Consider the following 57,671-nt stretch of genomic DNA (forward strand, 5'->3'; position numbering starts at 1 on the left):
GCGGCATTTCCTCCGGCACGAGCTTCTACGACCGGCAGTCCACGATCTATTATCCCTATGACCTCGACGGTGCGAAGGCGTTGCTCGAGAAGGTCGGCCTCAAGGACACCGACGGCAACGGCTTTGTCAACTTCCCGTCCGACAAGCTCGGTGGGCGCGATGTCGAGATCGTGCTGCTCGTGGGCTCGGACACAGGCACAGACAGGAATCTGGCCGAGGGCATCATCGGGCAGATGGAGAAGCTTGGCTTGCGCGTCGTGCTCAATGCGATGGACGGCAAGCAGCGCGACGCGGCCAACTATTCCGGTCGCTTCGACTGGATGGTGCACCGCAATCAGGCGGAGTTTGCCTCCGTCGTTCAAAACACCCCGCAACTCGCGGCAACCGGCCCGCGAACGAGCTGGCACCATCGCGCTCCGGAAGGCGGTGTTCCTGACCTGATGCCGTTCGAGAAGGAGCTTGTCGACATCGTCAACAAGTTCATCGCGACCAACGACAACGCCGAGCGCGCGGAATTGATGAAGCAGTATCAGAAGGTCGCAACGACCAATGTCGATACCGTTGGTCTGACCGAATATCCCGGCGCGCTGATCATCAACAAGCGCTTCTCGAACATTCCGACAGGCGCGCCCATTTTGATGTTCAACTGGGCTGAAGACACAATCATCCGCGAGCGGGTCTTCGTGGCGGCCGACAAGCAGGCCGACTTCGAACTCTTCGCCGAGCAGCTTCCGGGCAAGCCTGGTGAGAGCGGGCCGAGCAACTAACGAGACCTCGCCTCCTCCGGCCCGATCTCGGGCCGGAGGAGGCACCCGCATTCACCCGGTGCGCCGTCTCTAGCCGGCGCACTGCAAGTCCATCCGACAGAAGGAAACGGCATGTTCAGATTTCTGCTTGTCCGCATCGCCTCTGCCATTCCGGTCCTGCTGGTCCTAAGCGTAGCGACCTTCGCCATCATCCAGGCGCCGCCGGGAGACTATAGCGACTACATCCGCTCGCAGCTCATCAACCAGGGCGGGGCGTCTTTCGAGGAGGCCGATGCGCAGGCCCAGGCCTATCGCAAGGAGCATGGTCTCGATAAGCCGATGGCGGTCCAATACGTCACCTGGATGACAGGCATTCTGACGCGCGGCGATTTCGGCCACAGCCTCTACTACAACAAGCCCGTCGCCGATGTCGTCAGCGAGCGCTTGCCGCGCACGCTCGTGCTTGCTCTCGTCTGCCATATCCTTGCGTCGGTTATCGGCATTTCCTTCGGCATCATTGCGGCGACCCGGCAATATTCCTGGATCGACAGCCTACTTTCGACCGTCTCCTTCCTCGGCATGACGGTGCCGCGCTTCCTGATGGCGCTGATCATCGTCTATGTCCTCGTCTTCCACTTTAATGTCAGCGAAATCAACAGCTTCCACTCCGCCCGCTATGGCGGCGCGCCCTGGTCCTGGGGCAAGTTCGTCGATCTCATCAAACATGTTTGGCCGGTCGTGGCGATCGCAACCTTCGGCGGCCTCGCCTACAATATGCGCGTGATGCGCGGCAATCTGCTCGACACGCTAAATGCGCAATATGTCGAGACCGCCCGGGCCAAGGGTTTGAGCGAAGGGGCCGTGGTCATGCGCCATGCCGTGCCCAACGCCCTGCATCCGCTGATCATGTATCAGGGCGTCGTCCTGCCTTACATGTTGACCGGCGAAATCGAGACCGCAATCATCTTCGCGCTGCCGACAGTCGGTCCCGCCATCGTTGGCTCCATGTGGGTGGGAGACGTCTATGTCACCGCAACCTTCATGCTGGTGCTCTCGGCGACTTTGATCCTCGGCAACATCATCGCAGACCTCTTGCTCGCCGCTCTCGACCCGCGCGTGCGCATGGGGGGAGGAGCCCACGCATGACCATCGAGATGCATAGCGCCATTCCCCTTGCCGTCGACCCCAAGGACGAACAGCACAACGAAAGCTATTCGGCGCTCGTCTGGCGTCGGCTCAAACGCTCCTGGACCGGGATGCTCGGACTGATCCTTGTCGGTCTGCTGCTCGTCATGGCGATTTTCGCCGATTTCCTGTCACCGGTTGATCCGAAGGCGACCGGTGTCGGCTTCGCACCGCCGCAGGCAATCAGCTTCAGCGATCAGAACGGCGATTTCGCCTTCCCGCCGCGCAGCTATCCGCTGCGCGAGACCGAAGAGCTCGATCCCATCACCTTCCAGCCGAAGATCGGCCCGGACTATGCCAATCCGCAGGTCCTCGGTTTCTTCGTCAAGGGATCGCCTTATCGGCTCTTCGGCCTGATCCCGGCCGAGCGGCATCTTTTCGGCGCGATCGACGGTTCACCGGTCCACCTGCTCGGAACCGACAAGTTCGGCCGCGACGTGCTCTCGCGCATTCTCCATGGATCGCGTATTTCGCTGATGATCGCCTTGGTCGTCGTCTCGATCGTCACTGTCGTCGGCACCACCGTCGGCATGGCTTCGGGCTATTTCGGCGGGCGCTTCGATGCCTGGACACAGCGTTTCGTCGAGCTGGTGTTGGCCTTTCCGCAATTGCCGCTCTATCTGGCACTGACGTCGCTGATCCCGGTAACGGCGCCAACGAATGTGTTCCTCGCCTTCGTCATCATCGTCATGTCGGCGCTCGGCTGGGCGCAGATGTCGCGCGAGGTTCGCGGCAAGACGTTGGCGCTCGCCCGTATCGACTATGTGCGGGCGGCCATCGCCGTCGGCGCCAGCGATCGGCGCATCATCTTCCAGCACATTTTCCCGAACGTGATGAGCCATGTGATCGTCGCCGTCACCCTGTCGATCCCCCAGGTGGTCCTGCTGGAATCGTTCCTGGGCTTCCTCGGTTTTGCGGTCAAGCCACCGCTGATTTCATGGGGACTGATGCTGCAGGACACCGCCACCTATTCGGTCATCGGGTCCTATCCCTGGATTCTATCGCCCGTTGCCTTCGTGCTTGTCACAGTCTTCGCCTTTAATGCGCTGGGCGACGGCCTGCGCGATGCAATCGACCCCTATTGAGGAGGAGCGTCTCATGGCAGAAACGATCGACTTCATGGCCGCTGCTCCCGTCGAAAGGAAGGACCTTTCGAGCCGAGACGGCAAGCCGGTCATCGACGCGCGCAACGTCGCGGTCAACTTCAAGGTCGAACACGGCACGGTAGAGGCGGTGAAGGACGTGTCCTTCCAGCTCTATCGCGGCGAGACCATCGCCATCGTTGGCGAATCCGGTTCGGGCAAATCGGTGACGGCGCGCACCATTATGGGGCTTCTGTCGAAACGCGCGACGATCGCCTCGCTGTCCCGCATCGAATATGACGGCAAGGACGTGCTCAAGTTTTCCGCGCGTGAGCGCCGGGGCCTGCGCGGCAATCGCCTGGCGATGATTTTCCAGGAGCCGATGAGCTCGCTCAATCCCGTCTACACGGTCGGCGCGCAGATCGTCGAGGCGATCCGGGCGCATCGCAAGCTCAGCCGGCGCGCGGCCACCGAGCGCGCCATCGAATTGCTGCGCCATGTGAGGATCCCGGATCCCGAGCTCAGGCTCAATCAGTATCCGCACCAGCTTTCCGGCGGTCAGCGCCAACGGGTGATGATCGCCATGGCACTTGCCAACGAGCCTGACGTGCTGATCGCCGACGAGCCGACGACGGCGCTCGACGTCACCGTTCAGGCGCAGATCCTCAACCTGATCCGCGACTTGCAGCGCGAGCTCGGCATGGCGGTGATCCTGATCACCCATGACCTGACCGTGGTGCGCCAGTTTTCCGACTACGTCTATGTCATGCAGCATGGCGAAGTGAAGGAACACAACACCACCGCCGCCCTGTTCGGCGATCCCCAACATCCCTACACGAAGCGGCTTTTGTCGTCGGAACCATCGGGGGCGGCCAATCCGCTGCCGGACGATGTGCCGATCATACTCGATGGACGAAACGTCCGCGTATCCTTCATGCTGAAGAAGGGCGGCTTGTTCCGACCCCAGCTTTCCGAGCTCGTTGCCGTCGACAGTCTCAGCCTTAATCTGCGCAAACATGAGACGCTCGGAGTGGTCGGCGAATCCGGATCGGGCAAGACAACCTTCGGACAGGCTCTGATCCGCCTGATCAACACCGATGGCGGCGAAATCTTCTTCGACGGCGTCCCGATCCACGACAAGGACCGCACCGCAATGAGGCCGTTGCGCTCGCGCATGCAGATCGTCTTCCAGGATCCCTTTGCCTCGCTCAACCCGCGCATGTCGGTGGGCCAGATCATCGAGGAGGGGCTCGTCGTCAACGGGATAGGGCAGAACCGCAAGGAACGGCTCGACCGGGTCGTGGATGCGCTGGTCGCGGCGGGCATGCCGGGCAATATCCTGTCGCGCTTCCCGCATGAATTCTCCGGCGGTCAGCGCCAGCGCATCGCCATCGCCCGCGCCGTCGCGCTCGAGCCGGAATTCATCCTGCTCGACGAGCCGACCTCGGCGCTCGACCTTTCCGTTCAGGCGCAGATCATCGATCTCTTGCGCCGACTGCAGGATGAGCGGGGCCTGAGCTACCTCTTCATCTCCCATGACCTCAAGGTCGTGCGCGCACTCTGCCACCGCGTCGTGGTCATGCAGCACGGCAAGATCGTCGAGGAAGGGCCGGTGAACGACATTCTTACCAATCCCAAGACCGCCTACACGGAGCGGCTCGTTCGAGCCGCCTTCGATGTGGCAGCATGATCGTCAGAAAGCAGAGGCAATCCATGACCAGACAACCCAAGATCACTTTCATCGGCGCCGGCTCGACCGTGTTCATGAAGAACATCATCGGCGACGTTCTGCAGCGTCCGGCCCTGTCGGATGCAAAGATCGCGCTGATGGACATCAATCCGCAACGGCTCGAGGAAAGCGAAGTCGTCGTACGAAAACTGATCTCAACGCTCGGCGCCAAAGCGACCATCGAGTTGCACGCCAACCAGCGCAAGGCGCTCGATGGTGCCGACTTCGTCGTCGTCGCATTCCAGATCGGCGGCTATGAGCCCTGCACGGTCACGGATTTCGAAGTGCCGAAGAAGTATGGCCTGCGTCAGACGATCGCAGACACACTTGGCGTCGGCGGCATTATGCGCGGGCTGCGCACCGTGCCGCATCTGTGGAAGATCTGCGCCGACATGACCGAGGTCTGCCCAGAGGCAATCCTCTTGCAATACGTCAACCCGATGGCGATCAACACCTGGGCGATCGCCGAGAAATATCCCCGGATCAAGCAGGTCGGCCTTTGCCACTCCGTGCAGGGCACGGCGCTGGAACTCGCCGAGGATCTGAACATTCCTTACGAGGAGATCCGCTACCGCTCGGCCGGCATCAACCATATGGCGTTCTTCCTCAAATTCGAGCACCGCCAGCCGGACGGATCCTATCGCAACCTTTATCCAGATCTCCTGCGCGGTTATCGCGAAGGCCGCTTCCCGAAGCCCAGCCATTGGAATCCGCGTTGCCCGAACAAGGTGCGTTACGAGATGCTGACGCGGCTCGGCTATTTCGTCACCGAAAGCTCGGAGCACTTCGCCGAATACACGCCCTATTTCATCAAGGAAGGCCGCGACGATCTGATCGAAAAATTCGGCATCCCGCTCGACGAATATCCCAAGCGCTGCATCGAGCAGATCGAGCGTTGGAAAGGGCAGGCGGCGGCCTATCGCTCCGCCGACAAGATCGAGGTCAAGCCGTCGAAGGAGTATGCCTCCTCGATCATGAACTCCGTCTGGACCGGCGAGCCCTCGGTCATTTACGGCAACCTGCGCAACAATGGCTGCATCACCTCGTTGCCCGACAATTGCGCAGCGGAAGTGCCATGCCTGGTGGATGAAAACGGCATACAGCCGACCTTTATCGGCGATCTACCGCCGCAGTTGACCGCACTGATCCGCACCAACATCAACGTGCAGGAACTGACGGTCGCCGCGATGTTGACGGAGAACCGCGAGCATCTCTATCATGCGGCCATGATGGATCCGCACACGGCCGCCGAGCTCGATCTCGATCAGATCTGGTCGCTCACCGACGACCTGCTTGCCGCTCACGGAAACTGGATCCCGGAATGGGCAAGAAGCGAAAGAAAGGTTCACGCCGCGTAGCTTTTTCTCCCGGTCGCGCGGCGAGGAAGCCCCGGAACCTCCCAGTTCCGGGGCTTTCCTTCGGTCGCCAGCCGGACGGGTCAGTTGCAATCAACATGCTATGCCGGTGCGGGTGATAAACCCTTTGCTACAAACCCCTACTGCAGTTGATTGGTGCCTGAGATTGACTCAATTATCGCGATCGGGTAGTTACTGGGTAACCGTTAACCCAGGGCCTGCCCGTGACGACCTCATTGAGCGATATTGCTGAACGCGCTGGCGTTTCCATCAAGACCGTTTCGGGCGCGTTGCATGGCGGCTCGGCGCGGATGTCCGAACAAACGCGACTGCGCATCAAGGAAATCGCCGAAGAGTTGGGTTACGTCACTAACCTGGCCGCTCGTGGCATGCGACAGGGTTGGATGCCACTGATCGGTGTCGTTGCCGATGACTTGATCACCTCGCCCTTCGCCACCGAGATCATCCGCGGACTGGATGGTGCCGCCCGCGCGGCGGACATGGCGGTCTTTGCAATGACGCTCGGCGGAGGTCGCGACGTGGCCTCCGTGCTTGAAGAGGTGCGCCGCTTCCGCCCACGCGCGATTGCCTACGCCGCGATGTATCACAAGATGGTATCGCTGCCGGCGGAGTTCGCAGATACGGTCGGCGTCATGATCAATTGCCGTGAGGCCAATGGCAAAGTGACGTCCTTGGTGCCGGACGAGATCGCTGCCGCTCACGAGATCACGACCTATCTGATCGAGGCTGGCCGCCGGAACATTGCCTTTATCAACCTGCCGGGGCTTCTGGCAGGAGAGCTGCGCGAAGCCGGTTTCCGGCGTGCCCTTGACGAAGCCGGGCTTGATGCAGGTGGTGCCTGCGTCCTGCCGGCGGTCCGCCGGGCGATCTATAGCGACCGGGCGCACAGCCTCGTGCTTGCACACGTAACCGCGCTGATGGACGGACCGGAGCGCCCGGATGCGATCCTTTGCGGCAACGATCGCGTTGCCATGGAAGTCTACGCCGCATTGCGCCGGGTGGGTGCACAAATTCCAGATGACGTCGCAGTCGCAAGCTTCGACAACCAGGTGGACATTGCCACCAGGCTCGATCCCCCTTTGACGACCATGGCATTGCCGCACCGTGCCATGGGCCGCCTGGCAGCAGACATTCTGCTTGCCGAAAATAGCGCCCCCGGCGAGGTGCGCAAACTCGCGTTCCAGTTGGTGGAGCGCTCATCCGTCTGATCAAACTGAAAGACCAAACCCTGTTGAGGAGGAGTTGCAGCGATGGGTAAACGTTTACTTTCAATGTTAATGGGGTCGGTTGCCCTTATGGCCACCGCCGTGGGTGCAGAGGCGCAGACAGTCTTGCATGTCATGCACCAAGGCGACCCAGGTTGGGTTTCGACCTATGGCGAAGTCGCCAAACGCTTCGAAGCCGCCAATCCGGATGTGGATGTCGAGCTGATCTACGCACCGCACGATGCCTACAATGAAAAGTTCAGCGCAGCGGTCATGTCCAAACAACTGCCTGATGTCATGGAGCTCGATGCCCCCTTCCTCGCCAACTATGTCTGGTCCGGCTATTTGCAGCCGATCAAGCCTCTGATCGATCAGGATGTGCTCGATGACATGACCCCGTCGAACATCGCCCAGGGCACCTATCCGATCGACAAGGATCTCTATGCAATCGGCCTGACCGACTCCTCCGTCGTGCTCTACGGCAACAGGAAGTATCTGGAAGCGATCGGCGCCCGCATTCCGAAGTCCGTGGACGATGCCTGGACCCAGGAAGAGTTCGAAGGCTACCTCGAAAAACTGGCAAAGGTCGATGGCGTCAAGTGGCCGATCGACACGTTTCGCGGTTACGGCATCAAAACCGAATGGATCACCTACGCCTACGGCCCGATCCTGCAGTCGGCGGGCTGCGACCTGATCAATCGCACGACCTGGAAATCGACGGGCACCCTTGATAGCGATGCGTGCGTCAAGGCACTGACTATGATGCAGACATGGGTGAAGAACGGCTGGGTCGTGCCGCAATCGTCCGGCACCAACCAGTTCTTCGCCGAAGGCCATCCTGCAGCGCTCGCACTCGGGGGCCACTGGTTCTACGCCGAAGCTGCCGCGTCGATGAAGGACGACATCGTCGTCATGCCGTTGCCGAAGTTCGGGCCGAAGGGTGCTAGCCCCAACGGCACCTGGATCTGGGGCATCACGACCGCCTCCGAGCATCCGGACATCGCCGGCAAGTTTGTCAGCTTCATGCTGAAGGACAAGCTCTACCGGGATTATGCAATCGCCGATTCCGGCTATCCCGGTTTGAAAAGCTTCGCGGCAGCATCGCCCTTGTACAACACCGGTGGTCCGCTCGCCGTCGCATTCGAACAGGCGTCCAAGACCGCGGTCGCGCGTCCTCCGCATCCGGCCTATCCAGTCATCACATCGACCTTCATGCAGGCCGTCGACGAGATCTTCAACGGGGGCGATGCCAAGACGGCATTGTCGGCGGCCGCGGCCAAGATCGACGAAGACATCGAGGAGAACGACGGGTACCCGCCATTCGACGAGCAGCAATAGGCAACCAAAGACGGGACCACGATGGTGCGGCCGCAGCCGGTCTGACGCCATCGTACCCGTCGCCGGCCTGCGCATCGATCCGAGGAGGAGGAGGAGAATATGACATTGCAACAATCAGCCGAGCCGGCGATTGCAGCGCGTCCCGCCTGGCGCCGGGACAAGAGCCGGCTGCTTCAGGAGATGGGCATGCTTGCGCCGGCAGTGGTGCTGCTGACGATATTCCTTATCGTTCCGTTCCTGTTGTCGTTCTGGACGGCGATGACCAATCAACCGCTGGTCCCGCGGCCAACGCCGGTCCGTTTTGTTGGCTTCGGCAACTTCCTGCGCATCTTTAGGGACGATCTCTTCTGGACATCGCTCTGGAACGTCTCGCGCTTCACTTTCTGGATCCTGCCGGTGCAATGCGGCCTGGCATTTGCCACCGCACTGCTGTTGCACCAGAAGATGCCGTTTCGAAATCTTTTTCGCGGACTGTTCTTCCTGCCAGCGATCACGTCGATGGTCGTCGTCTGCGTCATCTGGGGAACGCTCTTTCAGTACCCGACCGGACCATTCAACCAGGTGATCGGTTTCCTGTCGGGCGGAGCCATCGAACCGATCGACTGGCTCGGGGACCCCAACTGGGCAATGTTCTCGATCGTGCTGCTGTCGGCCTGGCAGGCCTACGGCTTCCAGATGATTGTCTATCTCGCTGGCCTTCAGTCCATTCCGGATGAACTCTACGACGCAGCGCGGATCGACGGCGCGAACGCGCTGCAGCGCTTCTGGCATGTGACCATGCCAGGCTTGCGGCCGACCCATGTCTTCGTGCTGGTGATTACGACAATCCAGGCATTCAAGCTCTATACCCAGGTTGCCATCCTGACCCAAGGCGGTCCCAAGAGCAGCACGGAGACCGTTGTCCACTACATGGTGCGTTCCGGCTTCGAGGAGCAGAAGCTCGGTTATGCTTCGGCCGTATCGGTCATTCTCTTTCTCATCGTTCTCGTTATCGCGCTGCTTCAGCGTCAACTTCTGAGGCGTTTCGATGTCTGATATCGCAATTTCCACACCACACGCTCAGGCGATGCACACCCGCTCGGCCGTTGGTTCGCTGCGCATCGTCCAGACGGCCTGCATCCTTGTTATCGCGCTCGTCATCGTCTCCCCCCTGTTCATGCTGCTGATTGCCAGCCTGAAGGACGATCGTTTCCAGATCCTGGCCGACATGGGGAGTTTCAGGGCGTTCTGGGTCTCCTATCCGACGCTCGCCAACTTTGCGGAGGTCGGCAATTTCTCAGGCGAGCTTGCCTTTGGGCGCTATCTGCTGAATTCGCTAATCATCCTCGCGCTGACGGTCGGGTCGGGCCTGATCGTCAATTCTATGGCAGGCTTTGTCCTTGCCTGGGGCTCCGTACGCGGCCGCGCAGTTATCCTTTCGCTGGTCATAGCCCTCTACGTCATTCCGCAGGAAAGCATCATCATGCCGCTCGTGATCATGGTGTCACGCGCCGGAATAACAGATACATTCGCCGTGCAGATCGTGCCCTGGATCGCTAGCCCGCTCTATATCTTCCTCTTCTACCAATTCTTTGCCCAGCTTCCGAAGGAGCTCTTCGAGGCCGCGCAGATCGACGGAGCATCGATCTTTCGCATCTACCGGTCGATTTTCCTGCCGCTCAGCCTGCCGGCACTTGCCACTGTCTCGATCCTGATGGGGATCGAGAGCTGGAACCAGTACCTTTGGCCGATCCTCGTCACCCAGACCGACTATGCGCGGCCCATAGCCGTCGCGATCGCTACGTTCTTTGGCCAGGACAGCATCTATTGGGACCGCGCTATGGCGGCATCCGTGTTGATGATGCTGCCTATCCTCGCCCTCTATCTTGCCTTCCAGCGCTGGTTCGTAAGTTCCTTCGTTGGTTCGGCCGTGAAAGGTTGATCAATGACAACGCATGCAGAAACCGCTTCGGCCGCCGCGGCAGACGTCGAGAACATCAGCGCAGTCCTTGCGGATGCGACCACGATCCACATCTGGCTCAAAGCGAGACAGATGGGAACATCGGCCGAGATCAAAGCGACCGTGGCCGGCCGCGAAATCGACCGTCTGATGGCGTCCAACAGCGACGAATTCGAGCAGCGCAGCCTGGACCTGGGGCAGGGCGGTCGAACCGTTCTCTCCTATGATCCGACCACAACGCAGGTCTCCGTTGCCTATGCCTTTCAGCACCAGAATGTGCTGACCGAGGGCGTTCAGATCCTGCACAGCAGCCGGGAAAATGCGGCGCCGACGGTCGTCGGCGGGTACCACTTCCGCCCACCCTTCGGATGGATGAACGATCCCAACGGGTTTGGCCGTTTCGGCGACCATGTCCATCTCTTCTACCAGCACTATCCGCACAGCCTGCGCTGGAACACCATGCATTGGGGCCATGCCGTATCGGATGACTACATTCATTGGCGACACTTGCCGATCTTCCTGTTTCCCTCCTCGGACCTTTCGGCCCGCGCCGATGGCCGCGGCGGGGCGTTTTCCGGCTCGGCAATTCCGCTATCGTCAGGTGAACCGGGTATCCGTGTCTTCTTCACGGAGCAGGTCAAGGACCGGGAACCCGAAGAGCAGATCCAATTGACGGCGGTATCGCACGACCAAATCACGGCCGGCGCGCAAGAGATCATTCTTGCCCACCGGCCGTCCGGCCTTGACCTGACGCTCGACTTTCGCGACCCCTATGTCTTCAAGGGCCCGGACCACCTTTGGAAAATGTTGATCGGCAGCCGCGACCGCGCCGGCGGCGTCGTCCTGCTCTACGAATGTGGCGATCCGAACGGTGCTTCCGACTGGACCTTTGTCGGCATTATCCACCGGGAAGACCGGTACGGGATGACGGCGGCGGAGTGCCCGTGCATCGTGCCGCTCGACGGCCCGGCTGATGATCCGAAAACGCGCTGGGCGCTCATCTTCGGACTGCTGACGAGCCGCGACCCGCAGACCGGCCGCCGGAACATCACAGCGGCGACTGTCGGCCGCTTCGACGGCCGCAGCTTCGTCAAGGAATTCGAGCAGGAACTGGATTTCGCGACCGATGCCTATGCTTTCCAGGCATTCGTCGATCGATCCGGGCCAATCGGCATCGCCTGGCTTGCCAACTGGACCGAGGTGTCAAAAAAAGTAGACTTTCCAACGGCAATGACACTGCCTCGCCAGCTGCTGCTGGAAAAGGACGCATTGCTGACGCCGCCGGTCGAAACGGTTGCGACGCTGCGTCGTGACCTGATCGACGACAACAAACTCAAGGGGCAGGAGCCTGTCGGCCTTAACAACGGGGCGGTCGAGATCGTCATCGAACTCGCGGGGCCGGGTGCGCAGTTTCATCTCGAGCTTGATCATCCGGACGTTGGCCTCGGCGTTCAGCTCGGAGCGGAAGGCCTGATCATTCACTACGACCTGCCGGACGGCAAGGGCGCACCGCGCTACATCGCTGTCGGGGCGCAACCGTCGACGCTGCGTATTTTCCTCGATGTCGGCTCGATTGAGGTCTTCGCCGACAACGGTCGCTGGACGGGAACGAAACGTCTGCCAGGCTTTGCCGCCGTCAGCACGGCACGCCTATCAGCGCCCGCGGGCAACATTACCGCCGCCACGATCTGGCAACTCGAACTGTGATCGCGCAAGGGGAGGAATAAGCAATGGCATCTGTCACGATCGAACAGGTTAGAAAGCAATATGGCGCCGTTCCGGTTATTCACGATGTTTCCATCGACATCGAGGATGGCGAGTTCGTCACACTCGTCGGGCCCTCTGGATGCGGCAAGTCGACATTGCTGCGTATGCTTGCCGGTCTCGAAGACATCAGCGGTGGCCAGATCCGCATCGGCGGCCGCATCGTCAACAATATCGCGCCCAAAGAACGCGATATCGCCATGGTCTTCCAAAGCTACGCGCTCTATCCGCATATGACTGTGGCGGAGAATATGGGATTTGCGCTGAAGCTGAAGGGACAGGACAAGGCCGCGATCCAAAGCCGGGTAAAGGAGGCGGCCGATATCCTGGCACTCGAACCTTTGCTCGACCGCCTGCCGAAGCAACTTTCCGGCGGCCAGCGCCAACGCGTGGCGATGGGCCGTGCGATCGTCCGTCATCCCCAGGTGTTTCTGTTCGACGAACCGCTGTCGAACCTCGATGCCAAACTGCGCGTAACCATGCGTGCCGAAATCAAGGATCTGCACCAGCGGCTGAAGACAACGACAGTCTACGTCACGCACGATCAGATCGAGGCAATGACAATGGCAGACCGGATCGTCGTCATGCGTGGTGGTGTGGTCGAGCAGATTGGCCGGCCGCTCGACCTCTATGATCGACCCGTAAACACCTTTGTCGCCACGTTCATCGGTTCGCCCGCCATGAACCTTTTCCACGGCTCGATCCTCGATGGGCAGTTCGTCACAGAGGACGGCAAAACGCTTCCGCTGCCGCCGGGTTATTCCGGCGGTGCTGCGCACACCTATGGCATCCGGCCTGAGCATCTGGCTATTGCCGAGAGCGGCATTCCAGCGACAGTCGGCGTGGTGGAGCCGACTGGCGCCGAGACGCATCTGGTCGTCAAGCTCGGCGCATTCGATACGACATTGGTGATCCGCGATCGAATGGAGCTTCGACCCGGGCAGACCGTGGCGATCGCCCCTGATCTGGCGAAAATCCACCTGTTTTCGTCACAGGGCTCGCGATTGAACTGAGACAATGGTTTCGTCAGTTGACGGGTTTCGACGCCGCTTGCGCACAGTTCGATCACTTGCGCGCAAGCGGCGCTTCTTCGAGGTCGGACGGGGGCAGGACAGCCGTTACCCCTTCCTTCGAGCGGCGATGACGCGCGACCATCGGTCGAGCCGAAAAGGCTAGGAAAACGATCGCCTCTGCTACGGAGCCACCGATTTCGCTATCTGAGACGGATGCCATCCTTGTCGAACAGGAAGGACCGTAATGCGGCGATGCCGATGCTGAGGGTTTCGCGACTTGCGATGTTGCGGACGTCACCGTGTTCGATGATGATCCGCTCGCTGTCCGAGACATGAGCGTAGACATAGCTGGTATTGCCGAGGTGCTCTGCGACATCGACCTTGACTGTGAGATCAACATCACCCTTGCCTTCAGCGAGAAAATGCTCGGGGCGAATTCCAAGGGTGACGACGTCGCCGATGGCAACAGATGTCGATGTAACGGGTAGAGTCAACGCGACACCGGGCTGGCTCGTGAGTGCCACAGTCGCGCGGCCGTCTGCGACGTTTGCGACATGGCCTTTCAGAAAGTTCATGCGCGGTGAGCCGATAAAGCCGGCAACAAAGGTGTTTGCCGGGTCGTCGTAGAGATCGAGCGGTGCGCCCACCTGTTCGACGACACCCGACCGCAGGACGACGATCTTGTCGGCCAGCGTCATCGCTTCCACCTGGTCATGCGTCACGTAGATGACGGTCGACTTCAGTTCCTTGTGCAGCTTGGCGATTTCGACGCGCATATGCACACGCAACTCGGCGTCCAGGTTCGACAGCGGCTCGTCGAACAGGAAGACGAGCGGATTGCGCACGATGGCGCGGCCGATCGCGACGCGTTGCCGTTGACCACCCGAGAGCGCTTTCGGCTTGCGATCCAGCAGCGGTTCAAGCTCGAGAATTCGTGCCGCGTCGTTGACCCGGCTATCGACTTCCTCTCTTGCCATACCGGCGAATTTGAGCGCGAAGCCCATATTCTCACGCACCGTCATGTGCGGATAAAGCGCATAGGACTGAAACACCATGGCGATGCCGCGCTTGGAGGGGTCAACGTCGTTCATGACTTCGCCGCCGATTGTGAGTTCGCCGGAGGAGATGTCCTCCAGACCGGCGATCATGCGCAGCAGCGTCGACTTTCCGCAGCCCGATGGGCCAACGAAAACGACGAACTCTCCGGCATCGATCGACAGATCGACACCCTTGATGATTTCGAGCGCGCCGAAGCGCTTGCGAATGTCGGTAAGACGGACTTCGGCCATGGCGGGTACTCAGCTGACGGTAAAGGTGATGGACTGGTTCTCGAAGCGGCGGCTCGTCACCGTTAGTTCGAGCTTGCCCTTGGCCTCGCCGGCCTCGATCCAGAAGCCGGTCGCGCCGCCCTTCAGCGTATGTTCTGAGGGCCCTATGATCCGGCCGGGGCCATCCAGCGAAAGCAGGACAGGCTCTTCGAAATAGGGCAGCAGATTGCCGCATTGATCGAGCGCGCGCACCACCACGCGCACCGCATCCTTTTCGCAAGCGCGAAGCTCCGTATCGTCGGCTACGACCTCCAGCGTCGCCGGGACCGGGTCGGCCGGAAGGGTCAGCGTCTTTACGGCTTTGCCGTCGACGTAGCCGGTAAAGGTACCTTCGCGCCAGACTCGACCCCAGGTGCCGAATTCTTCCGGCGTCACGCTGCGCAGGTCGAGCACGACGGGAGGATGCGGCAGATGCGGGTAGTTCTCCCTGTCGGGGTAGATCCGCTTTACCGGCCATTCGCCGAACTTCACTTCGACATAGTCACAGTTCGTCAGCACGATCAGCGGCAGTACACCGCCGATATTGCGTTCGCCGCGTGCCCAGAAGGTCACCGGCTGAAGCACGACATTGTCGTTCGGATCTCCCTGGGAGGCATAGGCATAGGCAGCAAGTTTCGGTATCCGGTACATGTCGAGCACACCGTGATAGCAGATGCGGTCGCCGGCGCCGAAGTCCTTGTGGGTGTTGTAATCGAACATGCACCAACCGGTGGAGCCGGAAATATCCTGGTCGCCGGCAACGGCGTTGAGGATCAAGAGATGACGCGTCACATGCTCGGCCTGGCGCTGTTCCTGGTCGAAGCGCTTGGTCGGATACATGTGGCCGTTGTATTCGGTGATCATATAGGGGATCGGCCGGCGAATGCCCGTCGTCTCCACCCGATCGCGCAGGACCACGCGCCCGCGGTTGTTGCCCGGCAACTCCTCGTTTCCGAGGATGAAATCGTTCATCGTGTAAACGTCTTCGAGCAATTCCGAATTGGTGATGAAGCGTACGCCGCCGGTCTGGCGGGTCGGATCAAGCTCGCGCGCCAGACGGTTGGTCTCCGCGTAGAAGGCGTGGTTGTCCTGGCTTTCGTTAATGCGAACGCCCCAGATGATGATCGAAGGATGGTTCCAGTCACGCTCGATCGTGCGGCGCACATTCTCGATCGATTCTTTCTGCCAGGTCTCGCCACCGATATGCTGCCAACCGGGGATCTCCTCGAAAACGAGCAGGCCGATCTCATCGCAGCGCTCGATGAACCACTTCGACTGCGGATAGTGTGATGTGCGCACGACATTGCAGGCGAGTTCATGCTTCAGGATGTCGGCGTCTTTTTCCTGCGCGCGCCGACCCATGGCGTAGCCGGTGTGGGGAAAGGCCTGGTGCCGGTTCAATCCGCGCAGTTTCAATGGTCGACCATTCAGCAGAAAGCCTTCCGGTGTGAAGAGCGCAGTGCGGAAACCGAAACGTTGCGTCAGCACGTCTTCGCCGTACTCTGTCTCAAGTTTGAGCGACAGGGCGTAGAGCACCGGATTGTCGATATCCCAGAGTTCGATATCGGTGAGATCGGGAAAGGTGAGGGCCACCTCGTTGCCATCGAACTTGATCGAGGAAGCCGCAACGTCGCCGCCGCCCCTGCGGCGGATCTTGGCAGAGAGCGTGCCGGACAACGTGTGCCCTTGCGGATTGGCGAGAAAGACGCGAGCGGTGACGGACTTTTTCTCGGCAAGCGCATCCGGCGTCTCAATCTTCACATTGGCGATCGAGACGGGGTTTGTCACTTTCAGCCAGACGTCGCGGTAGATGCCGGCATAGCAGAGGTAGTCGATCTGGCCGCCAAAGGGGGGGATCTCGGGGTTCTCAGAGCCATCGATCTTGACCGTGATCAGGTTTTCGCCACGCGTGAGATGCGGCGTCAGTCGCGCCTCGAAGGGCGTATAGCCGTCCTTGTGCGCGATGATCTCCTGGCCGTTCAGATAGACGACGCTGTCGGCCATGGCGGCATCGAAGATGAGCGAGACTTCGCGCCCCTCGAATTCCGGGCGCCAGTCGAGCCGCTTTTGATAGGTGAAGGGCTTCTGGTAATCGGTCTCGTCGAAGTAGTTGTAAGGCAGCTCGACGGCGCTGTGCGGCAGGCGCACGGTTTCACCCGGCTGAAGTGCTTGCACATGTGCCGGCTCGAAGCCGTGGCGGAAGACCCAGTTGGCATTGAAGTTTTCAGTAATGCGCATTGACGACGTTCCTATTTCACTGAGCCGAGCATGCCCTGTACGAACTGGCGCTGCATGACGAAGAAGACGAGGAGGGTGGGGAGCGTGGCGAGGATCGTGCCGATCATGACCACGCCGTAGTCGGGGTAATAGGCCGAGGCGAGTGAGGAGACGACGAGGGTGATCGTCTTGGTCTCGTTCGACTGGAGGACGATGAGCGGCCAGAGGTAGTTGTTCCAGTTGGTCATGAAGACGATGACGAAGGCGGCCGCGTAGGTCGAGCGCATCACCGGAACGTAGATGTAGAGAAAGATCTGCCATTCCTTGAGGCCGTCGACCTTGGCGGCGTCGCGAAGCTCTGTCTGAAAGGCCTTTGTCGACTGGCGGAAGTAGAAGATGATGAAGGCGGACGCGATCGTCGGCAGCATGATGGCGATATGCGTGTTGATGAGGCCGCTTTTCGCCATCATCATGAACAGCGGGATCATCAGCGCGGCAAACGGCACCATGAGTGTCAGAAGCACGAGCGCGTAGATCCGGTCGCGCGCCTTGGATCTGAACATCTCAAAACCGTAGCCGGCGAGCGACGACACGACGATCGTCAAAAGCGTCGCAAGCACCGCGACCTTCGTGGAGTTCCAGAAAACCAGTGGCACGTCGACCTGTGCGAAGAAGTTGGTGACATTTGTACCGAAGGCATCTCCGATACCCGTTCTGCCGCTAATGATGTCGATCGACTTGTTCGTCGAACTGATCACCATCCAGATGAACGGGAAAATCGACAGGAAGGCTGCAGCCGCGAGGAAGGCGTATTGCAATGCGGTGGCGGCCAGGCGTGAGGCGTTCATGACCGATCCCTCGCCGCGTAGAATTGGAGGAAGGATAGAAGCGCCACCATGATCACGATGACGTAGGAAATGGTTGCCGCGTAGCCGAAGCTCGGCATGAAGCGGAAGGTGAGATTGTAGATATAGAGCGAGAGGGTGATCGTTGCGTTCGCCGGGCCGCCGCGGCCCTCGGTCAGGTTGTAGACTTCGTCGAACAGCTGGATCGTGCCGATGGTCGAGATGATCGTCGTAAACAGGATCACCGGCTTCAGCATTGGTACTGTGATGTAGACGAAGCGAGCCCATGCCGGCACGCCGTCGATCCGCGCCGCCTCGTAGATCGACTTGTCGATGTTCTGCAAGGCAGCAAGGTAAAAGATCATGTTGTAGCCGGTCCAACGCCAGGTGATGGCCAGGATGACGAGCACCTTGGCCCAGAAAGGTTCCGTCAGCCAGCCGATCGGGGTGGCGATCAGGCCGACCGCCAGAAGTCCGGAGTTCACCACGCCATCGACGGAAAACATGCTTTTGAAAAGCACGGAATAGGCAACGAGCGAGGCGACGCAGGGCAGGAAAATGGCGGTGCGGAAAAAGCCGATGAACTTCAGTTTGTCGTTGTTCAAGACCGCGGCAAGCAGAAGCGCCAGCGTGATCATGATCGGCACCTGGACGATGAAAAAGGTGACGGTGTTTTTCAGAGCCTGAAGAAAGACCGGATCGTTCCATAGCCGTGCAACGTTTCCGAAGCCGGCAAACTTCATCATCATTCCCTTGCCCGAGAAGAAGGACAGGTAGAGCGAGCGCAAAATCGGATAGACGAGGAAGATTGCGATGAGAAGCAAGGACGGGGCGATGAACAGCCAGCCGTTGAGGTCGTAGTAGCGCTTCAATCCGCCTGTTTTGCCGGCAGCCATGGGTGCCCTCAACGAAAAGGGATGATGTTGCGGAGGGCACGCGACGTGATGGCCGCATGCGCCCGAGCGAGAAGGCAGGCGGTTGCCGCCTGCCTTTGAGCCGTTACTGGATCTGGCCCTGCGCTTGGCTATCGACCGCCTTCAGCACGTCATCGATGGGCGCGCCCTCGCCAAGCGAAGGCAGATGCGCCGTTACTGCCGTGTCCACCTCGTTGGTGAAGACGCCGTAATTGACCGCTGGAACCTTCGCCAACCAGTCGGAGAAGTTCTGCCAGACCTTCTCGCCACCAAAGAATGCATCGGCTTCAGAATAGGCGGGACCGTTGCGGGCCGCGAGCAGCGAGCCGACGGCACCGCGCTCCGTCAGGATCTTCTGATAGAAATCGACGTCCTTGGCATAGACTTCGTTGAGAAAGTCGATGGCTTCGTCCTTCTCGGCGGAGCTGGCGGTTACGTACCAGCTGGAACCACCAAGGTTGGACGCATGCGAGGCGCCCTCGACGTCAAGCTTCGGAATCGGTGCCACGCCCCACTTGCCGGACTGATCGGCCTGGGCCTTGACCGTACCGGTGATCCAAACGCCTGTTGTCACGGTGGCGACATCGCCGGAGGTGAAGGTCGCGACCCATTCCGTCCAGCCGGCAGCCGGCTTATGGATATTGGCCTGCAGGATCTTCTGTTCGGTTTCGAGCGCTGCCTTCAGGGCGGCGTTGTTCTCGATCGAAAGATTGCCGTCCTTATCGAAATACCAGCCGCCGGCGGATTGCATCAGGATGCGGATGAAGCCCGCATCGTTGACGTCGAGGCCGAGCATCTTCTTGCCGGTCTTGGCTTCGACCTGCTTGCCGATCTCGATGAAACGGTCCCAGGTCAGGTCCTGCATATCATCAGGCTTGAAGCCTGCCTGCTCCAGATAGTCCTTGCGGTAGTAGAGGCCGGTGACGCCGGAATCGAACGGCATGCCGTAGACGGCCCCGTCCATCGTCATCAATTGAACCTTGTAGGGCGCGAAGCCGGAAAAATCGACCTTGCTGGAAAGCTCGGCGAAGGCTCCGGGAAAGGACTGGAGGTACTTCTGCGCACCGTAGTCCTCGATCAGCACGATATCCGGCAGCGCGTCAGTGGTGCCCGACGACAGTGCCGTCTGCAGCTTCTGCTCGACATCAGCCTTGGCGAAATCGACGATGTTGAACGTCGTTTCGGGATGCTTCGCGCTATAGCGCGCCGTAGCTTCCTTCATGATCGCAACGTTGAAGTTGGGATCCCAACACCAGATCGTGACTTCCCCGGCAAAGGCGGCGGTGGACGCAAGCAGGCTTGCTGCGGCGAGCACGCCAGCCGCAACGCGCGACAGGTTCGTTTTGCGGTACATCGTTTCCTCCCTAGAAACTTGCTGAGGGCAGGTTCTCCTCTCCTGCCGTCCGCGCAAGATTTACCGAAATTCAGGCAACACGCAAGGAAGATTTAGTAAATATTTATCACGCGCAACGAACAGCTCACAACGACAAGGATTCCAGGGGTTTGCGGCAGCTGTCGCGCCAAACGAGTTCGGTGGCGATGCGTACCTGCTTGCCGTAGCTGCGGCCGGAAAGTCGCTCTAACAACAGATCGACGGCCGTCTCGCCGATATGTTCGCCATGGATGCGCACCGTGGTCAGCGACGGCGTCAGGAACTGGGCAACGGGGATGTCGTTAAAGGATATGACGCCAATGTCGCCCGGGATCGAAAGGCCGAACTCCTGGATCGCCCGATAGGTGCCGATTGCCATGTTGTCGTTGGATGTCACGATCACATCCGGCCGGTCAGTGAGCGACAGCAGATCGCGCGCGAGACGATAGCCGGTTTCGAGCCGGAGGCTCTGACCCGATGAGCAATCGGAGAGCGCCAAAAGCTCAGGCGCGAAGGTGCCGTTCTTCTTGTGCCAGTCGATATAAGCCACACATCGGCGCTCGGCGAAATGCTGGACAGTGCCATTGAGGTTCTCGTGGCTGCCGATAAAGCCGATGCGCTTGTATCCGCTGGACTTCAGAGCGTCGAGGATCTTGCACGTGGCGAGCCCCACATCGGAAAACACGCTGTCGATCAGGTCGCTCCTCGGGTCGAAATCGGCAAAAACGACATGTGGAGCATACTTGCTCAGCCATGCGATCTCGTTGTCGGAATGCTTGCCTATGACGATGACACCCGATGCGCCTGCAAGCAGGGACGCCTCAGGCAGCGCGTCTGAATGGAAGACCTTGACGATCTCCGTCCTCAGGTCGCGGCAGCGGCTTTCGATGCCAAGCCGCACGCCGACGTAATAGGGGTCGGCAATCTCGTCCGAAGGCTCGAGAAAATGCACGATGACGAGCTTGGTCAAAAGGCTGGGGGCAGCCTGTCCGTTCGCCTTGTTGCGATTGCGCGGGGTCTCATAGTTCAGAGCCTCGGCCGTCTCGATGATCGCTTGCCGTTTTGCCGGTGAGATCGACAGGGCGGGGTCGTAGTTGAGCACCCTCGAAACCGTAGCCGACGACACGCCAACACTCTTGGCGATTTCCTTGATAGTGACCATGCCGTCATTCCATTGTTGTCATAGGGCGATCGTTGTCATTGGCGAATGTGCCATATGCAACGGCATTTCGAAATCGTCTTTAGTAAATTTTTACTCAACATTCAATTAGGCGCCAACGCAGGCAAACGCCACGGTCACGATGTATGCGGCGCTCAATCTCATCAGCGGCAAGTTGAAAGGCATGAGCCTGTATCATCTTCTCAGGGGTACCTTGCGGTTCAATGCCCTGAAAAGAGAACTCGGTGACTGCTCACAGCGGCTCCTGATCAAGCAGCTAAGGGAACTCGAAGAGGATGGCCTAGTCGAACGCAAGGTGTTCGCAGTCATCCCGCCACAGGGAGGTCCGGGCGAAGTAACGGGCGGCGAAAACCGATGCCAGCACCTGAAATGCTAGGCATGCCAACATCGCCAGCAAGCCAAGAGCGATGACCGCGATCATGGCGGCGGATATTCAGTTCGCGGCCCGCCTTCTATGGGTTCGTCCCGCAGCCACTCCATGAGCAGTACATAGCCAACAGCCAGGAGCACAGGGCCCACAAACAGGCCGAGAAGCCCGTCAGCGATCATGCCGCCGATTACACCGATCAGAATGATCGGCATTGGAACGTCAAGTCCGCGGCCGAGCATCAATGGCTTGAGGAGGTTGTCGCTGAGCCCGGCAATGATGGTCCAGATCGAAAAGATGATCGCCGGCGTGGTCGCTTCCGTCGCAAGAACATAGGCTATGACAGGTAGTGTTACCAACACCGCCGGCACCTGCACGATGGCAAACAATAGCACCAAAAGCGTCAAAACTCCGGCTGCCGAAAGACCTATCGCAAAAAAGCCTATCCCGATCAGCAGCGACTGGATGACGGCCACGCCGACTACGCCGACCGCCACACCTCGAATCGTCGCGGCCGTCATTGCAACCAGCCGGGTACCTTGTGCCTTGCTGCCGGTGATACGTTCCAACAGACGTCTGGCGAACTCGGTGGCGCCCTCGCCATAGGCGATGAGCACGGCAGCGACTGCGAACGAAAGCACGAATGACAGCTGACCGGCGGCCAAACCGCCCGCGAACGACGCCAGCCATGATGCAATTCCACCCAGCATCTTGCCGTACTTGGCAAGCGCCGCCGGCATGTTTGTCGCAACGAGAGCCCATGTCTCGGTCAGTTTCTGGCCGACCAGCGGGAGGTCGGCAAGCCATGTCGGCGGCGGCGGCACCGTCAGGCTGCTGTCTTGCAAGCCCGAGACGAACTCAAGTATGGAAGATCCAAGCGACGCCACAACCATGACCAATGGAACCAGCAGCAGCGCAACGCTGACCAACCCGATTAACGTCGCCGACCAGCGATTGCCAACCCGGTCGACCAAGCGTTGGTGCAGCGGATAGAGCATGACCGCGAGGATGACCGACCAGAGCAGGATGCCAGCAAAGGGCAATATGATGCGGCTACAGGCAAAGATCAGTAAGGCTACGAGTCCGATCTGAAGTGCAGCGTCGAGCATTCTCAAGAGCGACGGCGCGCGCTCAGGGATTGTCACGTTCGGCTCCATTGTTGCTGGCCCCCTTCCCAGCCAATCCGGATTTCCCAGGTAGCTCGGTACTCTGGCTGATTATTTACCTGTTTCGGTCTTCCTGCAAGACAGACGCAAAAGTGCTCGCTGGACGCGCCTCGAACAGGCCATTTGAGAAGCCGATGCAGCCTCAGCCTGGCGCGGTTTTATGGGTGGGTACCTGGGGTCGCATCGGCGGCCGTTGCGATGGCGACAGCTTAGGACTAAATTGCCAATCCAACGCAGGTGCTGGCGCAAGGAGAGCCTCGGCGCGACGGCCGCGTGATCTTAGGGGGGAAACGTCATGGCGTCGGATGCAACTGAGGCCCCTCATAATGATGCTCCAAATACAGTGAGCGCGCCTGTTAAAGAGAAAAACCCGCAGCGCACGGTCGCAATCACTGTGCTCCTGATGGCTTTGCTTCTGTTCGTCGTGACGGTGTTCATGGAGCGGCGCACTCCTTCTTCCTCGCAGGCGACCGTCAGTGCATACGTCGTTGGCGTAGCGCCGGAGGTTACCGGGCGGGTCATTGAAGTGGGCGTGACCGACAACAGCGCCGTGACGTCCGGCCAGATGCTGTTTCGTCTGGACCCGGAACAGTACCGGCTCGCCGTTGCGGAGGCGGAAGCACGCCTTGCAGGGGTAGGTCAGACGATCGGCGCTTCGACGGCGGCCGTCGATGTCGCCCAGGCCAAGGTGGTGGAGACGAAGGCAGTGCGCGTCAACGTCCAGGATCAAGCCACCCGCGCCATGGAACTTGTCAGGCGCGGAATCTACGCCCAGGCGAAGTATGATGAGGCCGCAGCCGCGCTGGATCAGGCAGATGCAGGCGTGGATGCAGCCACAGCCGAGCTCGTGCGGGCTCAGGAGGAGCTTGGGCCTGCGGGAAAGGACAATCCACAGCTTAAGGAGGCGCTCGCGGCGCTTGAAACCGCTCAGCTTGATCTGCTGCGCACGACGGTTTCAGCGCCGGCGGAAGGCGTCGTCACCAATCTTCAGCTTTCCGTCGGTGGTATGCTTAGCGCTGGCGAGAGTGCAATGACTTTCATCGATACCGGCACGATCTGGATCACCGCCGCGTTTAAGGAAAACAGCCTTGAGATGGTTGCCGCCGGCGACCGTGCGGAGGTGCTTTTCGATGTTCTCCCCGGTCAGATTTTCGCCGGGACCGTTGAAGGCATCGGGATGGGAGTGGCTCAGGGGAGTGTCGACCCGGCAACGGGCCTGCCGAAGATTTCCACAGACACGGGATGGGTGCGAACACCGCAGAGCTTTCCCGTCCGCCTGGTCCTCGACGAAGGGCGGCCCAAGGGCGTTCGGTACGGTTCGCAGGCGAATGTGGTGATCTATACCGGGGACCACCCGATCACCAATGCGCTTGGCAGTCTCTGGATCCGAATTCTGTCGGTCCTGACCTATGTCAGCTGACACGTATCTTTCGCACGAGGAGGACCGCGTCAATGTAAAGCGCAAGGGTCTGCGCATAGCGCTTGCCGTTGCGGTCGGCTTTTCCTGCTCAGTCTATTCGGGGGCTATCATCCCCTTCCTTGGGCCATTGTTTGCAGCACAGTTTCTCATCGCCAGTGATCGCCCTATGCCGTTGCAAAAGGCGTTAGCGGTCACTTTGTTTATTCTTGTCGTCGGGGCACTTCTGCAATTCGTAACGATGCTGACTGGCGACCGGCCGCCGGTTCTGTTGCTACTGCTTGGGCTGATTTACTTTGGATGTTTCTACCAGCAGGCGAACGGCAAGGGCGGCCCCACAATCTTTCTTGTTCTGGTCATTGCGGTTATGGTGCCGCTCCTCACAATTCTGAACGAGGATCTCGGCGACACCATTCTAATGATCCTGGTGCAGGGTGTGGTGACCGGAATGCTCTTGATGTGGCTGGCATATGTCTTTATCCCGGACAAAGGCAGCCCCACTGTTAAGCCGGCGACGGCAGCGACATATCCGCGTGCGGCACACTACGCTGCCGCCAACACCACCATACTCCTGATCGCGGTGGTTGCCTGTCTGACACGCGAAGCGCTAGCCACGGCGATTGTCATCCCGATAACAGTCGTGTCACTGCTCTCACAATTCGACGCAACAGCCAGCACGCGCGCGGCCCTGGGGATCGTGATAACCAATATCACTGGAGGCGTGGCCGCGTCCGTCGCATTCGGGCTGCTTCAGCTACGGCCGTCCCTCATTTTCCTCTTTCTAATGGTCCTGCTGGCCGGCCTGGTATTTGGCGGTCGTGCCGCCATGCGTGCGCCGGCCGCCAAACTTTACGCGGGCGCCTTGACGATCTTCCTCCTCGTATTCGGAACCGGCGTCTCACCGCTTCCGGGGTCTGCCGCCGAGTCCTTCTCCACCCGCGTCACTTACATACTGGTGGCCATCGCCTTTGCCACATTCATGACGACGTTGCTTTGGCCTCGGCAGGAAGGCAGTCGCGATTGAGTGCTTGTCGGCGGCTGACGCGCGCCGATTGATCGCCGCCTCCTCCTTGGCGAGCCGCAGAGGCTGACAACCCAGCGGACATCATCGCGAACAGCGCCAGAGTGCAGCGTCTCTGGCCAACTAACCCCGTAGTCAACGCGAATGGCCGCTGCTGCCGCGACCGCTTGTGGCGGAAAAAGTCGGTTTTTCTATAAGGTCTGATTATTTGAAGGGTCGTAGAGGCCGACACAGAAAATTGGCGTGGGGGGCCTGCCAATTTTCGATCAAGCAGCGTGTGAGCCGTGTAGCGGAATTGATTCAGCATCAAGCGGCAAACATTCACGCAGAACGTGAATTGGCCGACTATTCGGCAAACCCACGATTTGGGACTTTTTCAACAATATCGGCACAAAGAAGCCCTCGCAGGCTTTGAGAACCGCACTAAGTGCTCTTCTTGTCCCATTCCAACAGCAGTCTGTCCTGAACATCGATCGGCCCATGCAAATCAAGGCTTTGCGGGCATGAAATCAACACCGGTTCAATTGGGACAGCGGACAAGCCTTCGCGATGGCCCCGGAAAAGGAGGAACGCGTTTCGTGTCCAACAAATCCACTGGCCTCAATTTTAGTATGATGTAATTTTGACGCAGCCATCCATAGGCTGCATCCCAAGCTTGCCTTTCTCCCTAGGTTACGGAGTTATCATCGATGCGCGTCGCATTCGTCGGGACAGTCGAGGGTTCGAGGATCGCTCTTGAAGCGCTCGTGTCTGTGGGTCGCCCGCCCGGCCTGCTCCTCACCCTTCCCGGTGCAAAAGCAGGTCGACATTCGGATCATGCCGACCTTATGCCGATTGCGCGAAGAGCAGGGATCGATGTTGTCGAAACCTCTGATGTCAACGACGAGGCCACGCTTGCAACCCTCCGACAGTTCGCGCCCGATGTCATCCTTGTCATCGGGTGGTCTCAGATCTGCGGCCCCCAGTTTCGAAGCATCCCTGCACGCGGTTGCCTGGGTTTCCACCCGGCCGCCCTGCCAAGGCTACGGGGGCGGGGAGTCATCCCCTGGACGATACTCTGCAACGAAAAGGTCACGGGATCGACCCTCTTCTGGCTCGATGATGGCATGGATTCCGGCGACATCCTGCTGCAACGATTGTTCGACGTAGCCGCCGACGAGACCGCGCGGACCCTCTACGACAAGCATACGCGCAACCTGTCGGAGATGATCGTCGAGGCGACGGATTTTCTGGAGAAGGGCTCGACGAAAGGTATCCAGCAAGACGAACAGGGCGCAAGCTATTGCGCGCGCCGAAGAGCCGAGGATGGGTTGATCGATTGGCGAAGTTCGGCCGTGGACATCGAGCGCCTCATTCGCGCCGTCGGCGATCCTTATCCCGGGGCATTCACCTTTTTCGGCGATCGCAAGATCGTTGTCACCCGCGCGACCGTGCACCCGAATGCGGGCAAATATATCGGCCTGACGGGCCAGGTCCAAGTGTACACGAAAGCCGGCTTCCTCGTCTTGTGTGGAGACGGCAATTGCCTGGAAGTCATTGACTGGCAGGGGGATCGGCCAGCGTTACATGGCAAGCTGACAGATGGCCGCCCGGGACTTTAGACAGGGGCAGCTTGAATCCAGGACGACAGGCGCCAACGGAGGGCTTTAACGATGAGCAGACGGGAGTTGTGCGTTCTCTTTTCTTCCGCCGGACGGCGGGTCGAACTCATCCAGTGCTTTCGCGCCGCGGCCGCGCGGCTTGATGTGACGCTGCGAGTAATCGCGTGTGACAGGAGGCCGGAGCTCAGTGCCGCCTGTCATACGGCCGATCGGGCATACGCCGTGCCCAGTTGTGACGACGAGGCGTTCATCGACGCCATCGCCGACATCTGTCGAACAGAAAACGTCGATCTCGTGGTGCCGACAATCGATCCCGAATTGTTGCCGTTTTCCCTCAACACCGAGCGCTTCGCCGAGGCGGGAACACGGATCCATGTGAGCCCGCCCTTAGTGGTGGAAATCGCCCGGGACAAGCTGCGCACGATGCACACGTTCCACCGTGCGGGCCTCGCCGTCCCACGCACCGATACGCTGGAGAATGCCCGTCAGGCGATCTCCGACTGGACGTGGCCGGTCTTCGTCAAGCCGCGCTCAGGCAGCGCCAGTCGCTCCATCAGTATGATCCGCGACCCAAGCGCTCTTCCCAAAGATTGCGCCGAACCGATGATCGTCCAGGAATACCTCTCCGGCCCCGAATACACGATCAGCATGTTCATCGATCGTGATGGCGTGGCCCGATCTTGCATCGCACACGAACGGCTCTCGGTGCGGGCGGGCGAAGTCGAGAAGGGGCGAACTGTGCGCCTGTCGGAGCTTCCCGCGCTTGCGCGGGGGATGGCTGAGGCACTGCCCGACGCACGCGGCGCCCTCTGCTTTCAGGCAATCGCCGATGCAACCCGCGGATTGCAGGTAATCGAACTCAACGCGCGGTTCGGAGGCGGTTATCCGCTTGCCGATCACGCCGGGGCGTGTTTCGCGCAGTGGCTGCTTGAGGAAGTCGCCGGCCTTCCCGTCAGCGCCAACGACGATTGGCGAGATGGAGTACTCATGTTGCGCTATGATCAGGCTCTTTTTGACGGGTGACCAAATGCGCTCCTTTGCTCGCGGGATCATCTTTGATCTCGATGACACACTCTATTTAGAGCGCGACTTCGTCTTCAGCGGCTTTGCGGCTGTCGGCGCATGGTGGCAGCAAAGAACCGGACAGACCGATTTTGCTGTGCGGTGTGCCCGTCTTTTCGCGGCGGGAGTCAGGGGCCAGGTTTTCGATCTTGCGCTTGCGGAAACGGAGGGCGAGGTCGACCCTTCTCTGATAGAGCAACTGGTGACGATTTACCGGCACCATCAGCCATCAATCTCACTTGCCCCCGACGCGGCGCGTTTTTTGTTCGATCGCCCGAACGATGACTTCATCGGCATCATCACCGATGGACCAGTCTCCACCCAGCGTTCGAAAATCAAAGCCCTTGGACTCGAGCATAAAGCTGACCTCGTCCTCTTTACGGATGCCTGGGGCATGTCTTATCGCAAGCCACACCCAAGAGCATTCGAAGCTGTCGAGACTGCGTCGCATCTAACGGCAGCGCAACTCACCTATGTTGCCGACAATGCCATCAAGGATTTTGTCACGCCCCGAACAAGGGGCTGGCAGACCGTTCAAATCCTGCGCGACGATCGCATCCACCGGTGCGACGCGCCGACGCCGATGCACCACGCACAATCACGAATCGTTACATTCGACGAACTCGAGTTAGCGCTCGACCGCTGTCCTTAATCCCCTCACTTGTCGCAATTCGGCACTTGCGTACCTAAATGCTTGATCTTTATGGACGTCTGCCTGCGCCATCAAAACCCATCGATCTTGTAGATTACGTTTATCGCCCCAAAGGATTAATCCTTCAAAATTAGTTTACTTTCCGAAATCAAAGTGGTCTCTAGAGTTCAATGCAAATAGGGAAAAGGTAAAACACGCTCCGACACCGAACAGGTCGAGAGCGTATATCTTTTTTATGCTATGGAATTGACGGAACTCCACCAGAAGTAACGCATATACTTTCGGTCGTATTACTCGCCCGGCCCATTCTGGCCACCGGTTAGCGAAGCCATGTCGAAGGAGGGGCGTTATGTTTCGCATTCCGACCGCCTTTAAGGCGTTTTACGGTGCGTGGGCATTTCGTGTAATGAATCATCGAGCCATCGCAGACAGCGCAGCGTTCCCGGCAACTGCCCGGGACGCCGCGATCACACTTGCGCAGCTTGGCGTCAGGAAACTCAAATCGGCCGCTCGTGGCGCACGAAAGAACGCTGCTCTCTATGCGGTGGATTTGGCATCCGCTGCGATCGCGCTTTTCCTCGCACTATTCCTGCGGTATGGGCCTGGAGGCCTGAGCGATCGCCCCGATACGATGCAGATCCTGGCTTGGTCGTCTGCCCAGTATTTGGCGGTCTGCGCGGCCATGTTCCCGCTCTCGGGTCTCTACAGTCGAAACTGGAAATACGGGTCAATCAGCGACCTCGTGATTATCATCCGCGCGGTGGTCCTGACCTCGCTCGTGCTCATCGCCCTTTTGTTCTTTTCGACACGCCTCACCGATATGCCGCGAACTGTCGTGCCGCTGCAATCGCTGCTTTTGATTGCCTTCCTTGCGACCTCCCGCTTAAGCTTCCGCGCAGACGAATTCCTGCCTTCCAAAAACAAGCGTTCGGAAAAGGCCGACGCCGATGGCCATCGCCACCGCGTTCCCCTGCTTCTGGTTGGAGCCGGCAACGCCGCGGATCTCTATCTACGCGCTTTGTTTCGCGATCCGGCGGCGCCCTATGTGCCGGTCGCCTGTCTCGACACGAGTGAATCTCAAGTTGGCCTGATGCTGCATGGGGTACCGATCGCAGGCAGGCTCGAGGATCTGGAACAGGTCGTCGCCGATCTCAGGGCCGAGGGCAAGCAACCCTGCCATATCGTTTTCACCGAACCCCTGTCGTCCTTCGATGAGACGGCTTCGGGCGAGTTACTCCAAGCCGCCGAACGCCTTGGGATCGCAGTCTCGCGGCTGCAAAGCGCTACGGAGTTCAAGCAGACCAGCAACGAGAACCCATACGAGCTCCGATCGATCGAAATGACAGACCTGCTCGAACGGCCGCAGGCCGCCCTCGACAAGGACGCCATCAGGCGCTTGATTGCCGGCCGGCGAGTTCTTATCACTGGGGCAGGCGGGTCGATCGGCAGCGAACTTACCCGCCAGATCGCCGCTTGCGGCCCGGCTGAGATCGTCCTGGTCGACAATACCGAATTCAATCTCTATTCGATCGACCTGTGCCTAAAGGAAGAGTTTCCGGAGATCCGCCATTCGAACTGCCTTGGCAGCGTTCGGCGCAGCCAGAGGGTCAATGAGATCTTCGAAGCGCACTTGCCGGAACTGGTCTTCCACGCCGCCGCGCTCAAACATGTGCCCATGGTTCAGATCAATCCCTGCGAAGGCGTCCTGACCAATGTCATCGGCACCATGAACGTCGCGAACGCAGCCAAGCGGTTCGGTGCACTCGCCATGGTGCAGGTGTCTACCGACAAGGTGGTGAACTCCTCCAGCATAATGGGCATGACGAAACGGCTTGCCGAACTCTATTGCCAGGCGCTCGATCTCGATGGTGTCACAAGCGGGCAGGGACCCCGCTTCATGACCGTTCGCTTCGGCAACGTGCTTGGATCAAGCGGATCCCTTATCCCGCTCTTTAAGCATCAGTTGGCCAAGGGCGGTCCGTTGACGGTCACGGACGCGAGAATGACGCGTTTCTTCATGACCATCCGAGAGGCCGTCGAGCTGACGCTTCAGGCATCGGCTTACGGTTTTCAGAAGCAGATAGGCCAAGGCGAAATCTTCGTTCTCGACATGGGCGAGCCTGTGAAGATCATTGACATCGCTCGACGCATGATCCGTCTGGCGGGCTTCGTGCCGGACAAGGACATCATGATCGAGATCGTTGGATCCCGACCGGGCGAAAAGCTGTTCGAGGAACTGTTCGATCCGACCGATAAGCGCATCCAGTCGGCCATCCCCGGCGTGCTTGGAGCGGTCCCTCAACCCGTGCCCTCTTCGGTGTTGAAGAGCGCATTCAATCGTATGCAGCGCGATGCCGAACGATGTGACGAGAGTTCTGTTCTGGCAGCGATCGCGCAATTGTTGCCGAATGCGGAAATCCCCCAAGACATGATTTCCGCAGCAAGGGCGGCTCGTCGATCGACCGGTCGCAGTGTTGGCGTTATCGCGCTCGGCAAAAAGACGGCGGTGCGGCCGCAGACCACCAGCAGGCCGCGTCAGTAGGTATTGGTGTACGCAAGGAAGGAGCATGGCATGGCAGGGATCCCCGTACTTCATTGCATCACGGGGCTGAATGTCGGCGGTGCGGAATACATGCTCGCGCGCTTTGGCGCAAAGCTCGCTCAAACGCATTACGACCCTTCCGTGCTGTCGCTGATGTCGCCCGGCCCGATCGCGCGCGATTTGCAAGCGGCCAACATCGATGTCGCGACACTCCAAATGAACCAGTCTCGACCAGGCCCTCGTGCCTTGGTCAGACTGCGTGCGATCGTGAGATCGTCTCGCCCGAGCCTGCTTCACGGATGGATGTATCACGGCAATGTCGCAGCATCGCTCGGAGCGCTGCTCGGCGAGCGACAGCCCACCATATGGAGCATTCACCACTCCATCGCCAACCTCGCCTCAGAGAAACTGCTGACACGTGCCGTTATCCGGCTGAGCGCTTCCCTTTCCCATCGCACAAGCGCAATTTCCTACTGTTCGCGGGTGTCGGCCGACCAGCACGAAGCGCTGGGTTTCGATCCGGACAAGCGGCGTATCATTCCAAACGGTGTCGATTGCGATCAGTTTCGCCCACGGCCCGACGCGCGACGGTATCTCTGCGACGCGCTCTCAGTGCCCACTGAGCGCTTTCTTGTCGGAAATGTCGCGCGCGCACATCCGATGAAGGACCATGGCACCTTCGTGCGTGCAATCGCCACGCTTCGCAGCCTGGGGCTTGATGCTCACGGGATCCTGATCGGCGACGGCCACGAAAATGGGATCGTCCGACATTTGGCGGCCGAACTCGGCATAACACCGATGATCACCGTCTCAAACGCACGTGCGGACATTGACCGCCTGATGCCGGGCCTCGACCTATTCATGCTGTCGTCGGCTTGGGGGGAAGCATTTCCACTGGTCGTGGCTGAAGCAATGGCCAGTGGCGTGCCGGCGATCGCCACCGATGTCGGAGACTGCGCATGGCTGCTAGGAGACCGGCAGATGGTCGTTGAACCGGAAAACGCAGATGGCCTTGCAAAACTTGCCGCGTCGATCCTCTGCCTGTCGCAAAGCGCCCGGCGGCAACTGGGAGAACGCGCGCGTAGGCGCGTCGTCGAGCGGTTCTCGCTGAGATCCTACGTCGACAGCCACCTCGCGCTCTACGACGAGATCCTCGACCAGCAAGCCACCAATGCGGCGCGGCAAATTGGGTGGCAGGCACCGGTCAACGCAGCCCGTCGTATGCGGTAGCGGCCATGAAGGCATCAAAAACCGTTCCCAGCAAAACGGAAGCACCCCGCACCAGGATAGTCCTGATTGCGAGCTTGACGTCGTCGCTAACGAACTTTCGTCGCGAATTGATCAAGGATCTTGTCAAGGCAGGGTTTGATGTCGATGCCATGGCCCCTGACCATGATCCGATCGTGGAAGAAGAACTGGATACGCTTGGTGTGCGTTTCATCCGAATTCCCATGTCGAGGGCCGGGCTGAACCCCTTTGCTGACCTTGTGACGCTCGCCGCACTGGTCCGTCACTTCCTGAAAGAACGTCCGGCGGCGATCCTGCCCTATACGATGAAGCCGATCATCTACGGCGGCATTGCCGCGCGGCTCTGCGCGGTGCCCCATAGGTTCTTTCTCGTCACCGGACTCGGCCATATGTTCGCTGTCGAGCCTGACGAAAGCGCCGTTCGCCGATCGCTGCGCTCGATTTGCGTCGGGCTCTACCGATGCGCGATGAAGAAGGCACGGGCCGTCTTCGTATATAACGAAGCGGATCTTGCCGACATCAGAGAGCGCCGGCTGGTCGACGACCCCTCTATTGTCTCGACAGTGCCGGGGTCGGGCGTCGATCTTGATTACTACCACGCATCGACGCCACCGCTTAAGCCGACGGTTTTTCTTCTGATCGCCCGGCTCCTGCGCGACAAGGGGGTCCCGGAATATGTCGCTGCGGCGCGGACAATTCGCGCGCGCCATCCCGACGCCATCTTCCAACTGCTGGGGCACTATGATCCCAACCCGACGGCGATTAGCCAAGGAGAAGTCGCTGGATGGGTGCAGGAAGGTGTGGTGCAGTATCTTGGAACCACCCGCGATGTGCGTCCGTACCTTGCGGCGTGCAGTGTGTTCGTGCTCCCCTCCTACTACCGGGAAGGCATCCCCAGAAGCATTCTGGAGGCGATGGCGACCGGACGCGCAATCATCACGACGGATCTACCCGGCTGCAGGCAAACGGTGGACCCAGGTGTCAACGGCGTTTTGATCGAACCTCGCAGCGTCTCGTCGCTTGTTGAAGCGATGGAAGGCTTCATTGAGAAGCGTTCCGCGATTACCGCCATGGGGCGCGCTTCGCGCCGGATGGCGGAAGAACGGTTCGACGTCAGGCTGGTAAACCGCCTGCTTCTTGCGCGTATGCAAATAGACGACAAAGCGACGACCGCATGCACCGACGACAGTCAGCACCAACCCTCAGGCGGGGCTGCGGCCCAGGCGACGAAGTGAGGGTTGGCGAAGTCGCAATCGCTCACCTGCCGGCACTTGCCATACCTCAGGACCGAGCCGTCCAGGCGCAGCACCGTTCCGCCGGCAGCAGCCAATACCGCATCACCGGCGGCAGTATCCCACTCCATCGTCCGGCCAAAACGCGGATAGACATCCGCCCGCCCCTCGGCCAGCAGGCAGAATTTTAGGGATGAACCAACCGAGGTACACTCCTGGACATGGTGCCGGGCAAGGAATCTCTCGGTTTCCGCGCAGGAATGGCTGCGGCTCGCGACCGCGATGATCGCGGTTTCACGACCGCGCGCGCGGATCTCCCGTCGCTCGCACACGCGACCGAAGCGATCGATCTCCAGGCGCTGCGCGATGCCACCGGCCGCAACATAGGCTCGTCGCAAGGCCGGGGCATACACGATACCGGCAATCGGCTTGCCGTTCTCGATAAGGGCAATGTTCACAGTGAAATCGTCTCGGCGAGCAATGAACTCTTTGGTGCCATCGAGTGGGTCGACCAGATAGAAGGTGCCTTCCTCAACGGAGGGAGCACAGCCCGCAGCTGCCGCCTCCTCCCCGACGATGGGGGTGCCGGGCGAAACTTTGGCGAGACGTTCGAATATCACCGCCTCGGCTCTGAGATCGGCTTCGGTAACGGGCGATCCATCGGCCTTCGCAACGGCGTCAGCGCCGGCATGATAGACATCGAGAACGGCGATGCCCGCAGCCAGTGCCGTCTCCTCGAAAAGTTCGGACAACGCGTTCATTGCAACTGTCGCCGTGCGAGAAAATCTTCGATCTGGAGGGCGAGATCCGTCGGCTCGCTGTCGATAGTCGAAAGGCGCAGCTCCGGATGCTCCGGCTCTTCATAGGGTGACGAGATGCCCGTGAAATTGGCGATCTTGCCGGCACGGGCTTTTTCATAAAGCCCCTTGGGATCGCGGCGAGCGCATTCCTCGATCGGCGTATCCACGAAAATCTCGATGAATTCACCTTCGGCCATCAGTTCGCGTGCCATGCGCCGCTCGTCGCGGAACGGCGAGATGAAGGAAACCAGAACGATCAGGCCGGCATCCGCCATCAATTTTGCCACCTCGGCCACGCGCCGGATGTTTTCCACCCGATCCTCGTCAGTAAAGCCCAAATCCCTGTTCAGGCCGTGTCTGACATTGTCGCCGTCGAGAAGATAGGTATGCCTGCCATGGGCATTGAGGATCCGTTCGAGCGCGTTGGCGATCGTCGATTTGCCAGAGCCGGAAAGCCCCGTGAACCACAGGACGGCAGGTGTCTGCTGTTTCTGCGCACTTCGCGCCTGCTTGTTGACGTCCATGGCGTGCCAGTGGACGTTGGCCGCGCGCCTCAGTGGAAAATCGATCATGCCGGCGCCAACGGTGTCGTTGGTCAGGCGGTCGACGATGACGAAATTGCCGGTTGCTTTGTTGTCCTTGTAGGCGTCGAAGGCGATCGGAGCCTGCGTCGAGATATTGCAGACGCCGATCTCGTTCATCGTCAGCGACTTGGCTGCCTCCCGGGCAAAGCTGTTGACGTTCACGCGATGCTTGAGCTTGGTGATCGTCGCGTTGACGCTGTCGGTTTCGGTCCTCAGGATATAGCTGCGGCCCGGAAGCAAAGGGTTGGCGTCGAACCAGATAACATGAGCTTGCAACTGATCGGCGACGAAAGGCCGAGCTGATGGCGACGTCAGCATGTTGCCGCGGGAGGCATCGACCTCATCTCTAAGAACCAGGGTAACGGCCTGGCCGGCCTCGGCGCTTGCGACTTCTCCGTCATAGGTCACGATGGACTTGATCGCCGTTTTTTGTCCAGACTTGGCGACCGTGACCGGATCACCGACGGCTATCCGGCCGGACGCAATCTCGCCGGCATAGCCGCGAAACCCGGCATTGGGCCGATTGACCCATTGTATTGGAAAGCGGAACGGGCGCTCGGCGACCTCTTTGCCGACATCGACGGTTTCGAGATATTCGAGCAGGCTCGGCCCCTGGTACCATGGCGTGTGCATTGACCGGGAGGTGACGTTGTCGCCATAACGCGCTGATACGGGAATGGCCTGCACGGTTTCAAAACCGAGCGTCAGCACGAATTTGCGATAGTGGGTCTGTAGCGCTTCAAATATGCTCGAGCGATAGCCGACGAGATCGATCTTGTTCACCGCAACGACCACGTGGCGAATGCCAAGAAGCGAGGCGAGGTAGGTGTGGCGGCAGGTCTGCGGCAGCATGCCGTGCTGGCTGTCGACCAAGATAATCGCCAGATCCGCCGTCGATGCGCCGGTCACCATATTGCGTGTATATTCCTCGTGGCCGGGCGTGTCGGCGACGACAAACTTGCGCCTGGCGGTCGAGAAGTAACGGTAGGCGACATCTATGGTGATGCCCTGTTCTCGTTCCGCCTCAAGCCCGTCCAGCAGCAGCGAGTAATCGAGGTGATCGACCTTTCCCTGCCGTTCGCTCTCCCGTCCCAGGTCCGCGACCTGATCCTCCAGGATCAAGCCGCCGTCATAGAGCAACCTGCCGATCAAGGTGGATTTTCCGTCGTCGACCGATCCGCAGGTGATGAAGCGAAGAAGCGACTTGCTACCTTCGACATCAAGGAGCCCCGCCACTTCAGGCGAAAATACCGAAGGTTGACCGTGCATCAGAAGTATCCTTCCCGCTTCTTCCTTTCCATGCCGGACGCTTCGTCGCGATCGACAAGCCGGTTGCGCCGCTCCGAGGAGCGGCTGAAGACCATCTCCTCGATGATCTCGGGAACAGTCGTTGCCGTGGACGGGATGGCGCCGGTGAGGGGATAGCACCCCAAGGTGCGGAAACGCACTTGGCGCTGACGGACGATCTCGCCCGGCTGCAGCGGCATGCGGTTATCATCAACCATGATCAACATGCCGTCCCGTTCGACGACCGGACGTTCGGCGGCGAAATAAAGCGGGACCACCGCGATGCTTTCCTGCAGGACATATTGCCAGACATCCAGTTCAGTCCAGTTCGAGAGCGGGAAGACCCGCATGGTTTCTCCCGGCGTGAGCCTGGTATTGAAGGTCTTCCACATCTCCGGTCTCTGTCGCTTGGGATCCCAAGCCTGACCGGCAGTGCGCAAGGAAAAGATCCGTTCCTTCGCCCTCGATTTTTCCTCATCGCGCCTCGCGCCCGCGATCGCCACGTCGAAGCGATGTTTCTCCAGCGCCTGGCGCAATGCCACCGTCTTCATGAGGTGGGTGTGGACGTTCGAACCGTGCTCGAAAGGACTAATGCCTTGAGCGACACCATCTTCGTTGATGTGAACGATAAGCCTGAGATCGTTGTCTCGTGCGACTTGGTCCCTGAAGGCGATCATCTCCTTGAACTTCCAGGTCGTATCGACGTGAAGCAGCGGAAACGGTGGTTTTGCAGGAAAGAATGCCTTCATCGCCAAATGAAGCAGCACGCTTGAATCCTTGCCGACGGAATAAAGCAGCACTGGGTTGGCGGATGTTGCCGCGACCTCCCTCATGGTGTGGATGGCTTCGGCCTCAAGGCGGGCAAGATGCGAAAGAGCCATGCGACAACCCCTTTGTGTCGCGTTGCGAAATCGACCGGCGCAAATCAATTGTCGTCGGGAAAGCGGCACAGCGGCTTCCCGAAACAGGTTTCGTAAATGATGCTCGAATTTAAGGTCCGCGCCGCCCCGGTGGCAATTAGCGAGAACGGGTTAGCCTAAAAGGGTAGGTCGGGTCAGGCGTGTCGCCCCTGCGCCCCCTGGTAGTGGGCGATAATGGCCTTCGGGGAAATCGGCGCCTGCGCTTTCCGACCATAAAAATACACGCCGCTTGCGCCATCCTCCGCAAAGCGTGCGGGAATGATCGCATCCAGATATTGCGTCCAGAAGAAGGCGAGCTTTGCAAGCTTGCCCAGCATCACCGACCGAAAGACACTGCGAACGAGATAGTCGACTGACCACATGAACTGCGTGCCGGGGCCACCATTGGCCCCAGATGAAATCGTCTCGAACCAGCGGAACAGATATCGATGGCCGCTTTCGCTGAACCGGGTGAAATCGAATGCTCCCTCGTGCACCTGCTGCATGAAGGGCGTTTCAGCGTAGACGAGCCCCTTGTCGCTCAGGACGCGCCAGATCTCGGACACGACCTGGGCAGGCTGGAGGACGTGCTCAAGAACGGCCTGGATGACCACTGCGTCGAAAAAGTCGTCCGGCAAGGGAATCTGATGGGCGTCGGCTATGAACTGGGTGAGGGGGGATGCATAGACGTCGAAGGAGTAGACGCTGATCTCCGGATGCTCATAGAGGGGTTCCATTCCTTGGCCAATACTCCCGCCGCCGATGACAAGAAGCTTGGCCGGGCGGGCCGCGGTCGTCTGCAGGTCATCAACCAATCGACTGACGTTGGAAACAGTACTCTTTTTTGTCGGCGAGAGCAGTTTCTTGAAGAACCTCGTCAAGCGACCGTATTGTTTGCGCTCGATGGGGCTTGCCGCCTTCGAGCGTAGGAAATCGCCTTCGCTAAACACGGATTCCGAAAAATCGATCATAACCGGCTTGCCGTCGACCAGGCGATAGGACATCTCGGGGTTCTCGACACAGACCGGTTTCAGCACATCGGGTGAAACGCGCGCCAGTTTCGAACCGGTGCGCGGGCAACGCAATGCTTCAAGGCATTCTTCCACTTCGACCAGCATCACTTATCCTCGCCCTCAGCAACTGGAACCGCATCTGACAGTTTGCGTTGCGACAGAAACTTGCGTTCCTTCAAACAGTTTCCGCGCACGAACTAGCGAATAGGACCTAACCCTGACCTAGGGCGTCCGGCCCGCAATATTCGCGCAGGCGGTAGCGCTCCATTGCCGATGCTCCTTTTCTCCAGAGCGCGACAATAGCTTGTTGCCAGTCCTAGCGTAAGGATTATTGGGACAGTCCAGAACCGCCCATAAAGGTGAGGAAACGCATTAGCCATCAACGCGAACATAGACACGCTGACAAGCGCGCAGGCAGCGTAAGCTGCACCTCCCGGCACGCGATACGTCCGCACAATCGGGAGAAACGTGGCAGCAATCATAACACCAAAACCTATGGCGGCCATGATTCCGCCTTCGGTCGACAACAAAAGATACAGGTTGTGCACGGGCTGCCTGATGGCGCTGGTGACTTGGTATTGATCGGCGCCGACACCGATCCACAATGTGTCCTGCACTCGACCAAGGGCCTCATGCATCAATTCGACGCGATGGTCGAAGGTTCCAGCCTGGCTTAGATCGCCCGTTTCCAAGGCGCCGAGCACGCGTTTTTGAAAGACCGCCGGCAGGTAGTCGCGGCCGGAGTGCACAATCCAAATGGCAAAGGGTGTCAAACAGGCAAGGCCGACCACGACATACTTCCAGCTGCCGCTCAGGACCATGAACCCGAGGAAAGTGAACGCAAAGCCGGCAAGACCGGTATTCGAACCCGTCAGCAAGATGCCATAGGCCATGGTTGCCCCAATGACGATCGCATAGACTTTGCCGACTTTTCCCTTGGAAGCCAGCAACATAAGCATCGGCATCGCGAGCGCGATTACGGCCGCGCATTCGTTCTCTCTTTCGACAAATCCCGTCAAGCGACCATTGCCGCTTACGAAAGCGGTGTTCTTCTGGCCATCGATATGGATCAGGTAAATCCCATGCAAGCACATGAGGAAGATCGACGCTACGTAGACCTTGGCAAAGGTCCACATGGTGCCCAGATCGCGCCCGCAAACAACAAGGGCAACAACCAGATAGGCGAACAGATACTGTCCGACGATGACGATGCCGCGTATCGGGGCGGTGGACAGAAGGCTGCTGATCATCAGCCCGGAGCACAGCAACAGCAGACCGCAAAGCCACACAGTCGCCGATGCCCGCCCCCACAGCCGTAGCGGCAACCCACCGGTAAGCGCACGCAGCCCAAGAGCCGCGCAAAACAACAAGTCGCTCAAGGTGAAATAGAACATGTTCGTGCGCAAGAAATTCACCGCCGAAAGGAAAACGGCGCACACGGCACAGGCGAATTCAATTCTTTGCCAAAAGGTGTGTCGGTCGGAGGAGATCGGCTGAACACCGGACGTTCGTGTCATGTGCGTCATTGACGTCGACCACAACCATTGGGAAATGAGTTCGTTATTCTACAGGCCACATATTTGCACACATGCTTGAAATGAATCCGCTAAAATTCCCTTTGACATTGTTCCCAAACTGCTCCCAAGTAAATAGGCGAATGTGAAGCCTAATATCACTTGTTGACCGACCGACGTGGACGCAAATGGCTCCAACGGAGGACTCGGGATAGGCCATCATGCTGTTATATGACCGAGAGTACGAAGCCGATGAGAAGGGTGGGCGCCGATTTGGACCAGTACCGCCGGTCTCGCGCGACACCTCGTCCTATGAACTTGCGGATATCGTCGACTTCTTCCGGCGCCACGCCAAGCTCATCTTGATTACAGCCCTGACGGGCACCCTGCTCGCTACCATTATTACCCTGTCGCTCACCAAGATCTATACGGCCTCCTCGACGCTCGTCTTCGACCGCAACGATATCCGGCCGTACGAAGCCGTCATCGAATTGCAAAAACAGGAACGTGACAAGTCCGCGATGGAGACCGAAATGGATCTCATCAAATCTCGCGAATTCCTCGGCTTTGTGGTTGACGACTTGAATTTGATGGAAGACCCATACTTCAATGCCAGATTGTCAGCAGACACTCAGCAAGACGCATCGTCGTTTTGGGGATGGCGGTGGTCTCCACGCAAAGCGCAGGCAGGACCGCGGCGCGTGACGGCGGGCCAGAATGTTCATCGGCCCACTACCCTCGACCCAGTCAACCGTGATCGGGTCATCACAAAACTCGCCGCTGCCATCTCTGCCGATCGCAAGGGCGAAAGCCTTGCGATGACAATTTACGTTCAGCATCCCTTGGCGCTTTATGCAGCCGAGATCGCCAATGGCGTAGCAGCGGACTACGTGGTTTGGTCAACCCAGATGAAAGAACTTGCAGCGCATGCGACTGTCGATACCCTTCGCACCCAGGCCAAAGATCTAGTGCAGTCGATAGCCAAGAAGGAACGCGAGATCGCCGACTTCACGATGCGCAGCGACCTGACATTCGATCCACGCGACGATGTTCTGCGTGCCCGCACCGAACAGCTCAATCAGCAGTTCATTCTGGCGAGGGTCGACGAAGCCGGCGCATGGGCGAAGTATAATGAGGCCAAGAACATTCTTTCAAAGACCGGCATCGACTCCGCCGGCCGCGTTATGACGTCGGACCTGCTCGGCTCGCTGCGAACCGAACAAGGAAGGCTGGAACGCGGCCGGGCCCAACTTGCCTCGAAATTTGGCAAGAACCACCCCCAGGTAGTCGAGGTCGATGCGGAATTGGCGTCGAATCGCCAAGTGATCGAAGGTGAAATCAATCGCATCCTCCAGGAACTGGAAAACGATGCGAAAGTCGCAACCGTCAGGGTGCAGAAATTCCAGGAGGAAGTCGGTCGGCTGCAGAAACAAATGCAGGACCGAAATCTCGATGAAATTCGCCGTCGTGAATTGGAGCGTGACCTGCTGACCGAGCAGAAGCGCTATGATGCAGTGGTCCTGAGACTCGGCACGCTCGATCCGGAGAAGGATGAGATCAAGGCCACGGCCCGCATTGCGTCGTTCGCCGAAGTTCCGATCGATCCGTCGTTTCCCAAGCCCGGCTTACTCATTCCCATTGGCGGCTTGGCTTCGCTACTGCTGGGCATGGTTGGCGCGATGGCGGTCGAGGCGGCGGACGGACGCGTTCGGACGGCCCGCACGCTCGAAGCGATCGTCAACCAGCCGAACTATCTCTCCATCCCCGATCTAACGGCGACGTTGAAACCGGATCAAACGCTATATCGCTCCATTCTCGCCGACCCACGCTCACCATTCGCACGCTCAATGCGCTCTCTATGTCTCGGCTGGAAGAGCCAGGACGCATCCAAAGTCGTGATGTTCTGCTCTCCTTCAGCCAATGAAGGCAAGACAACTTGTGCCGTGGGCATGGCCACCGTTGCCGCTCTGAACGGTTTGCGTTCCGTTATCCTGGACATGGACCCCGGCCCTACGGGGGCGACCACGATGATCGGAGCGCCGCAAAGGCCATTCAATCTCGATCTTGTGGCCGATGGCGCCACCGATCTGACCTCAATTAGCGCGCAAGCACCTGACTTTCCTTTTGTTCACGTTCTCACCTCGCGTCTGACGCTCCAGGATCAGGAGCGTATTTTTGGAGAACTGCGCAGGCACTTCGATCTTATCATCGTCGATACGCCTGCGGCCGATAATGATGACGACGCGATCTGGCTCGCAAGCCATGTCGATGCGGTGTTTGTGGTTGCCGCTGCGGAGCGGACCTACGAGAAGAACCTCCTTGACCTTGTCGAGCGACTAACGACAAGCCGCGCGAGGATCATCGGGAGCATCCTAAATTTTGCCGGCATCTATCGGCCAAAGCCGATGTGGAAATCGCCGCGTGACTGGCTCCGGAACAGGTTTGACTCATGGAGGAGAACGGATAACTTGGGATTGCAGGTACGGCGCTCCTAACCCGAGTTCGAGCCGTCTACACCGATCGGCGCTTGATATCTTCCATGGGGGCTTTCAACCAGTCGCCCAAGTCGCGGCCAAGCAAACCTGCAAGGCGGTCGGTCTCGTCCTCATAGTAACCGATCATCCGCGAGGTCAATTCCTTGTTGAGCGGTACATACTTGAACTCTGCCGAGATCATTGATCTCAAAAATTCGAAGCCTTTCGTGTCACGCAAGGGCGCAACGATCGGCTTAAGTGGCTTGAGTATCTGCCGTAATCTGGCGTCCACCAGAGGTTTGGTCTTGTCCTTTACCCTCTGAGCGACTGGCTCAAAAGCGGGGTTTCCGTCAAGGCCGAGAAAGTGCCGCAGGTCCTGAACCTGCCCGGCGGCATCCCTCTTGAGGTCTTCGTAAAACAGAACGAGCAGCCTTTCCCGAGGGAAGAACTCGAGAAACCGGCGCAACTGCCGGAAATACAACCCACCCTCGAGGAACCTGCCGCCCGCACCCTGGCGCGGATCGAGATAGCGCTCGATGTCGCCAGTCGCCTCGCCGCGGCGATGGAGCATGCAGTAGTCAGAATAGGCCCGCTCGACGGGATTTCTCAGCTGTGCCACCAGCAAGACGTGCGGCAGACTGTGGTGGATACGCGCCGCGGCGGCAGGGGTATCAAGGTAGGAGTTCGACTTTTCACCGATGATAAGGCCCTCGCTGGCCGGCTTGAAGTTCTCCAGATACCAACGATCTCCGCGATCGTGGTAGCGACTGAAATAATGGATCTCCGGATCCGGCATATGGACACGTGGATCCAATTGCAGCGATTGTTGCAACCAGGTGGTGGCGCTCTTCGTTGCGCCAATGATCAGGAAGTTGATATCGCCCATTTCCATCGTCTGCTCCTCAAGGCCAAACTCAGGGTGCTGTCCTTCTTACTCCAAAGCTCCGGTACTCGCGTCCAACGATGCGCTCATAAAGCAGGCTGATGCCTTTGACATGAGCCTCGGTGCCATATTTCGTCAAAGCGTTTTCACGAGCCGCCGAACTGATGCGGCGATGTTCCCCGGCGTTCATCAGCAGTCTCGCCAGCGGATCGACGAAGGCCTCCGGCTTTTCAGGCTCAACGAGGAAACCAGTCACACCGTCGACGATTGCCTCGATGTTGCCGCCGTGGCGGGTCGCAATCACAGGGGTCGCGAGCAACATGGCTTCAATCAACGTCCGCCCGAATGGTTCGTTGATGGCCGGTACCAGCAATGCGTCGAGCGCACTCATGCAAGGCGCGACCGGCGCGCGAAAGCCCATCGTTTTGATACGCCGCTCGACTCCAAGTTCCAGCGCGCGCGCTCGCATCTCCGGTTCCGGGTTCGGAAGGTCCGGTGATGGGATGCCGAAGACGAGACCAACCAGCGGGAAATCCGGAAAGCGCTGGAGGAAAGCGTGGATGACCTCGACAAACCTGACCGGGCGCTTCCTGTCGATCAAGCCACCCACATAGCCGACGAAGCGGGTTTCCTCGGGCAGCTCGAGTTCCCTGACGAATTCGCGCCTGCAGTCGTCCCGATCGGGCAAAATGGTTGGGTGATCGAAGGGGCTGTGCAGTACGCTCAGCTTATGGGAAACCGGCAGGATCGGCCGCGTCGGCTGCACGTAGCGCGAGACCGTAACAATGTGATTTGCCAATAGAGGCGCCATGACGTTAACGCCGAAGGCACCGGGATCGCCGCGATGATGCCAAAGCAGCCGCGCGCCGGAAAGGCGAGCCGCCAGGCCCCAGGTCGCGTGCATCTGGCCGTCGTTGGTATGTACGATATCAACCTCATGTTCACGAAGGAATGAACTGAGCAGCGCAGTGGTTCGTGCATATCCAAGACCGCGCGAGAGCTTGCCGGCCACGCCATATGAATGGCGAGGCGACATCACCGCAACTTCGGGCGACTTGACGAAAGGCACTCCACGTTCTGCGAGATAGGCTTCAAGTGCCTTTCCGGGCTGATGCAGAATGACAAGTGGTTTATATTTCGATTGATCGAGCGCACAGATCAAACCAACGGCGGAGATGTGGCTGCCGCCGACTTCATCTCCCACAAATGGATAGGCCACTACGAGACGGTCAACGTCGCTCAGGATATTCTTCTCCCCGGATCGCCTCTCCCTGGGAGCCACGGTCCTTTCTGCGGTTGAGCTAATCTAACGCGGCTTCTTCCGATGATCCATTACAATCCGACTGCCGGCTGTCGATCGCTCGCCGCCGCAGTAAAGACCATCGTCAGCCGGTTGCGGCCCAACTGGCGGGGATTGCTTGAAAACGCAAAACAAGCCGCCGTCGCTGCCTCAACCTACCAATTTCCAGCCCTCAGGGGTCGTCCAGCCTTCATGTGCAGACCCACTAGCCGAGAACAACGATCCGCCGCAGCTCTTCAATTCGGGCATCGATATCACCCAGTTTCGGATGTGCCGCGCCAACGACCGTGCATCCCGCTCGCATCGGAAATTTCCCCCGATATATCCAACGACATATACTCCGCCAACGGGGAACGAGTTACAGTCTTTTGTTGAATGGCTGGCGGATAATCCGATGGGTGATTTGCTGTGCGATGACTGTCCTGCGTACGGCGGTATTGCCAAGTCGGAATGATTGGGCTGGAGTTGACCATGTTAGGTTGCAGCGTCATCGAAATCATGCCATCGAACGGGCGGGTCCCTGCGGAATTGATCGAAGCAGGCTATCGGTCAAGCCAGTATGGTCTCGTCGTATTTATCCTGAACAACGTGACCTACCAGGCTGTTAATTTGGTTCTCGATCCGGTCGTCAGGACAATGCCCCTGTCAATCCCAGGCGTGCTTTACGTAAAAATTGGCGACGAGCAACGAGTGCGCGAAGCGGTAACTTCCGCTTCGATCGTATATTTCGCGAGCAATTCTCTTTACAACTTCGCTGCAAATTATGGCGCAGCGCCCAAGCTGGTCCATTTAGATTTGCCCCCGCAGTCGAATGACACAGACGAGTTATCAGCTATACGAGAACATATTCCCCCACCACAAACCGTCGATTGGCACCACCACAGCTTTCATCATATTTCCGCGGCATAACTCAGACTTCAATTCTGCTGTGAAGAAGACAATTGTCAGTTGCTGCGAATCCCAAATGAGCAAGAAGGCGACGCTGGCGAAAATGGGCCTACCAGCCCCTTGAAAAAGTCGGTCGTTGGCACGGGCAAGGCTGTGCAATTGATCATTCGGTTTAAGTTCATTTTTTAGTATGTTATGCTGACGTAATTAAGCGTTTCAGGCTGGAATGCAGCAAATCCAGTGTCTGAGAGGAAACAACGGCCGGTCTCGTATAGAGCAGATAGCAATCAATAGCTTAATTCTGAGCGCCGTTTACGAGCGAGGGTAAGGCGGCCCTAGCTCGGTCATCGCTGGAGACGGGCCATGCGTATGAATGCCTGGCGGAACTTCATACTTAGGGGCAACATTGCCTCGCCTCTTCGACCCCAAGGTTTTAGCAACACCTGCGACGCGGAAGCAGCACGCGGTCGAACGACCTGGATCAACACACACCGTGCACGTGCGGATAAGGTCATTGCTATTGGCCGTATCATGTCAGTGATCGCAAGCCTCTCGATAGCCTGGCTCGGAGCGATGCATCAGCCGCGTCCTCCCCAGTTTGTACTTCCATTTCTGTCGGTCTACCTCGCATACGCGATCCTCTGCGCAATCCATGTTTGGCGAAGCAAGATTTCGCGTGTAAGCGGCACCCTGATACGCCATGCGGTGGATGTCGTTACCTTTGTTTTTTTCATGCTACTAACTGGCGGCGCTTCCAGTCCATTTTTCATATTCATGCCCTTCGTTCTCCTGAGTGCAACGCTGCATTGGCGTTGGCGAGGTGCGTTTTGGACAGCGCTCATCTGCATGGCAGTTCCTGTTTTCCTGGTAGCGTTCGATACCGGTGCTGACGTGACGACGGACGTCTCACACATCCTGTTCGTGACTGTCGCCGGCGTTCTACTGGTCTGGCTCGGGGCTCACCAGGAAGTGGTTCGCGCGGAGATGCTGCGCCTGGTGGAGAAAACTCCTGCGACACCCGAAGGGCCTGAGTGGCCCGCTGGTGCCGCTCTTGAATACGCAGCGCACGTGATGCGCTCGCCCCGCGCGCTCCTGATTTGGAGCGACCCGGACGAGCCATGGACCTATGTAGCAGTTCGCGAGAATGGCGCTTGCAGTGTCACGCAATTGCCGCCGGACGCCTATTGGCCATGGGTTGCCGAACCATTGCAGCGCGCCAGCCTTCTAATCGCAGACGCCAGCCATTCTCAAATCCTCATCCACCGGGGTGAGGGATATTTCGACGAATGGGCTGACGCAGTGTCTCCCGTTTCTCATGCTCTCGCTGGCGATTTTTCGATAGCCTCTGCCGTCTCGGCGCCATTTCGAGTAGGTGATCTTGAGGCACGCATCTTTCTCTTGGATCCACCGACACTTTCGCTTGACGACGTGGCCATTGCAGAGGTCATCGCCGACAGGATCAAAGCATTGTTCGAGCAGGCTATCTTGATGCGCAGGCTTAGCGATGCAGCGGCTGTTGAGGAACGTATCAAGATCGGGCGCGATCTTCACGACGGAGTACTTCAAGCTCTGGCCGGAACGGCGTTGCAACTCCAGTCCCTGCGTTCGTTCACTCTCGGGGAGCATCAACAGATCGACGGGCGTGTGACCGCTATCCAAGCCATGCTTGCCGATGAGCAACGCGAACTTCGCGCTTTCATCCGCGCGCTCGAACCAGGCCAAGGATACCGCAACTTCGCCGAATCCCATTTAGCACTGCAATTCGAGGCATTGGCTCGGCGTTTGCGCAAGCAATGGTCGATTGATATTCGCTTCGCTCTAAGCCCCATAGATCTGCGTCTTCCCGCCACGATGGTCTACGAGCTCATACGCATGGCTTCCGAAGCGACTGCCAATGCGGTGCGTCACGGTGGTGCGCGAACACTTGAAATCAACTTACAGCTGGATGCCGGTGCGATCTTGTTAACGGTCGATGATGATGGATCAGGCTTCGGCTTTGAGCGACGGTTTGATCATGCGGAGCTGAAGAATACCAAGACCGGACCTCGCAGCCTTCGCGAACGCGCCGCAGCGCGTGGTGGAGAGCTTTCGATCGACAGGGTTGCGCAATGGACACGGATCTTGATCAGATTGCCGGTGCACCAATGAGCCTGCGCGTTGTCATTGTCGATGATCACCTGATTGTTCTGGACGGGTTGCGCCGCATGATCGAGACCGCGGAAAATGCTTGGGTGGTCGTCACATGTCGAAGTGCGTTCGACGCAATTGAGGCGATCGATCGGGAACAGATTGATCTCGTCGTCGTTGATTTGCGAATGCCCGGAATGAGCGGACTCGAGTTCATTCATTACATCCGCACCCGTTGGCCAGATCTGCCAATTGTCGTCCTTACCGCGGATATCAGCGACGAAGAACTTGCCATAGCAATGCAATATCGCGTGAATGGAATTGTACTGAAGGAACAGGCACCGACCATATTCCTTAACTGCCTGCGGACCGTTGCCACCGGCGGTACATATTTTATGGACAGAAACATGGCCTGTGCGCTGGACCGGCTGCGCGAACGTGAATCCAAATACAACGTCCTGCTGCAGGCGTTGACACCGCGTGAAGTTGAGGTTTCGCGCCTTGCCGCCGACGGATTGCGTAGCAGGGCGATAGGGGACGAGCTTGGGATTTCTCCCGGCACAGTCAAGCTTCATCTTCACAGCATCTACGGCAAACTTGGTATTTCAACGCGGGTGGAGCTCGCAAACCTGGCGAAACGGCAATGGATGACGAACGAGACCCGATCTTAGGAAGACGTGAAGCGCGGTTTGCATGAAGCGAGCATTGAAGCGCAAAGGCGAGAAAGCGGAAACGTTGTGATCAAGCGAAACCTTGGCATATTAATCTGCGTGCTCATTGCAGTTTATCTCCTGGTGAGCCCCGCATATGCGCTTCTAAATTTCCGGGATTTTGCCTCGGATGTTCCACTTTTCTTACGCTATGTTGCCATCCCCGGCCTGCTTGGCATCGCCTTCCTGGGAATAGGTTTTTTGGCCAAACCGTCTTTTGCAATGGCTGTTGGCGTTTACGGTCTGAGCGTTCTCATGGCCCTTTTCGCATTTGAGGCGTTTCTCGCCTTCCAATCGATCTCGGTGCGACTGGCTATGCTGGGTCAACTCAACCCTGCTCAGGCTGAAACAGTTGAGCAGGACAAGAACATCGTACGAGGCTTCGCCCTAGGCAGTCTGAACCGTTTTTTGCAAACACAAAAGCTATCGACAGCACTTTTGTCGGGCTTCCCAAATACCAGCGTCGTCCTGTGTACACCTGACAATCAAATCATAAAGTACACTGCGGACCGCTATGGCTTCAACAATCCGGACGATGTTTACGACCTACCAATGGACCTGATGCTTTTGGGTGATTCCTTCGTCGAGGGATTTTGCCTCCCGCCAGGCCAGGATCTTGCGTCGCGTCTAAGGGCCAGCGGTTTTGCAACGGCGGGCGCGGGAATTCGCGGCAACGGCCCTTTGCTTGAGCTCGCGACGCTGGGCCGCTTTGGGCCACTCCTTCGACCACGCCACGTGGCGATGGTTTTCTTCGAGGGCAATGACTGGGAGAATTTCGAGAATGAGCTAGGCAAACCTTGGCTGCGCGATGCGCTTTCGCCAACCGCCCACTTTGGCACACAGTCAACCGCACAGCCGGCATCGCTTCAGGCCAGAGTCATTTTGAACCGGAACAACAGCGAGCCCATCAACTACATTGATATCCTGACAAGAACAGCGATGCTTCGAAACTTCCTGGCTCTGCAGCAAACTTTTACCAGGCTCGGATTGATTTACCCGAAGGCTGCTCGTGAAATGCCGGAATTCAGGGAGACCTTGCACCGAGCTAAAACAATAACCGCCTCATGGGGCGGCAGGTTCACCCTTGTATATGTGCCGCGGGTCGACCGCTTCGTCGGCCCATTTTCTACAGACCGCGTATACGATCAGCTCCGCACAATCGTGACCAATGCCGCGGCGGCCGAAGGAATCGAGGTCATTGATCTTCGCGAGGCGCTAGAGGGCCAACCTGACCCGGCGCGCATGTATGCCCCGGACAGCCATTTCAGCCGCGAGGGGGCAGCCTTTGCCGCTGATGTCATCAGCCGACATTTGGAAACCGTCGATAGGTCGTCCAGGATGGTAACGAATATGAGGTGACTGCGCGCAACTGCGAGAAGCAATGTGGGCGACGTCTATATCCTTTGGCATATTGACCGAGACTTTGCACACCTGTTGAATCCCCGCCAGACGTATGAAACCATAATCGAGCTACGCCGTTACCGTCTTCTGTTCCGTACTTTCTGGGCAAGAAACAGTGAGCGAATCGCACGAGCAATTAATCGAGGATATTCCGGAAGGACCATCGAATCGTAATTTTGGTTACACGGTGGGCGGTATTCTCCTTTGCCTTGTTGTGGTGAGATGGATAATCACCGGAACAATGACACCCGCCATGTTGGGCTTTGCGAGCGTCGGTGGCCTTCTGGTCTTGCTGGCTCTTATTTACCCGGCCTCTCTCACACTTCCCAATGAGATTTGGAGCAAGCTCGGCCTGCTCCTGTTCAAGGTCGTCAATCCCGTCGTGATGCTCATCATTTATGTGACAACGTTCGTGCCTATCGGGTTGCTCCTGAGAATGCGAGGTTACGACCCTCTCGCACTGAAATTTGACCGGGCGGCGGTCACCTATTGGGTCAACCATCCAATAGAAGAGGCGGAGCCGTCCACAATGCGAAATCAGTTCTGACGACGCGGTTTTTTTTTGCTGTGATCGAACGTCGAAGAAGGACCGAAACATGGAAATGGTACGCGAGCTTTTCCACTATATGAGCGTCCGCAAGAAGTTTTGGCTGCTGCCCGTCTTTATCATGGTCACGGTCTTTGGAGCTCTTTTGGTCCTGACCCAGGGCACCGCGGTTGCTCCCTTTATCTACACTCTGTTCTGACGCGGAGAGGGTGAGTGCGAGTTCTTGGAATCTCCGCCTTCTATCATGACAGTGCGGCGGCCTTAGTCGAGGACGGACGTATCGTCGCTGCAGCGCAGGAAGAGCGCTTCACCCGCAGGAAGCACGATGCGGCCTTTCCAATGAGGGCGGTTGAGTACTGCCTTGCCGAGGCAGGCTGCGGCATGAGCGAAATCGACCACGTGGTCTTTTACGAAAAGCCATTCTTGAAGTTCGAGCGATTGCTTGAAACTTATCTCACAACGATCCCGAGAGGCTTTCTCTCGTTCAAGACTGCGATGCCGATATGGATCAAGGAGAAATTGTTTCAAAAGAAAATACTGCGGCAGAAGCTCGGAAAACTGGCTGGTTCGAAAGAGTGGAGTGGCTCGCTCCTGTTCACCGAGCACCATATGGCGCATGCAGCGAGCTCTTACTTTCCGTCTCCTTTTTCGAGTGCAGCCGTGCTGACCATGGACGGCGTGGGCGAATGGTGCACCACATCAATAGGGCATGGTACCGCTGATCGCCTCGCCATTTTCAAGGAGATACACTTTCCCCATTCTCTGGGCCTACTCTATTCCGCTTTCACCTATTACACGGGATTCAAGGTAAACTCAGGCGAATACAAACTTATGGGCTTGGCGCCTTACGGGCAGCCGCGTTTCGCCCAAACTATTCTAGATCATCTGATCGATTTGAAAGAGGATGGCTCGTTTCGCCTTGATCAACAGTATTTCGACTACTGCACTGGCCTTACAATGACTTCCCCGGCCTTCCATCGTCTCTTTGGAGCCGAACCACGAAAGCCGGAATCCGTCTTAACCCAGCGCGAAATGGACCTAGCAGCATCCGTCCAAGCAGTGACCGAAGAGGTAGTTCTGAGGCTCGCACGCTTTGCGCAGATTGAGACGGGCGAAAGAAACCTGTGCCTTGCCGGTGGTGTCGCGCTGAACTGCGTCGCAAACGGTAAGCTCCTTAAGGCGGGCATATTTGAGAATATCTGGATCCAGCCGGCAGCCGGCGACGCCGGAGGTGCTCTTGGCGCGGCCCTTACTGTTTGGCACGGCTTCCTCGGCAATGGTCGGAAGGTCAATGGTCGCGATAGCATGGAGGGCGCCTATCTTGGCCCCGCCTACGGCCAAAAAGAGATCGAACAGCGCCTTGCAGCCGCCGGAGCCATCTACGGCGTTCTTTCAGACAGCGAGGTTACCGAGAGCACCGTCGATGCTCTTGTTCAGGAGAAGGCTGTGGGATGGATGCAAGGGCGCATGGAATTCGGACCCCGCGCGCTCGGGGCGAGATCCATATTGGGCGACCCGCGGTCGCCTACCATGCAGAGAACGCTAAATCTCAAGGTTAAATATCGCGAGAGCTTTCGCCCCTTCGCGCCCTCTGTCAGGCGCGAGGATGTATCGGACTGGTTCGATATCGATGTTGACAGTCCCTACATGTTGCTCGTTGGCGACGTATTGGAAAGTCGAAGACATCAACCGAACACTGATGAGCAGGAATTATTCGGCATCGACCGCCTGAACGTCTCCCGATCGGAGATCCCAGCTGTTACTCACGTCGATTATTCGGCCCGAGTGCAGACGGTGCATAGAGAGACCAATCCCCGTTACTGGGACTTGCTGACTGCCTTTAAGGCGCGCACCGGCTGCCCGGTTCTCGTCAATACGAGCTTCAATGTGCGTGGCGAACCGATCGTCTGTACTCCAGAAGACGCTTTCCACTGCTTCATGGGCACCGAGATAGAACGGCTTGTCATTGGAAACTGTGTCCTTCGAAAGGAAGATCAGCCCGACCGCCTCAAGCAGGACTACAAGGAGCACTTTGAACTAGACTAATACCTTGGTTCACATTGCCGCGCTGAAACAGGCATAGGGCCTTTTGGATGAAAATTGGTGCCCCGCGCTCGTCTCGCTTCTGAGGCAACGGTGGAGAATTGGGAGAGCCTTGATCAAGCTGGCAGTACGCCAAAATTTAAGAACGCCCCGATCATTCCCAGCCGAGCAAAACCGACGGTAGCACTGTGCGATTGTGAGGAAGCATGCGACTTGCGTTAGTTGAAGCAGGCCTGGGCGCCGGAGGAACGGAACGGGTCGTCAGCCTCATCGTGAAAGACCGCCACGCGCGCGGCGATGAAGTGCATGTCTTCGCCTTCAGCTCCGATGAGGATGACATTTACTTTTCCTTGCCAAGCGGCGTGACTGTCCACCGATTGCCGGACGCCCGAGAGGGCCCGTTTTCAAGGAGCTCTATCAAAACCGTCAATCGGATTTTACGCCTTCGTGCAGAACTCCGGAAGCTTCGCCCGGATGTCGTGCTTTCGTTTCTGACGAAGATCAACATTGTCTCCCTGCTTTCCACGCGCGGCCTAGGCATTCCGGTGCTCGTTTCGGAACGCAACAATCCCGGTGCTCAACCCAAGCATTTTCTCTGGAACATGATCGAACCTTTGGTTCTGAGCCAAGCTCACCGCTTGATCATGCAAACGGAGGCCATTTCCAAGACCCTGCCCACATCGCTGAGGACAAAGGCGGTCATCATCGGTAATCCTTGTGACCGAAACCGTATCCTTAAACCTACCCGTAGAGCTTTACGTGTCGTGGCAGTTGGGCGGCTGGTGGATCAGAAGGGCTTTGATACGCTTATTGAAGCCTTTGCCAATGTCTGTGCGGAGGTTCCCGAATGGTGCCTGACGATTTACGGCGAAGGTCCAGACCGGCATCAATTGCAAGAGAGGATCCGGGCTCGGCACATGCAGGACAGAATCTCGCTCGCAGGGGTGACGGCAAAGGCCGGCTCCTGGATTGATGACGCCGCCCTATTCGTTCTCAGTTCGCGTTATGAAGGATTTCCCAACGTTCTGATGGAGGCGATGGCGGCAGGGCTGGCGGTTATTTCCACACGGTGCGACTTTGGTCCGGCGGAGATCATTGAGGACGGGGTGTCAGGTCTTCTTGTTCCCGTCGACGACGTCGACAGTTTAGCGGCAGCATTGAAGCTCTTGATGCTGGACGAAAGCCTGCGCGGAAGCTTTGCGGAAGCCGGCTATCAAACCGTCCTCCGCTTTTCGACCGAAACCATCATGGCAAAATGGGATTCCTGCATCAGGCAGGTGACTGCAGCCAACCGGCGGAGCCCAAGGCGCCCGCTGAGAAGGGGGCGAGATGAACTTCGATCGGGTGAATGACAGCGGAGGAACCGCACCCGCGGACGCAGATTTCGCCGACATACTTATCCATATCGGCTATCACAAGACCGGATCGACCTACCTTCAGGACCATTGCTTCCAGCCCATCAATGGCTACTCCAGCAACATAGGCGGGTCGAGAACGCGCATTGTGAAAGACATCGCGTTCCCCGACAATTTCGTCTTCGACCCCTTTGTGTGCCGAAGCCTTTACTTACCCTATATCGACACCGCGCGCGACAATGGCCTGCGCTTCGTCCTTAGCCACGAACGGCTCTCCGGATATCCGCCAAGCGGCGGTTATGATCGCATGCTCATTGCGGACCGGCTCGTGCGTACGTTCCCCGCGGCAAGAATTCTGATCGTGGTGCGAGAGCAGGTATCGCTGATCAGATCGATATATAGCCAGTACATTACCGACGGCGGGGATCTCTCGCTCCAGCGGTTTCTTGAGACGCCTGAACCACAATTAGGACGCATGCCTGGGTTCCGTCTCGAAGTCTACGAGTTCGACCGACTGATCCGGCACTATCAGGATCTCTTTGGCAGCGTTCTAGTGCTACCTTTCGAGATGATGGTGCGGGACTTGGAAAGCTTCGTGGGGCAAATCAGCCAGTTCATGGAAATGCCGCCTCCCGCCTCGATCGCAAAGGTCGTCACTAACAGCAGGCGTCCAGTCACGATGCAGTTCGTTCAACGCTTTGCAAACCGTCTCATGAGCAACAACGAACTCAGCCGCGGCGGGATAGTTCAAATCCCCCGCTTCGCGCGGCGTTTCGCACGAATGAAGCCGGTCTTCGAACGCCTAACTCCGCAATCATTTGACGAACGGTTAAACAGGAAAATTGACCGCAACATACGCGCATTCGTTGCCGGCCATTATCGTGATAGCAACTGCCGTGTTATGGAGCTAACTGGCTTGGATCTTGGAAAATTCGGTTATGCGGTCTGATCACCGTTTGTAATCCAACATTGAATGCCGTCCCAATCGACGGACAACCTCTGCCCACCTTCTATGAGCATCCTGTTTCTACAACATCGACGGGCTTGTAACATGATAATCCGGGAGTGACAGGGGAGGGATAGTTTCGGAGAGTGTAGGATACTGTGGCGTAGGTTTTTCGTAAGCGGTGTCCGCTTACACCTTGACCGAGCTGCCTATTGCAGTGCCGAGTGATGGAGGACAGGACGGGGATGGCAACCATGCGCCAAGACCAGTCATCATAAGAGGCCCCTTTTGAGACAAGAGTCGATCTGGAAACACGGAGGTTAGCCGTTGCCTTACGTAAAAGTTGAGATCGCAAAAGGGATCGCCAGCGTCGATCAGAAGCGCGCTGTCATCCGAAGGATGACAGAGGTTCTTGTCGAAGAGTTGGGCCGCAATCCCGAATATGTCTTTGTCGTGATCGATGAAATAGATACCGATAATTGGGGCAGGAAAGGCGTCACGCTGACCGACTTGTGGCAACAGGCAAAGACGGACTAGCCCGTTGCCCCTTTGGGCCAACTGCAGGCATTTACGCGGCCGGGTGGCGGCATAACTCCGATTGTTGGGTCAAATTCACGGCGCAGTGCGCACCTATGCGCCAGATCCAGTGTTCATGGAAAAAATCGTGAAACCCTCGCACGCTGCGAAAGCGAGTTCGAGGGTAGGCTGGTGCCCTTCGTTGACTTGAGTTAAAACCACTATCGTTCGCCCAGCCTTCTTGTCCCGGCGAACCGATGTGGAGCCTTAGCAGGAGATTTCACATGACAGACGCAGCGAAGGCGGTTTCGAGTTCGAATTGTTTGTTGTTTCGCCTGTCTTTCTTTCGTTGGGGCAGTGCGGTCGCCGGCGCTTTCCTTGCGCTGACGTCGGCGGCGGGACTGTCCCTGGCACAGGAACAGCCGGCATTCCCGGGCGCTGAGGGCTACGGAAAGATGGCAACGGGAGGAAGGGGCGGGGCGATCATCCCGGTCACCAACCTCAACGACGCTGGCCCCGGTAGCCTGCGCGCCTGCATCGATCTCAGTGGCCCGCGCAATTGCGTGTTCAAGGTCGGCGGAACCATCAAGCTGAAAAGTTCATTGGTTGTGCGGGACCAGAACGCCAATCTGTCCATTCTCGGCCAGACGGCACCGGGTGGCGGCATCCTGCTGACTATCGACCAGACAAACAGCGAGGGTCTACACACGCCCTTCGTCGTCAAGGGATCAGTCAACGTCATCATCCGTCATCTGCGGATGCGGCCGCAGTTTTCCAATTCGATACCGAATGTTGATGGCGTGACGATCGAGGACAGTCGGCTGGTTTATGTCGATCACGTGTCGACGTCCTGGGCGACGGATGAGAACTTCAACGCCTATGCCACCACGACGGATCTAACCGTTGCCAATTCCCTGTTTGCCGAAGGCCTGAACAAGCACAGCAAATGCGCGCTTCTCGGCTCGGATCCGCGGGGCCCACAAAACATCAGCTTCTGGAAAAATGCTTGTGTTTCCAACAGGGACAGGAACCCGGACAATAACCACTATGGCGGCTCATGCATCGAGATCGTCAACAATCTCTTCTTTAACGCAGCGTCCGAGTGGGGCGAAATATTCTCGCAATTTCCCGGGGGGACGCCGATCTCCTTTGTCGGTAACTACTTCAAGGCAGGCCCGAGTACCAACGAAGTCACCTATGCGATGAACTGGAACGACACGGCCAGTGTCGACAACCCGAAGCTCTACCAAAGCGGCAATGTTACCTGGAGTTTTGGAAAAAAATCGATCGTCGCGATCGCGCCCGACACGCTCGGCTTCGTCGTCGACAAGCCGCCTTGTCCGTTGGCGATTGCTAATCCCGAGCCGGCCGAGGCGGTCTATGCCTCCGTCACGGCGACCGCGGGCGCCTTCCCGCGTGATGGCGTTGATACACGGGTGATCGCCGAAATCGGGCCCATCGGGCAAAAGGGCGGCGGCAAGATGGTCAGCGTGCCGGGTGCCCTGCCGGAAATCGCCAATGGCGAGCCTTATCTCGATTCCGATGTTGACGGCATGGCCGACGCGATCGAGCCGCAGTTTGGTGCCGCAGCGGTCAGCAATGACCCTTGGGTCGACGGCGACGGTAACGGGTGGTCGAACTTCGACGACTTCATGCAGTGGCTTTCTGAAGAGCGCATCGCCGGACGCTATCCCACAGACTGAAGATGTTCGACTAGATGCGCCGGCGATAAGCCACATACATCATCGCCAGCCACACGACTGACATGACGATATGGGCAACATTGGCGCCCATGGCGCCAATCTGCGGAATGAAGATCAACGCCGTCACGTAAAAGCCCACGACCGAAATCAACACGCTCGTGAGGACTCTGTGTTCCTCTCCTATCGCCAACAGTGCCGAGCGGAAGACGGCACCGACGAGGGTTAGTGTTACGGCAATCGACTGGACAATCACCAGTGGCGCGGCGCCGACGAATTGCGGTCCGGCTGTCCATTTCAGCAGCGGCTCGATCGAGACGTAGAATGCACCTATCATCGCGACGCCGAATGCAAGGAGCAGCCACTGCGTCTGGGATACGGCGCGCCGGAATTCGGCGCTCGCGCCCGCGGCCCATGCGCGAGCGAGTTCAGGATAGAGCACCGTCTGGACCTGGCTGCCTGCCTGTTGCGCCAGGCGACCGACGCGCTTGGCGATGTGAAACAGCCCTGCTGAAGCCGGGTCGGCGAGGTAGCCGACCAGCAATGTGTCAAGTTCGTTGGCGCTTGCGCGAATGGTCAGCGAGACATTCGCCGATATCGCGAATTTCCATAGGCCGGGAAAGCGGGTCCGAAGCTGTGCCATTGACGCCGACGCCAGACCGTGAAGCAAGCCTTCGCGCTTGAGGGCAACTAAGGAAAAAGTAACCAGCGAAATGGCGCTCAGGATCTGCGCTGCCATCCAGATCAATGCGAATTCGAACAGCCCAGCACCGGTTATGTAGCCGAGAAAACAGAGGATGACGCGCAAGAGGCTCGAAATTACCTGGCCGTAGGCTAGGGAGGTGAACCTGCCAAAAAGCCTGAGGACCGCGGTCGGCATGCCGGAAAGCTGAAAAGGCAAGACGAAGCAGTAAACGAGGACCAGTTCTTTCACCGGCTCCGAGAGGTCGAAGAAGGGTGCAGCGAGAAGAACCAGCAAGATTGCGATCAGGCAACCGGCGATCGCGGCCGCGACATCGAGAAGGAGTCCAAACTTCAAGATGGCGCGCAGATCGTCGTTACGCCCGGCCTCTTTTGCCTCGCTCCCGAACTTAATGAGCGGCTGCCAGGACTGAAAGCTGACCAGCCGCTCGACCGCCCTTATGTATGCGAAGCACAGCGCTA

47 protein-coding genes (2 of these 47 cut by a window edge) are annotated in these 57,671 nt (G+C 58.5%); 32 read left to right on the forward strand and 15 right to left on the reverse strand.

Features of this window, described 5'->3' with window-relative positions; genetic code table 11:
- From ASD52_RS10305 to ugpC (ASD52_RS10355), 11 genes are all read left to right on the forward strand, one after another.
- On the forward strand, window positions 1–767 hold the end of the coding sequence (locus tag ASD52_RS10305; RefSeq protein WP_057207695.1) for an ABC transporter substrate-binding protein. Its footprint begins 1,318 nt before the window's first position; 767 of the gene's 2,085 nt are visible here — the last part of the coding sequence; its start codon lies off the left edge, out of view; the stop codon is at window positions 765–767.
- Window positions 768–878: 111 nt separating this feature from the next.
- Entirely contained in the window at window positions 879–1,892 is a 1,014-nt protein-coding gene (locus tag ASD52_RS10310; RefSeq protein ID WP_057207696.1) for an ABC transporter permease, read from the forward strand.
- Window positions 1,889–3,016, forward strand: coding sequence for an ABC transporter permease (locus ASD52_RS10315; protein WP_057207697.1), 1,128 nt, complete (start codon window positions 1,889–1,891; stop codon window positions 3,014–3,016). Before ASD52_RS10310 ends, ASD52_RS10315 begins: the two co-directional genes overlap by 4 nt.
- 34 nt (window positions 3,017–3,050) lie before the next feature.
- Complete coding sequence (locus tag ASD52_RS10320; protein WP_244497451.1) at window positions 3,051–4,703, forward strand: ABC transporter ATP-binding protein; 1,653 nt, start codon at window positions 3,051–3,053, stop codon at window positions 4,701–4,703.
- A 23-nt stretch (window positions 4,704–4,726) separates the two neighbouring features.
- Window positions 4,727–6,100, forward strand: coding sequence for an alpha-glucosidase/alpha-galactosidase (locus tag ASD52_RS10325; protein ID WP_057207783.1), 1,374 nt, complete (start codon window positions 4,727–4,729; stop codon window positions 6,098–6,100).
- A 221-nt stretch (window positions 6,101–6,321) separates the two neighbouring features.
- On the forward strand, window positions 6,322–7,326 hold the full coding sequence (locus ASD52_RS10330) for a LacI family DNA-binding transcriptional regulator (protein ID WP_057207699.1): 1,005 nt from the start codon (window positions 6,322–6,324) through the stop codon (window positions 7,324–7,326).
- 42 nt (window positions 7,327–7,368) lie between these two features.
- Window positions 7,369–8,661, forward strand: a complete 1,293-nt coding sequence (locus ASD52_RS10335; protein ID WP_057224158.1) for a sugar ABC transporter substrate-binding protein — start codon at window positions 7,369–7,371, stop codon at window positions 8,659–8,661.
- Between the two features lie 99 nt (window positions 8,662–8,760).
- Window positions 8,761–9,696 (forward strand): sugar ABC transporter permease, encoded by a 936-nt coding sequence (locus ASD52_RS10340; protein ID WP_057207701.1) that lies wholly within the window; start codon window positions 8,761–8,763, stop codon window positions 9,694–9,696.
- On the forward strand, window positions 9,689–10,582 hold the full coding sequence (locus ASD52_RS10345; RefSeq protein WP_057224161.1) for a carbohydrate ABC transporter permease: 894 nt from the start codon (window positions 9,689–9,691) through the stop codon (window positions 10,580–10,582). Before ASD52_RS10340 ends, ASD52_RS10345 begins: the two co-directional genes overlap by 8 nt.
- Before the next feature lie 3 nt (window positions 10,583–10,585).
- Complete coding sequence (locus tag ASD52_RS10350) at window positions 10,586–12,307, forward strand: beta-fructofuranosidase (RefSeq protein ID WP_057224163.1); 1,722 nt, start codon at window positions 10,586–10,588, stop codon at window positions 12,305–12,307.
- A 23-nt stretch (window positions 12,308–12,330) separates the two neighbouring features.
- Window positions 12,331–13,377 (forward strand): sn-glycerol-3-phosphate ABC transporter ATP-binding protein UgpC, encoded by a 1,047-nt coding sequence (ugpC, locus tag ASD52_RS10355; RefSeq protein ID WP_057213855.1) that lies wholly within the window; start codon window positions 12,331–12,333, stop codon window positions 13,375–13,377.
- 200 nt (window positions 13,378–13,577) lie between these two features.
- On the opposite strand, the gene ugpC (ASD52_RS10360) is transcribed toward ugpC (ASD52_RS10355), so the two are convergent.
- From ugpC (ASD52_RS10360) to ASD52_RS10385, 6 genes are all read right to left on the reverse strand, one after another.
- Window positions 13,578–14,666 carry a sn-glycerol-3-phosphate ABC transporter ATP-binding protein UgpC gene (ugpC, locus tag ASD52_RS10360; protein ID WP_057207705.1) on the reverse strand — a complete coding sequence of 363 codons (1,089 nt, stop codon included), beginning with the start codon at window positions 14,664–14,666 and terminating at the stop codon, window positions 13,578–13,580.
- 9 nt (window positions 14,667–14,675) lie between these two features.
- The gene (locus ASD52_RS10365; RefSeq protein ID WP_057224164.1) at window positions 14,676–16,922 is read right to left on the reverse strand and encodes a glycoside hydrolase family 2 TIM barrel-domain containing protein; all 2,247 of its coding nucleotides are present in this window, start codon (window positions 16,920–16,922) and stop codon (window positions 14,676–14,678) included.
- An 11-nt stretch (window positions 16,923–16,933) separates the two neighbouring features.
- Window positions 16,934–17,749, reverse strand: coding sequence for a carbohydrate ABC transporter permease (locus ASD52_RS10370; protein WP_057224167.1), 816 nt, complete (start codon window positions 17,747–17,749; stop codon window positions 16,934–16,936).
- The gene (locus tag ASD52_RS10375; RefSeq protein ID WP_057213861.1) at window positions 17,746–18,642 is read right to left on the reverse strand and encodes a sugar ABC transporter permease; all 897 of its coding nucleotides are present in this window, start codon (window positions 18,640–18,642) and stop codon (window positions 17,746–17,748) included. The genes ASD52_RS10370 and ASD52_RS10375 overlap by 4 nt, the downstream gene beginning before the upstream one ends.
- Window positions 18,643–18,745: 103 nt before the next feature.
- Window positions 18,746–20,014, reverse strand: a complete 1,269-nt coding sequence (locus ASD52_RS10380) for a sugar ABC transporter substrate-binding protein (protein ID WP_057220966.1) — start codon at window positions 20,012–20,014, stop codon at window positions 18,746–18,748.
- A gap of 124 nt (window positions 20,015–20,138) precedes the next feature.
- Window positions 20,139–21,194, reverse strand: a complete 1,056-nt coding sequence (locus ASD52_RS10385) for a LacI family DNA-binding transcriptional regulator (RefSeq protein WP_057220967.1) — start codon at window positions 21,192–21,194, stop codon at window positions 20,139–20,141.
- A gap of 139 nt (window positions 21,195–21,333) precedes the next feature.
- On the opposite strand from ASD52_RS10385, the gene ASD52_RS10390 reads away from it, so the two are divergent.
- Window positions 21,334–21,588 carry a helix-turn-helix domain-containing protein gene (locus tag ASD52_RS10390; protein WP_277996384.1) on the forward strand — a complete coding sequence of 85 codons (255 nt, stop codon included), beginning with the start codon at window positions 21,334–21,336 and terminating at the stop codon, window positions 21,586–21,588.
- A gap of 41 nt (window positions 21,589–21,629) precedes the next feature.
- On the opposite strand, the gene ASD52_RS10395 is transcribed toward ASD52_RS10390, so the two are convergent.
- On the reverse strand, window positions 21,630–22,736 hold the full coding sequence (locus ASD52_RS10395; RefSeq protein ID WP_057224170.1) for an AI-2E family transporter: 1,107 nt from the start codon (window positions 22,734–22,736) through the stop codon (window positions 21,630–21,632).
- 412 nt (window positions 22,737–23,148) lie between these two features.
- On the opposite strand from ASD52_RS10395, the gene ASD52_RS10400 reads away from it, so the two are divergent.
- The 8 genes from ASD52_RS10400 (at window position 23,149) to ASD52_RS10435 (ending at window position 33,523) form a co-directional block, all read left to right on the forward strand.
- The gene (locus tag ASD52_RS10400; RefSeq protein WP_225906447.1) at window positions 23,149–24,165 is read left to right on the forward strand and encodes an HlyD family secretion protein; all 1,017 of its coding nucleotides are present in this window, start codon (window positions 23,149–23,151) and stop codon (window positions 24,163–24,165) included.
- On the forward strand, window positions 24,155–25,186 hold the full coding sequence (locus ASD52_RS10405; RefSeq protein ID WP_057224172.1) for a DUF2955 domain-containing protein: 1,032 nt from the start codon (window positions 24,155–24,157) through the stop codon (window positions 25,184–25,186). Before ASD52_RS10400 ends, ASD52_RS10405 begins: the two co-directional genes overlap by 11 nt.
- A gap of 686 nt (window positions 25,187–25,872) precedes the next feature.
- On the forward strand, window positions 25,873–26,784 hold the full coding sequence (locus ASD52_RS10410; protein WP_057224173.1) for a methionyl-tRNA formyltransferase: 912 nt from the start codon (window positions 25,873–25,875) through the stop codon (window positions 26,782–26,784).
- Window positions 26,785–26,850: 66 nt separating this feature from the next.
- Window positions 26,851–27,807, forward strand: coding sequence for an ATP-grasp domain-containing protein (locus ASD52_RS10415; RefSeq protein WP_244497449.1), 957 nt, complete (start codon window positions 26,851–26,853; stop codon window positions 27,805–27,807).
- 4 nt (window positions 27,808–27,811) lie between these two features.
- A complete protein-coding gene (locus ASD52_RS10420; protein WP_063991829.1) occupies window positions 27,812–28,498 on the forward strand; it encodes an HAD family hydrolase in 687 nt (228 codons plus the stop codon).
- A 406-nt stretch (window positions 28,499–28,904) separates the two neighbouring features.
- Window positions 28,905–31,040: a nucleoside-diphosphate sugar epimerase/dehydratase gene (locus ASD52_RS10425; RefSeq protein ID WP_082555561.1), complete on the forward strand. Its 2,136-nt coding sequence runs from the start codon at window positions 28,905–28,907 to the stop codon at window positions 31,038–31,040.
- 30 nt (window positions 31,041–31,070) lie between these two features.
- On the forward strand, window positions 31,071–32,270 hold the full coding sequence (locus ASD52_RS10430; protein WP_057224179.1) for a glycosyltransferase: 1,200 nt from the start codon (window positions 31,071–31,073) through the stop codon (window positions 32,268–32,270).
- On the forward strand, window positions 32,231–33,523 hold the full coding sequence (locus ASD52_RS10435; RefSeq protein WP_244497450.1) for a glycosyltransferase family 4 protein: 1,293 nt from the start codon (window positions 32,231–32,233) through the stop codon (window positions 33,521–33,523). The genes ASD52_RS10430 and ASD52_RS10435 overlap by 40 nt, the downstream gene beginning before the upstream one ends.
- Here the strand turns inward: ASD52_RS10435 and cysQ are convergent.
- The 5 genes from cysQ to ASD52_RS10460 all read right to left on the reverse strand — a co-directional run bounded on the left by cysQ (window position 33,478) and on the right by ASD52_RS10460 (window position 39,629).
- A complete protein-coding gene (gene cysQ, locus ASD52_RS10440; protein ID WP_057220975.1) occupies window positions 33,478–34,281 on the reverse strand; it encodes a 3'(2'),5'-bisphosphate nucleotidase CysQ in 804 nt (267 codons plus the stop codon). The two genes, ASD52_RS10435 and cysQ, sit on opposite strands and share 46 nt — an antisense overlap.
- A complete protein-coding gene (cysN, locus tag ASD52_RS10445) occupies window positions 34,278–36,173 on the reverse strand; it encodes a sulfate adenylyltransferase subunit CysN (RefSeq protein ID WP_057224181.1) in 1,896 nt (631 codons plus the stop codon). Before cysN ends, cysQ begins: the two co-directional genes overlap by 4 nt.
- Window positions 36,173–37,072, reverse strand: a complete 900-nt coding sequence (cysD, locus tag ASD52_RS10450; protein WP_057224183.1) for a sulfate adenylyltransferase subunit CysD — start codon at window positions 37,070–37,072, stop codon at window positions 36,173–36,175. The genes cysN and cysD overlap by 1 nt, the downstream gene beginning before the upstream one ends.
- A 173-nt stretch (window positions 37,073–37,245) precedes the next feature.
- Complete coding sequence (locus tag ASD52_RS10455) at window positions 37,246–38,208, reverse strand: class I SAM-dependent methyltransferase (protein ID WP_057224185.1); 963 nt, start codon at window positions 38,206–38,208, stop codon at window positions 37,246–37,248.
- 92 nt (window positions 38,209–38,300) lie between these two features.
- The gene (locus ASD52_RS10460; protein ID WP_082571783.1) at window positions 38,301–39,629 is read right to left on the reverse strand and encodes an O-antigen ligase family protein; all 1,329 of its coding nucleotides are present in this window, start codon (window positions 39,627–39,629) and stop codon (window positions 38,301–38,303) included.
- A gap of 209 nt (window positions 39,630–39,838) precedes the next feature.
- Here ASD52_RS10460 and ASD52_RS10465 point away from each other — a divergent pair, with 209 nt between their 5' ends.
- Entirely contained in the window at window positions 39,839–42,112 is a 2,274-nt protein-coding gene (locus ASD52_RS10465; RefSeq protein WP_057224188.1) for an exopolysaccharide transport family protein, read from the forward strand.
- 16 nt (window positions 42,113–42,128) lie between these two features.
- Here the strand turns inward: ASD52_RS10465 and ASD52_RS10470 are convergent, their stop codons facing one another.
- Both ASD52_RS10470 and ASD52_RS10475 read right to left on the reverse strand, forming a co-directional pair.
- The gene (locus tag ASD52_RS10470) at window positions 42,129–42,983 is read right to left on the reverse strand and encodes a sulfotransferase (protein ID WP_057224190.1); all 855 of its coding nucleotides are present in this window, start codon (window positions 42,981–42,983) and stop codon (window positions 42,129–42,131) included.
- 22 nt (window positions 42,984–43,005) lie between these two features.
- Complete coding sequence (locus ASD52_RS10475) at window positions 43,006–44,256, reverse strand: glycosyltransferase family 4 protein (RefSeq protein WP_063991827.1); 1,251 nt, start codon at window positions 44,254–44,256, stop codon at window positions 43,006–43,008.
- A gap of 489 nt (window positions 44,257–44,745) precedes the next feature.
- On the opposite strand from ASD52_RS10475, the gene ASD52_RS10480 reads away from it, so the two are divergent.
- From ASD52_RS10480 to ASD52_RS10525, 11 genes are all read left to right on the forward strand, one after another.
- Window positions 44,746–45,183 carry a hypothetical protein gene (locus ASD52_RS10480; protein WP_156612952.1) on the forward strand — a complete coding sequence of 146 codons (438 nt, stop codon included), beginning with the start codon at window positions 44,746–44,748 and terminating at the stop codon, window positions 45,181–45,183.
- A 342-nt stretch (window positions 45,184–45,525) separates the two neighbouring features.
- Window positions 45,526–47,310, forward strand: a complete 1,785-nt coding sequence (locus tag ASD52_RS10485) for a sensor histidine kinase (RefSeq protein ID WP_082571784.1) — start codon at window positions 45,526–45,528, stop codon at window positions 47,308–47,310.
- Entirely contained in the window at window positions 47,271–47,960 is a 690-nt protein-coding gene (locus ASD52_RS10490) for a response regulator transcription factor (RefSeq protein ID WP_063991828.1), read from the forward strand. Before ASD52_RS10485 ends, ASD52_RS10490 begins: the two co-directional genes overlap by 40 nt.
- Before the next feature lie 66 nt (window positions 47,961–48,026).
- On the forward strand, window positions 48,027–49,358 hold the full coding sequence (locus tag ASD52_RS10495) for a GDSL-type esterase/lipase family protein (RefSeq protein WP_057224196.1): 1,332 nt from the start codon (window positions 48,027–48,029) through the stop codon (window positions 49,356–49,358).
- Between the two features lie 157 nt (window positions 49,359–49,515).
- Window positions 49,516–49,947, forward strand: coding sequence for a hypothetical protein (locus ASD52_RS10500; RefSeq protein ID WP_057224198.1), 432 nt, complete (start codon window positions 49,516–49,518; stop codon window positions 49,945–49,947).
- 49 nt (window positions 49,948–49,996) lie between these two features.
- Window positions 49,997–50,146, forward strand: a complete 150-nt coding sequence (locus ASD52_RS39280; RefSeq protein ID WP_156612953.1) for a DUF5989 family protein — start codon at window positions 49,997–49,999, stop codon at window positions 50,144–50,146.
- 14 nt (window positions 50,147–50,160) lie between these two features.
- The gene (locus tag ASD52_RS10505; protein WP_057224200.1) at window positions 50,161–51,993 is read left to right on the forward strand and encodes a carbamoyltransferase; all 1,833 of its coding nucleotides are present in this window, start codon (window positions 50,161–50,163) and stop codon (window positions 51,991–51,993) included.
- A gap of 203 nt (window positions 51,994–52,196) precedes the next feature.
- The gene (locus ASD52_RS10510) at window positions 52,197–53,342 is read left to right on the forward strand and encodes a glycosyltransferase family 4 protein (RefSeq protein ID WP_057224202.1); all 1,146 of its coding nucleotides are present in this window, start codon (window positions 52,197–52,199) and stop codon (window positions 53,340–53,342) included.
- Complete coding sequence (locus ASD52_RS10515) at window positions 53,320–54,294, forward strand: hypothetical protein (RefSeq protein WP_057224204.1); 975 nt, start codon at window positions 53,320–53,322, stop codon at window positions 54,292–54,294. Before ASD52_RS10510 ends, ASD52_RS10515 begins: the two co-directional genes overlap by 23 nt.
- Before the next feature lie 324 nt (window positions 54,295–54,618).
- The gene (locus ASD52_RS10520) at window positions 54,619–54,828 is read left to right on the forward strand and encodes a 4-oxalocrotonate tautomerase family protein (RefSeq protein ID WP_057207732.1); all 210 of its coding nucleotides are present in this window, start codon (window positions 54,619–54,621) and stop codon (window positions 54,826–54,828) included.
- Between the two features lie 263 nt (window positions 54,829–55,091).
- On the forward strand, window positions 55,092–56,510 hold the full coding sequence (locus tag ASD52_RS10525; protein WP_057224206.1) for a hypothetical protein: 1,419 nt from the start codon (window positions 55,092–55,094) through the stop codon (window positions 56,508–56,510).
- 10 nt (window positions 56,511–56,520) lie between these two features.
- Here ASD52_RS10525 and ASD52_RS10530 read toward each other — a convergent pair whose 3' ends face one another.
- Window positions 56,521–57,671, reverse strand: partial view of an oligosaccharide flippase family protein gene (locus ASD52_RS10530; protein WP_057224207.1) — the 3' portion only. Its footprint extends 190 nt past the window's final position; only the last 1,151 of its 1,341 coding nucleotides appear in the window; its start codon lies off the right edge, out of view; it ends in the stop codon at window positions 56,521–56,523.

The organism is Ensifer sp. Root142 (assembly GCF_001426785.1).
Taxonomy (GTDB): domain Bacteria; phylum Pseudomonadota; class Alphaproteobacteria; order Rhizobiales; family Rhizobiaceae; genus Ensifer; species Ensifer canadensis.

Bases quoted from the DNA above. Each gene is read 5' to 3' on its own strand.
- ASD52_RS10310 (WP_057207696.1), top strand. From the start codon at position 879: ATGTTCAGATTTCTGCTTGTCCGCATCGCCTCTGCCATTCCGGTCCTG.
- ASD52_RS10315 (WP_057207697.1), top strand. From the start codon at position 1,889: ATGACCATCGAGATGCATAGCGCCATTCCCCTTGCCGTCGACCCCAAG.
- ASD52_RS10320 (WP_244497451.1), top strand. From the start codon at position 3,051: ATGGCCGCTGCTCCCGTCGAAAGGAAGGACCTTTCGAGCCGAGACGGC.
- ASD52_RS10325 (WP_057207783.1), top strand. From the start codon at position 4,727: ATGACCAGACAACCCAAGATCACTTTCATCGGCGCCGGCTCGACCGTG.
- ASD52_RS10335 (WP_057224158.1), top strand. From the start codon at position 7,369: ATGGGTAAACGTTTACTTTCAATGTTAATGGGGTCGGTTGCCCTTATG.
- ASD52_RS10340 (WP_057207701.1), top strand. From the start codon at position 8,761: ATGACATTGCAACAATCAGCCGAGCCGGCGATTGCAGCGCGTCCCGCC.
- ASD52_RS10345 (WP_057224161.1), top strand. From the start codon at position 9,689: ATGTCTGATATCGCAATTTCCACACCACACGCTCAGGCGATGCACACC.
- ASD52_RS10350 (WP_057224163.1), top strand. From the start codon at position 10,586: ATGACAACGCATGCAGAAACCGCTTCGGCCGCCGCGGCAGACGTCGAG.
- ugpC (WP_057213855.1), top strand. From the start codon at position 12,331: ATGGCATCTGTCACGATCGAACAGGTTAGAAAGCAATATGGCGCCGTT.
- ugpC (WP_057207705.1), bottom strand. From the start codon at position 14,666: ATGGCCGAAGTCCGTCTTACCGACATTCGCAAGCGCTTCGGCGCGCTC.
- ASD52_RS10365 (WP_057224164.1), bottom strand. From the start codon at position 16,922: ATGCGCATTACTGAAAACTTCAATGCCAACTGGGTCTTCCGCCACGGC.
- ASD52_RS10370 (WP_057224167.1), bottom strand. From the start codon at position 17,749: ATGAACGCCTCACGCCTGGCCGCCACCGCATTGCAATACGCCTTCCTC.
- ASD52_RS10375 (WP_057213861.1), bottom strand. From the start codon at position 18,642: ATGGCTGCCGGCAAAACAGGCGGATTGAAGCGCTACTACGACCTCAAC.
- ASD52_RS10380 (WP_057220966.1), bottom strand. From the start codon at position 20,014: ATGTACCGCAAAACGAACCTGTCGCGCGTTGCGGCTGGCGTGCTCGCC.
- ASD52_RS10385 (WP_057220967.1), bottom strand. From the start codon at position 21,194: ATGGTCACTATCAAGGAAATCGCCAAGAGTGTTGGCGTGTCGTCGGCT.
- ASD52_RS10390 (WP_277996384.1), top strand. From the start codon at position 21,334: ATGTATGCGGCGCTCAATCTCATCAGCGGCAAGTTGAAAGGCATGAGC.
- ASD52_RS10395 (WP_057224170.1), bottom strand. From the start codon at position 22,736: ATGGAGCCGAACGTGACAATCCCTGAGCGCGCGCCGTCGCTCTTGAGA.
- ASD52_RS10400 (WP_225906447.1), top strand. From the start codon at position 23,149: ATGGCTTTGCTTCTGTTCGTCGTGACGGTGTTCATGGAGCGGCGCACT.
- ASD52_RS10405 (WP_057224172.1), top strand. From the start codon at position 24,155: ATGTCAGCTGACACGTATCTTTCGCACGAGGAGGACCGCGTCAATGTA.
- ASD52_RS10410 (WP_057224173.1), top strand. From the start codon at position 25,873: ATGCGCGTCGCATTCGTCGGGACAGTCGAGGGTTCGAGGATCGCTCTT.
- ASD52_RS10420 (WP_063991829.1), top strand. From the start codon at position 27,812: ATGCGCTCCTTTGCTCGCGGGATCATCTTTGATCTCGATGACACACTC.
- ASD52_RS10425 (WP_082555561.1), top strand. From the start codon at position 28,905: ATGAATCATCGAGCCATCGCAGACAGCGCAGCGTTCCCGGCAACTGCC.
- ASD52_RS10430 (WP_057224179.1), top strand. From the start codon at position 31,071: ATGGCAGGGATCCCCGTACTTCATTGCATCACGGGGCTGAATGTCGGC.
- cysQ (WP_057220975.1), bottom strand. From the start codon at position 34,281: ATGAACGCGTTGTCCGAACTTTTCGAGGAGACGGCACTGGCTGCGGGC.
- cysN (WP_057224181.1), bottom strand. From the start codon at position 36,173: ATGCACGGTCAACCTTCGGTATTTTCGCCTGAAGTGGCGGGGCTCCTT.
- cysD (WP_057224183.1), bottom strand. From the start codon at position 37,072: ATGGCTCTTTCGCATCTTGCCCGCCTTGAGGCCGAAGCCATCCACACC.
- ASD52_RS10455 (WP_057224185.1), bottom strand. From the start codon at position 38,208: ATGCTGGTCGAAGTGGAAGAATGCCTTGAAGCATTGCGTTGCCCGCGC.
- ASD52_RS10460 (WP_082571783.1), bottom strand. From the start codon at position 39,629: ATGACGCACATGACACGAACGTCCGGTGTTCAGCCGATCTCCTCCGAC.
- ASD52_RS10465 (WP_057224188.1), top strand. From the start codon at position 39,839: ATGCTGTTATATGACCGAGAGTACGAAGCCGATGAGAAGGGTGGGCGC.
- ASD52_RS10470 (WP_057224190.1), bottom strand. From the start codon at position 42,983: ATGGAAATGGGCGATATCAACTTCCTGATCATTGGCGCAACGAAGAGC.
- ASD52_RS10480 (WP_156612952.1), top strand. From the start codon at position 44,746: ATGTTAGGTTGCAGCGTCATCGAAATCATGCCATCGAACGGGCGGGTC.
- ASD52_RS10485 (WP_082571784.1), top strand. From the start codon at position 45,526: ATGCGTATGAATGCCTGGCGGAACTTCATACTTAGGGGCAACATTGCC.
- ASD52_RS10490 (WP_063991828.1), top strand. From the start codon at position 47,271: ATGGACACGGATCTTGATCAGATTGCCGGTGCACCAATGAGCCTGCGC.
- ASD52_RS39280 (WP_156612953.1), top strand. From the start codon at position 49,997: ATGGAAATGGTACGCGAGCTTTTCCACTATATGAGCGTCCGCAAGAAG.
- ASD52_RS10510 (WP_057224202.1), top strand. From the start codon at position 52,197: ATGCGACTTGCGTTAGTTGAAGCAGGCCTGGGCGCCGGAGGAACGGAA.
- ASD52_RS10515 (WP_057224204.1), top strand. From the start codon at position 53,320: ATGAACTTCGATCGGGTGAATGACAGCGGAGGAACCGCACCCGCGGAC.
- ASD52_RS10525 (WP_057224206.1), top strand. From the start codon at position 55,092: ATGACAGACGCAGCGAAGGCGGTTTCGAGTTCGAATTGTTTGTTGTTT.